Here is a 42,599-nt window from a genome sequence, read left to right as displayed (position 1 = left end):
CACGTGATCCCACAGGGATGTCGTCGGTTCTGTGTTTTGTTTGCAGATGCGGCGGACCAGCAGAGCTTACAAAGGAGTGGAGCGCCGGCAGCGTCAGTTGTGTAAAAGAGCCGGGGGTGGGGGCAAAGGTTTGTGACAGAAGGAACTCCCATGACCACGCCTCCCCGCCGCTTCACGGGCGGCACGCTGGTGATCGCCAGCCACAACAAGGGCAAGGTCCGCGAGATCGCGGCGCTGCTCGGTCCCTACGCCGCCTCCTTCGTGTCCGCGGGCGAGCTTGGCCTGCCGGAGCCGGAGGAGACGGGGACCAGCTTCGTCGCGAACGCCGAGCTGAAGGCCCTGGCCGCCGCCAAGGCGGGGCATGTCGCGCTGGCCGACGACAGCGGGATGGTGGTGCCGGCGCTGAACGGCGACCCCGGCATCTACTCCGCCCGCTGGGCCGGGCCGGAGAAGGACTTCCAGATGGCCATGGGCAAGGTCGAGGACGGGCTGAAGGGCCAGACCGACCGCCGCGCCTGGTTCGTCTGCGCCCTGTCGCTGGCCTGGCCGGACGGCCATGTCGAGACGGTCGAGGGCCGCTGCCCCGGCACGCTGGTCTGGCCGCCGCGCGGCGCGCATGGTTTCGGTTACGATCCGATGTTCATGCCGGACGGTTACGACATCACCTTCGGCGAGATGGACCCGGCCAGGAAGCATGAGATGAGCCACCGGGCCGACGCCTTCCGCCAGCTTGTGGAGCGATGCTTCAAGTGACTCCTGATCCTGGCTTCGGGATCTACATCCACTGGCCCTTCTGCAAGGCGAAGTGCCCGTACTGCGACTTCAACAGCCACGTCCGCGACCGGGTCGAGCATGACCGCTGGCGCGCCGCGCTGGTGCGGGAGCTGGATCATTACGCGGACGCAACGCCCGGCCGCCGGGTCACCTCGGTCTTCTTCGGGGGCGGCACGCCGTCGCTGATGGAGCCGGCGACGGTCGGCGCCGTGCTGGAGCGCATCGCCGCCCGTTGGACGGTCGGCAGCGATTTGGAAGTGTCGCTGGAGGCCAACCCGACCTCGGTCGAGGCCGACAAGTTCCGCGCCTTCCGCGCCGCCGGGGTCAACCGCCTGTCGATGGGCATCCAGGCGCTGGACGACGCCGCGCTGAAATTCCTCGGCCGCCAGCACAGCGCGGCCGAGGCGACCGGCGCCATCGCGCTGGCCGCCCGGACCTTCCCCCGCTTCAGCTTCGACCTGATCTACGCCCGCCCCGGCCAGTCCGTCGCGGCGTGGGAGGCGGAGCTGACCCAAGCGCTCGACCATGCGGTCGGCCATCTGTCGGTCTACCAGTTGACCATCGAGGAGGGCACGGCCTTCTTCCCCCTGCACGCGCGGGGCGATCTGGTGCTGCCCGACGAGGATCTGGCCGGCGACCTCTACGAGGCGACGCAGAGCCTGCTCGACCGCGCCGGGCTGCCCGCCTACGAGATTTCCAACCACGCCCGCCCCGGCGAGGAAAGCCGCCACAACCTGACCTACTGGCGCTACGGCGATTACGTCGGCGTCGGTCCCGGCGCCCACGGCCGGCTGACCTTGGACGGCGAGAAATTCGCCACCCGCGCCCACCGCGCCCCGGAGATCTGGCTGGAGCGGGTGGAGCGCGACGGCCACGGCGCCGCCACGCCCGAGCCGGTTGCCCGCGAGTCGCGCGGGTCGGAGCTGCTGATGATGGGGCTGCGCCTGCGTGAGGGGGTGGCCCGCGCCCGGCTGGTCGAGGAGACCGGCCGCGACCTCGACGGGCTGGTCGAGCCCGCGGCGCTGGAGCGTCTGGTGGCCGGCGGCTTCCTGGAGGTCGGCAAGGACACGTTGCGCGCCACGCATGAGGGGCGGCAGCGGTTGAACGCCGTGCTGGGGACTCTTCTGGCCTGACCCTACGAATACCCGCAAACGTGGTGTGACAAAGGCGCCCAGTCCCCGGCGAGCGCCGCATTCTTATACGTCCGTTTATGATTTTCCTGTGACTGTCAATCATTCTTGGAGTCCCGGCAAAGACAAGGGCAAGCAACCGCCGCTTGCCGGGACGCGGGACAGGGCAGACAGTTTCAGGCAGACATCCCATGACCCTCACGAAGCTTTCCATTCGGGCCAAGCTGTGGGCGCTCGTCGTCGCGGCTTCGGTCGCATCCTTCGCCATCGCCGGTGCCGGCCTTTATCTCAATTACAGCCGAATGCACGCCGATCGTCTGGAGACGCTGCACAGCATCGTCGAGACCGGGGTCACCCTGGCCACCACGCTGGAGGGGGACGCCGCCGCGGGCAGGATCACCCGCGAGGAGGCGCAGGCGCGCTTCAAGGCGGCGGTGGCCGGCATCCGCTACGCCGGCGGCAAGGAATATCTCTTCGCCCACACCATGGACGGCTACGGCTTCGCCCACGTCAACGCCAAGCTGATCGGCGCCGACGTCAAGCCGCTGAAGTCGGCCAACGGCGTCCACATGATCGTGGAGTTCATCCGCATGGTCCGCGCCACCGGCGACGGCCTGCTGGAATACGACTGGCCGCGCACGGTCGGCGGCAGCGATCTGGCGGTGAAGCTGGGCTATGTCCGCGGCTTCGAACCGTGGAACATCTTCATCGGCACCGGCATCTTCATCGACGACATCCGGGCCACCTTCCTGGACCAGCTGCGGACGCTGGCCTTCGTCATCCTGGCGCTGGCGGTGCCGGCCGTCGGCCTGATCGCCTGGGTCGGCAACGACATCAGCCGGGTGCTGCGCGGGCTGGGCGCCAAGATGCGCTCGCTGGCCGATGGCGACCTGTCCACCCGCTTTCCCGAGGCGGAGCGCGGCGACGAAATCGGCGCCATGGCCAAGGCCGTGCTGGTCTTCCAGACCAACGCCCGCGACAAGCAGCGGCTGGAGGCCGAGCAGGCCGCCTCGGCCCAGCGCGCCGGGGAGGAGAAGCGCCGCGCCATGCTGGCGCTGGCCGCCAGCTTCGAGCAGAGCATCGGCGCCGTCGTCCGCACCGTCTCCGACGCGGCGGCGACCATGGAGGAGCGCGCGGCCGAGATGAACCGCGCCGCCGCCCAGACCGACGAGCTGGCGACCTCGGTCGCCGCAGCGACCGAGCAGACCTCCGCCAACGTGCAGACCGTGGCCGCCGCGTCGGAGGAACTGGCCGGCTCGATCCAGGAGATCAGCCGTCAGGTCGCCGAGTCGTCGCGCATCGCGGGTGAGGCGGTGACCCTCAGCGGGCGGGCCAACGGCAAGGTCGGCGGGCTGGCCGAGGCGGTGCAGAAGATCGGCGCGGTGGTCCAGCTCATCAACGACATCGCCAGCCAGACCAACCTGCTGGCGCTCAACGCCACCATCGAGGCGGCCCGCGCCGGCGAGGCCGGCAAGGGCTTCGCCGTGGTGGCGAGCGAGGTCAAGGCGCTGGCCAACCAGACCGCCAAGGCCACCGAGGAGATCGCCGCCCAGGTCGCCAACATCCAGTCCGTGACCGGCGACGCGGTCGGCGAGATCCAGGGCGTGACCCAGGTGATCCTGCGGGTGAACGAGATCGCCACCTCCATCGCCTCCGCGGTCGAGGAGCAGGGGGCGGCGACCCGCGAGATCAGCCGCAACGTCCAGGAGGCGGCTGGCGGCACGCAGGAGGTGTCGGCCAACATCAGCGGCGTCACCGGTGCCGCGACCCGGAGCGGCGCCACCGCCCGCGACGTGCTGGAGATGTCGCGCCAGCTCGGCCACCAGCTCGACACGCTGCACCGCGAGGTCGGGGGCTTCCTTCAGCAGCTCCGCGCGGCGTAAGGTGGGGTGAACCGTCCGGGAAAGGGGTTGGGATGCGCATCAGTCTGGTGGTGGCCGCGGCGCGCAACGGCGTGATCGGCCGCGACGGCACCCTGCCCTGGTCCCTGCCCGGCGACCTGAAGCGCTTCCGGGAGCTGACGATGGACAAGCCGATCCTGATGGGCCGGCGCACCTGGGAGTCGCTGCCCCGCAAGCCCCTGCCCGGCCGCGACAACCTCGTGGTCAGCCGCAGCGTCCCGCCGGGCGAGCGGGACGGCGCGCGCTGGTTCGGCGGCCTCGACGCGGCGCTGGACTGGTGCCGCGGCCGCGGCGTCCCGGAGGTCGCCGTGATCGGCGGCGCCGAGCTGTTCCGCGAGACCCTGCCGCTCGCCGACCTCGTCCACCTGACCCGCGTGGAGCGGGATGTGGAGGGCGACACCGTCATGCCGCCGCTGGGGCCGGAGTGGGTGGAGACGGAGCGCGGCCCGCTGCTGACGGAGAACGGTCTGGGTTACCGGTACCTGGACCTCGTACGGCGCCCCGTCAGCGCTGGGGTCTAGTCGCTCTCCCGAGGCGGGAGAGGGTTTTCAGGCCCCCTTGTTCTCGCGCTGGCGGCGCTCGATGGCGTCCCACAGGGTGGCCTCCAGCGCCGAGCCGTCGAGCCGGTTGATCTCCTGGATGCCGGTGGGCGAGGTCACGTTGATCTCGGTCATGTAGTCGCCGATCACGTCGATCCCGACGAAGACCAGACCCTTCGCGCGCAGCACCGGGCCGATGGCCTTGCAGATCTCCTGCTCGCGCGGGGTCAGCTCGGTCTTCTTGGCGCTGCCGCCGGCGTGGAAGTTGGCGCGGGCCTCGCCCTCCTGGGGCATGCGGCTGACGGCGCCGGCGGGCTCGCCGTCGATCAGGATGATGCGCTTGTCGCCCTGGCGGATCTCCGGCAGGTACTTCTGCACGATCACCGGCTCGCGGTAGAGCTGGGTGAACAGCTCCAGCAGCGAGCCCAGGTTTTCGTCGTCCGGCTTCAGGTGGAAGACGCCGGCCCCGCCGTTGCCGAACAGCGGCTTGACGATGATGTCCTTGTGCTGCGCCCGGAAGTCGAGGACGGCCTGCTTGTCGCTGGTGATCAGCGTCGGCGGCATCAGGTCGGGGAAATGGGTGACGAACAGCTTCTCCGGCGCGTTGCGCACCTCCGCCGGGTCGTTCAGCACCAGCACCTTGGGCTGGATGTGCTCCAGCATGTGGGTGGCGGTGATGTAGGCCATGTCGAAGGGCGGGTCCTGGCGCATCAGCACCACGTCCATCGTCGACAGGTCGACGGTCCGCGGCTCGCCCAGCGTGTAGTGGGCGCCCTTCTTGCGGACCACGGTCATTTCGCGCACGCGGGCGGTCAGGACGTTGCCGGTCAGGCTGAGGTCGCGCGGGTGGTAGTGGTAGAGCGTGTGCCCGCGCTTCTGCGCCTCAAGCGCCATCATGAAGCTCGAGTCGGTATCGATGTTGATGGACTCGATGGGGTCCATCTGGAAGGCGACGGCGAGGCTCATCCTGCGGGTCTCCGAAACGGGCTTTTGAAATGGGGTCAGTTCAGTTGGTTCTTGAGCTGCTGGATCAGCGCGGCGACCTGATGGCGGTGCCGTTCGCTGGCGGTCAGCTCCAGGAAGCTTTCCAGCGCGGCGATGGCGGCGGCGAGGTTGCCGTTGTGGGCCTCCAGAAGGCCGGTCTCCCGCCACAGCGACGCCTCGGCCGGGGCGAACAGCCGCATCGCCTCCAGCACCTCCAGCGCGCGCGGCACGTCGCGGGCGGAGAGGTGGCGCAGCTTGATGTTGTTCTGGAGCCGCAGCAAAATCTCGCGGTTGGACACGGTCTGGTAGTGGCCGGGCTCCAGCTCCGCGGCGCTGCCGGCGGTGGCCTTCAGCAGGTCGCGCAGGTCCACGGCGGTTCGCACCTGCCCCTCGTTGAAGGGGTCGAGGATGGCGCGGGCGCCGTCGGCCTCCAGCCGCACCAGGAAATGGCCGGGGAAGTTCAGCCCGAGCATCGTCCAGCCCTGCGAGCGGGCGGCGTGCAGGTACAGGATGCCCAGCGCCACCGGCAGGCCGCGGCGGCGGTCGATGACGCGCAGCAGGTTGGCGTTCTGCAGGTCGTCGTAGGTTTCGTGGTCGCCGGCGTAGCCATGCCGCTCCACGATCACCTCGTGCAGCCAGGAGATGCGGGCCTCCAGCCCGTCGAGGGTGGGCGAGACGCGCTCCGCCAGATCGTGGGCGATGTCGGCGAGGTGACGGCGGTAGTCGGCCAGCGCGGCGCCCGGCACCTCCAGCGCGCCCAGCGCCAGGGCGGCTTCGGCCAGATCGATCTGCTCGTCCGGCTGCTGCCCCACGCGGCGCAGGATGTCACGGGCCTCGGCGCGGCTGGTCACGGGCGGAGTCCTTCCTCTTCTTCAGCCTTCGCGTCAGGCCCGCCACGCGTCCGGGACGTGGCGCGGCCAGGACCAAGGGGTAACGAGCATGACGTCGAAGCGCAAGACATAGCCGGCATACTGCGGGTTGGCCCCCAGATAGGCGTGGGCGGCGCGGGCGAGGCGGCCCCGCTGGCGGGCGTTGACGGCCTCGTTCGCGGTGTCCCAGTCGCCGCGGGCCTTGACCTCGACGATCGCCAGAGTGTCGCCCCGCCGGGCCACGATGTCGATCTCTCCCATGGGTGTGCGCAGGCGGCTTTCCAGGATGCGGTAACCCTTCAGCCGCAGCGCCAGCCGGCAGAGCTGCTCGGCGTAGCGGCCGTAATTCTCCGCCCGGCGGCGCAGCGCGCCCGGCGCGCTCATGGTTTCCCCTCCCGCGACAGCTCCAGCGCGCGGGCGTAGACGGTCCGCTTGTTCTGGCCGGTGCGGGCGGCCACGTCGGCGGCGGCGTCGCGGACCGACAGGCGGGTCAGCGCCTCGCGCAGCAGGGCGTCGACATCGGCCTCGGTCGGGGTGGCCTCCTCGCCGGGCGGACCGATGACCAGCACGACCTCGCCCTTCGGCGGGCCGGCCTCCGCGTAGTGGGCGGCCAGCTCCGGCAGGGTGCCGCGCCGCACCTCCTCGTAGAGCTTGGTCAGCTCGCGTGCCACCGCGGCCTCCCGCGCGCCCAGGATGTCGGCGAGGTCGGCCAGCGACTCGGGCAGGCGCTGCGGCGACTCGAAGAAGACCAGCGTGGCGGGGACGTTCTTCAGCTCCCCGGCGGCGGCGCGCCGCGCGCTGCTCTTGTTGGGCAGGAAACCGGCGAACAGGAAGCGGTCGGTCGGCAGGCCGGACAGCACCAGCGCCGCCAGCGGGGCGGAGGCGCCGGGCAGCGTGGTGACCGCCACCCCCTCCGCCACGCACTCGCGCACCAGCTTGTAGCCGGGGTCGGAGACCAGCGGCGTGCCGGCGTCGGTGACCAGCGCGATGGATTCGCCCGCTTTCATGCGGCCGATGAGGACCGGACGCATCTTTGCCGCGTTGTGTTCATGATAGGAGACGAAGGGCGTGTGGATGCCATGGATGCCCATCAGCTTCGCCGTCACCCGCGTGTCCTCGCAGGCGATGGCATCGGCGCGGCGCAGCGTGTCGAGCGCGCGCAGCGTGATGTCGGCGGCGTTGCCGATGGGGGTGGCGACCACATAAAGGCCGGCGCCGAGTTTACTTGCGGCCCTCGGCTCGCTACCTTCAGCGTCACCAGAGACGCCGGGCCCGGAAACGGGCTCGGGCGCCGGACCGGATGTGGAGATCGTTGGTGGCACGCTTGACGACACCTTTCTCGCGCGCTTGGGGGCAGCAGGCTGCCGCCGCCCTGTTGGTTGTCGGCACGCTTTCGGCCTGCTCGACTGTAAAGGCCCCGGCGCCGCCGACTCAAGCGCCGCAAGCGCCCGTCGCCGCCGTTCCGGCCGCCCCGCAGACCTTGAAGGTGGCGATCCTGCTGCCGCTGTCCGGGTCCAGCGCCGCCATCGGGCAGGCCATGCTGGAGTCGGCGCAGATGGCGCTGTTCGATCTGGCCGGCGACCGCTTCGAGCTGCTGCCCCGCGACACCAAGGGCACGCCGACCGGCGCCGCCGACGCGGCGCGGCAGGCCATCGCCGAGGGGGCGAGCCTGATCCTCGGCCCGCTGTTCGCCGCCGACGTGGCGGCGGTGAAGCCGGTCGCCCAGTCCGCAGGCGTGGACGTGCTGGCCTTCACCAACGACTGGACCCAGGCCGGCAACGGCACCTATGTGCTGGGCTTCGTGCCCGCCGATCAGGTGACCCGCGTGATCGGCTTCGCCCGCTCGCGCGGTGCGACGCGCTACGTCGCGCTGGCCCCGCGCACCGCCTATGGCGACGCCGTGGTCAACGCCGTGCAGGCGGCCTCGCGCCAGTTCGGCGGGCAGGTGGCGCAGGTCGAGCGCTACGACCCGGCGGTGACCGACCTCGCCCAGCCGGCGCGGCAGGTGACCCAGGCCGGTGTGCAGCCGCAGGCGGTCATGCTGGCCGAAGGCGGGCCGCGCGCCCAGGGCCTAGCGTCGGCGCTGGCCGCCAACGGGCTGAACACCCAGCAGGTCAAGCTGCTCGGCACCGGCCTGTGGGACGAGCCCGGTCTGGGCCAGGAACCCGCGCTGGCCGGCGCCTGGTTCGCCGCTCCGGCGCCGCAGAGCCGCGCCGACTTCGAGGCGCGTTTCGAAAGGACCTACGGGCGCAAGCCGCCGCGCATCGCCACCCTGTCCTACGACGCCACGGCCATCGCCGCGGTGCTGGCCAAGATGCCCGACGCGGCGGGCCGCTTCGACCGCGCGGCGCTGAACAACCCCAACGGCTTCGAAGGCATGGACGGCGTCTTCCGCCTGCGGGCGGACGGCGTCGTGGAACGCGGTCTGGCCGTCCTGGAGGTCACCCCCAGCGGTCCCCGCGTGATCGATCCCGCCCCGTCCAGCTTCGAAGTGCTGGGGCAGTGACCGCAAAGCGCTGAAAAGAGCGTTGAACCGCGGCGGCGCAAAGTCACGAAAGAGATCGTGTCTTGTGCCGTCGCGGTGAACCGCGAACTTAACCGTGCTGCTTCGCCAGACGGCGGGCGTTGGCGCGGACGGTGCGGTAGGCGGGGGTCATGCCGGCATGGGTCAGGGCCGTGGCCGACTCGACCATGTAGAGCGCGGCGTGGATTCCGGCCTCGACCGTCTCGGTGACGGTGCGGCGCTGCAGCTCCATCAAATCGGCGGGGTTGCGGCACTGCCCGAGGCCGGTCACCATCACCATGGCGGCCTGAAGCTGGCCCTGCATCAGGGTCATCCAGGCCTGCTGCATTTCCCCGATGCCCTTGGCGACGGCGTGGGTGGCCTCCACCATCGCCTCCACCTTCTCGGAGCCCATGCGGACGAACTCCGGATTGGCGAGGTCGATGGGGTTGTTCATCGCCGCCGCCATCATCGCGGTTCGGTAGCCGATCGTCTGGGCCGCCGCCACCCCCATCTCACCCGTCTTGACGCCGGTCCGGGTCAGATCGCCCGCCACCGTCAGAAAGCGCTGCGTCGGTTCGCCGTTGCCGGCCTTGCGTCTCGCCATTCGCTCCACCTCACCAAAGGACCCGACCGGAAGCAAAAGCCCCGGCCGGGCCGAAAAAACCGTAACCCGGACGCCAACGCTGCACTGCAGCATTTGGTTCCGGGTCCAGTCTTTACAGGGAAGCGAGCGCGCGGTCGAGATCTTCAACGATGTCCTGGGCGTCCTCCAGCCCGACGGACAGGCGGAGCAGGTTCGGACGGATGTTCGCCGCCGCCTTCTCCTCCACCGTCAGCTTGGAATGGGTGGTGGTGTCGGGGTGGGTGATCAGGCTCTTGGAGTCGCCCAGGTTGTTGGAGATCATCACCATCCGCAGATCGTTCAGGGCGCGGAAGGCCTCCTCCTTGCCGCCCTTCAGGAAGATCGACAGCATGGTGCCGCCGCCGGTCATCTGGCTGCGGACGAGATCGTGCTGCGGGTGGCTGGGCAGGCCCGGATACAGCACCCGCTCCACCTTCGCGTGGCCTTCCAGGAACTCCGCCACCGTCAGGGCCGCCGCGCTCTGCGCCGACACGCGCAGCTCCAGCGTCTCCAGCCCCTTCAGCAGCAGCCAGGCGTTGAAGGGCGAGATGGTCGGGCCGGTGTGGCGCAGATAGGGGTGGATCACCTCCGACCCGTACTGCTTGTCGTTGGTCAGGATGATGCCGCCCAGACAGCGGCCCTGGCCGTCGATGTGCTTGGTCGCCGAATAGACGACGACGTCGGCCCCCATCTCGAACGGGCGCTGCAGCACCGGCGTGGCGAAGGCGTTGTCGACCACCACCTTGGCCCCGGCCTTGTGGGCGAGAGCGCTGACCGCGCGCAGGTCGACGACCTCCAGCCCCGGGTTGCTGGGCGTCTCCAGGAAGACGACCTTGGTCGGCTTGGCCAGCGCCTCCTCCCACTGGGACAGGTCGGTGCCGTCGACGAAGACCGCTTCGACCCCGAAGCGGGCCGACAGCTCCTTGATCACCCAGTAGCAGGAGATGAACAGCGAGCGCGGCGCCACGATGCGGTCGCCGGTGCGCAGGTTCGACCACAGGGCGCCGTGCACCGCGGCCATGCCGCTGGTCGTGGCGTAGGCCCAGGCCGCCCCCTCATACTCGCACAGCCGGTCCTCGAACATCGCCGTGGTCGGGTTGCGGAAGCGCGAATAGACGTGGCGGGAGCCGTCGTTGACGAAGGCGCTCTCCGCCTCCTCCGCCGAGCCGTAGACGAAGCCGGAGGTCTGGTAGAGTGCCTCGCAGGTCTCGTCGAAGGACGAGCGGCGGACGCCGCCATGGACCAGACGGGAACGCGGGCGAAGCCCCGCGACGTTCGGATTGCGATGATCGGTGCGCGCCATGGCCGCTGTGTCTCCTCTGTCCGCCGGCGGGGCAGACCGGCACAACAAAAAACGCCCCGACCGATCGGGTCGAGGCGCGGACGCGGCTCGGACCTTTTTAGCGGGTTGTTTTACGTGGCCCGCAAGCCGGTCGACCAAATCACCACGTGCCCTCGCTTGTAGGACCGCCGCGACGCGGCGTCAAGGGACAAGGAGGCCGTGACAAAAAGAGGGCGGCCTGCGTCAACATCGCGCAGGACCGCAGGCCGCCGCCCGCTTGCCCGGCGAAGGCCCGGACCGGATCATGGCCTCCGGACGTCAGGAAGGGGTGCGGACCGTGCAGTATCGCAAGGAGCAGGAGCGGCACTTCACCCGTCTGGTGTTCACCGGGCGCTTCACCAGCCAGGACGCCGGCCCGGTGCGGCAGGCCATCGCCGACGTGAAGGACGGACCGGAGCGCCGCCACCTCCTCGACCTGACCGGACTGGAATTCATCGACAGCGCCGGCGTCGGCCTGCTGCTGGTGATGAACGGCGAGGCCCTGTCGGCGGGCAAGGCGCTGTCCCTGCTCTGCGCGTCCGGGCAGGTGCGCAGGGTGGTGGACCTCACCCGCATCGCCATGATCATCCCGGTGCACGAGACGGTGGCCGACTACATCGCCGCCAGCGTGCCCGAAGCCCTTCTGGCCGCCACCCATCCCTGCGCGCCGGGCGAGGACCCGATGGCCGTCGCCGCCCGCGCGCTGCACGCCAAGCCGCTCCTGCCACCCGCGAGTGCCCCGCCGGACGTTTCCGATCGGGACGGCGCTTCCGGGTAGGGCGGCTCGCAGCGCGGGCGCGGGCTTCCCATCTGAAGCATCGGACAGAGTCCGTTCCGCGTTGGGGGAGGCACCGAATGGTTCATCTGCACAAGTCGCTGGAATCCGAAGCGTCGAAGGCCGCCGAGCGGGAGGGCCGCTCGCTCGACCAGTTCGTGAACGAGGCGGTGGAGGAGAAGCTGCGCCACGCGCAACGCCCCGCTGCACAACGTCATGTCACCCCCATCCGTGACCGCGGCGCCCCGTTGGACGAGGACGCGGTGGAACGGGCGTGATCCTGACTGGTGGGATTGAACGCCATCGCATTTGATGCCCGATCCCTCTCCCGCCCCGGGAGAGGGTGCCCGCGCAGCGGGCGGGTGAGGGTGCCAGCAAGGATCATGGCACTGATTCTCGGCGGTGAACCTTACCCTTCCCACGCTTCGCGCGGGCCCCTTCCCTCTCCCGGGGCAGGAAAGGGAGGCTCACTCCCGTTTAAGAGAGCAGACCCCGCAGACGGTACAACTCATCGAGCGCCTGACGCGGCGTCAGGCTGTCGGGGTCGATGGACTTCAGCGCCTCCTCCACCCGCGACGGTTCCGGCGGGGCCGCGGGGGACGCCGCCGGGGCGGGCGGCGGGCGCTTCAGGGCGGCACTGAACAGAGGCAGATCCTCGGCCAGACGGTGGATGGCGGCGTTCTGGTCGCCCGACTCCAGAATGGTCAGCACCTCCTCGGCGCGGCCCACCACGGCGCCGGGCAGGCCGGCCAGCTTCGCCACATGGATGCCGTAGCTGCGGTCCGCCGCCCCCGCCGTCACCTCGTGCAGGAAGACGACGTCGCCCTGCCATTCCTTGATGCGCATGGTGTGGCAGGATAGGCCCGGCAGCTTGCCGGCCAGCATGGTCAGCTCGTGGTAGTGGGTGGCGAACAGCGCGCGGCAGCGGTTGACGTCGTGCAGATGCTCCACGCAGGCCCAGGCGATGGACAGGCCGTCGAAGGTCGCGGTGCCGCGCCCGATCTCGTCCAGGATGACCAGCGCGCGGTCGCCGGACTGGTTCAGGATGGCCGCCGTCTCCACCATCTCCACCATGAAGGTCGAACGGCCGCGCGCCAGATCGTCGGCGGCACCGACGCGGCTGTAGAGCCGGTCCACCACCCCGATGTGCGCGCTCTCCGCCGGCACGAAACTGCCCATCTGGGCCAGCACGGCGATCAGCGCGTTCTGACGCAGGAAGGTCGATTTACCCGCCATGTTCGGGCCGGTCAGCAGCCACAGCCGGTTGTCCGGGGCGAGGTCGCAGTCGTTGGCCACGAACGGCCCGGCGTTGCCGGCGTCGAGCACCGCCTCCACCACCGGATGCCGCCCGCCCTTGATCGAGAAGGCGAGGCTGCCGTCCACCACCGGCCGGCGGTAGCGCCGCTCCACCGCCAGCTCGGCCAGCGAGGCGGCGACGTCGAGCGCGGCCAGCGCGTGGGCGGCCTGGGCGATGGCCTCGGCGCGGCTGGTCACCTCCTCCACGAGGTCGTTGAACAGTTCCAGCTCCACGGCCAGGGCCTTGTCGGCAGCCTCGGAGATGCGGCGCTCCAGGTCCGACAGCTCGACCGTGCCGAAGCGCACGGCGTTCGCCATGGTCTGGCGGTGCATGAAGACCTCGCGCCCCTTCTCGGACATCAGCTTGTCCGCGTGGGTCGCCGTCACCTCGATGTGATAGCCCAGCACGTTGTTGTGCTTGATCTTCAGCGCCGGCACCCCGGCGATGCCGGCGTATTTGACCTGAAGCCCGGCGATCAGCCGCCGGCTCTCGTCGCGCAGCGTCACCAGCTCGTCGAGCGCGTAGGAATAGTCGCGCGCGATGAAGCCGCCGTCGCGGGCAAGCAGCGGCAATTCCGGCGCCAGCGCCTGGGTCAATTGCTGGACCAACTCGCTGTGCTCGCCCAGCCCCTTGGCCACGGCGCCCAGCCCGTCAGGCAGCGGGCCGCCGGGATGGCCGTTGAGCAGCAGGCGGATGGCCGAGGCCTGGGCGAGACCGTCGCGCACCGCCGCCAGATCGCGCGGGCCGCCGCGCCCCAGCGTCAGGCGGGACAGCGCGCGCTCCAGGTCCGGGCAGCGGCGCAGCGCCTCGCGCAGATCAGCGCGCAGCCGCTCCTCGTTCAGCGCGAATTCGACCATGTCCAGCCGCTTGGCGATGGCCGCGGGGTTGGTCAGCGGCGCGGAGAGCTGGGCGGCGAGCAGGCGCGCCCCCGCCCCGGTCACCGTGCGGTCGATGGTGGCGAGCAGGCTGCCGCGCCGGTCGCCGGTCAGGGTGCGGGTCAGCTCCAGGTTGCGGCGGGTTGCCGCGTCGATCTCCATGACGGCGCCGGGGCCGAGCCGGCGCGGCGGCGACAGGCGCGGCACGCGGCCCTTCTGCGTCAGCTCCACATAGGCGACCAGGGCGCCGGCCGCCGCCACCTCGGCGCGCGAGAACGGACCGTAGGCGTCCAGCGTGCCGACTCCGTAGAGGGTGAGCAGCCGCTGCCGACCGTTCTCGCTGTCGAAACGCGGGGTCGGCTGCACGGTCAGGCGGGACTTCCATTCGCCCCACAGCTCGTAGAGGTCGGGGCTCTGGCACAGCTTCTCGGAAACCAGCACCTCCTGCGGGTCGAGGCGGCCGAGCGCGGCGCCCAAACCGGCGCGCTCCACCGGCTGCACGACCAGCTCGCCGGTGGACAGCTCCAGCCAGGCCAGCCCGAGGCCGCCCGCCGCCTCCGCCACCGCGGCCAGCCAGTTGGAGGCGCGGGAGTCGAGCAGGCTGTCCTCGGTCAGCGTGCCGGGGGTGACGATGCGGATGACGCCGCGCTTCACCACCGACTTGCTGCCGCGCTTCTTGGCCTCCGCCGGGTCCTCCATCTGCTCGCAGATGGCGACGCGGAAGCCCTGGCGGATCAGGCGCTGCAGGTAGGATTCATGGCTGTGGACCGGGACGCCGCACATCGGGATGTCCTCCCCCAGATGCTGGCCGCGCTTGGTCAGCGCGATGTCCAGCGTCCGGGCGGCGTTCACCGCGTCCTCGAAGAACATCTCGTAGAAATCGCCCATCCGGTAGAACAGCAGGCAGTCGGGATGGGCCTGCTTGATCTCCAGATACTGCGCCATCATCGGGGTGGCGTCGGGGGGAATGGTCATGGGCGAAATGGCGGCGGGCGCGTCGGACACGGGTCTTCAACCGGTTGCGTTGTGTCGGGCAAGGTCGGGCCGGCACCCTAGCACGCCCGCGCTGGTGCCGCGATGACCGCTTCGTTAGACTGTTCGATGCCCGTAGAACGAGCAAGCCGAAGCTGAAGGAGACCGCCGTGACGCAAGCGCCCGAGAACACAGATGGCCGGACCACGGACGGCCAGGACACCGTCCGGGAGGTGCGCGAGGTCGTCGCCCTGTTCAAGACCCGCGAGGCGTTCGACAAGGCCGTGGCCGCCCTTCTGGACGCCGGCTTCGACCGCGACGACCTGTCGGTGCTGGCCAGCCACACCTCGCTGGAGGCCGCCGACCAGCGCCCGCAGGCCCCGTCGGACGAGGCGCTGACCGGTCTGGTGGGCGAGCTGAAATACGCCTTCCCCCTGACCACAGCCGGGCTTCTCGCCATCGTCGGCGGCCCCATCGCCGCCCCGCTGGCGGCCATCGTCGCCGCCGGCCTGGGCGGCGTCGCCATCAAGGATTACCTGGACGAGCTGACCAGCCACCCCGACACGGACGAGTTCGGCCGTGCGCTGGAGGCCGGCGGCGTCATCCTGTGGGTGAACACCGCCGAGGTGGAGGACGAGGTTGAGGCCGCCGAGATCCTCGAAGGCAACGGCGGCGCCAACATCCACCTGTCGGTGCGCGCGGAGTAAACCGAGAAGAAAAGGCCGTCCGTCAGGCGGCGCAGGCGCGCCTCTCGCCTCCGCCGCCGACGACGGTCAGGCCGCGCCGGCGGAACTGCGCCCGCACCACCGCGGCCCAGCCCTTGCGGATCTGGGCGATCTTGACGGCGTCGGAGGCCCCGGCGTCGGTGGCGGTGCCGCAGATTTCGAACAGAAGCGCGTCGCCGATGGAGCCGGGGCACAGCGCCAGGGCATGCACCAGCCAGGCCATCAGCTCGGCCGGGGTGTGACGCGGCAGGCCGCGCTCCGCCAGGGTCAGGGCGTTCCCGAGGTTCGCCAGCTCCCGCCGTGCCGTTCCGGGGTTCGGGATCATCAATGGCCTCCCTCGCGCGTGTCTCACGGACGACTCCTTACCTCTTTGGAATGGAGCGCGTCAGTGACGGCCATCACAGCATTGCCGTCATTGCGGCGCTCCCAACGGGATCATGCAGGAAACAGACGGCAGCCTCTTTTGGTGTGCCGCGTGCGAATTATCCTCTTTCCCGTTATAGTCGGGACGCCGCACGGTTCGTCGCACCCCCCGCATTCCTGGGAAGGCTCACGTTTTGTCGATGCTCTCCACCCGCGCCGCCTCAGCCGACGCGTCCGAAACCAAGGACGCCGGCGCCACCAACATCCCCAACAAGCGCGCGATCCTGTCCCGGCGCAAGCTGGCGGAGGACCTGGAAAAGCTGGTGGCGGAGCATGGGACCGGCGACAAGCTGCGCCCCGCCCTGATCGCCCGGCTGCGCGGCGCGCTGAACGACGGGCGGGCGGAGGTGCGCGCCCGCTTCGAGGCCAAGGGATCGGGCGAGGACTGCGTGCGGCAGAACTGCTACCTCGCCGACGGGGTGGTGCGTTCGCTGGCCGACCTCACGGTCACCCATATCTTCCCCTCGCCCAACCCGACCTCCGGCGAGGTGTTCGACATCGTCGCCACCGGCGGCTACGGCCGGGGCGAACTGGCGCCCTTCTCCGACATCGACCTGCTGTTCCTGCTGCCCTACAAGCGCACCCCGCGGGTGGAGCAGGTGGTGGAGTACATGCTCTACATCCTGTGGGACCTCGGGCTGAAGGTCGGCCACGCCGTGCGCAGCGTCGACGACTGCATCCGCCAGTCCAAGGCCGACGTCACCATCCGCACCGCCATCCTGGAGTCCCGCTACCTCTGGGGTCCGCGCAAGCTGTTCACCGAGCTGCGCCGCCGCTTCGACCGCGAGGTGGTGGCCGGCACCGGGCCGGAATTCGTCGAGGCCAAGCTGGCCGAGCGCGACAACCGCCACCTGAAGCTGGGCGACAGCCGCTATGTGCTGGAACCCAACCTGAAGGACGGCAAGGGCGGCCTGCGCGATCTCCAGACCCTGTTCTGGATCGCCAAGTACCTGTACCGGGTCGAGGATGTGGACGATCTGGTCGGCAAGAAGGTGCTGCTGCCGGAGGAGGCGCAGCGCTTCGCCAAGGCGCAGAACTTCCTGTGGACCGCGCGCTGCCACCTGCACTACCTGACCGGGCGCATGGAGGACCGGATGACCTTCGACGTCCAGACGTCGATCGGCAACCGCATGGGCTACACCGACCACGCCGGGACCAAGGGCGTGGAGCGCTTCATGAAGCATTACTTCCTGGTCGCCAAGGATGTGGGCGACCTGACCCGCATCTTCTGCGCGGCGCTGGAGGCGGAATCGAAGCGCCCGCCCAAGTTCAACATCCTGCGGCTGGCGGCCCTGGCCCGCCGCAAGGACGTGGACGGCTTCGTGGTGGACGGCGAGCGTCTGAACGTGCGCAACGACCGCCAGTTCAAGGACGAGCCGCTGGACATGATCCGGCTGTTCCACACCGCCCAGCAGAACGACATCGACATCCACCCCAACGCGCTGCGCGCCATCACGCGCTCGCTGTCGGTGGTGGGGCCGAAGCTGCGCGCCGACCTGGAGGCCAACCGGCTGTTCCTGGAGATCCTGACCGGCCGCAAGGACCCCGAGATCACGCTGCGCCGCATGAACGAGGCCGGGGTGCTGGCCCGCTTCATCCCCGACTTCGGCCGGGTGGTCGCTCAGATGCAGTACGACATGTACCATGTCTACACGGTGGACGAGCACACGCTGTTCGCTCTCGGCATCCTGCACAAGATCGAGATGGGCGAGCTGACCGACGAGCTGCCGCTGTCGTCGGAGGTGATCCACAAGGTGGTGTCGCGGCGCGCGCTCTACGTCGCCGTGCTGCTGCACGACATCGCCAAGGGCCGCGGCGGCGACCATTCCATCCTCGGCGCGCGGGTGGCGGAGAAGCTGTGCCCGCGGCTCGGCCTGACGGCGGAGGAGACGGAGACGGTGGCCTGGCTGGTGCGCTGGCATCTCGCCATGTCCTACACCGCCTTCAAGCGCGACCTGGAGGACGACAAGACGGTGCGCGACTTCGTCTCGCTCGTCCAGTCGCCGGAGCGGTTGCGCCTGCTGCTGGTGCTGACGGTGGCGGACATCCGGGCGGTCGGGCCGCAGCGCTGGAACAACTGGAAGGCCACGCTGCTGCGCGAACTCTACAACCGCTCGGAGGAGGTGATGTCCGGCGGCCTGTCGGTCGAAGGGCGCGGGCGCCGCATCCAGGCCGCCCAGGCGGCGCTGCGGGCCGAGCTGTCCGACTTCGACGACGCCGATTTCGACCGGCATCTCGCGCTCGGCTACCCGGCCTACTGGCTGGCCTTCGACGCGGAAACGCTGGGCCGGCAGGCACGGCTGGTCCGCGAGGCGCTGCGCGACGAACGACCGCTGACCGTCAACACGCGCATCGACCGCGGCCGGGCGATCACCGAGGTGACGATCTTCGCCACCGACCACCACGGCCTGTTCTCCCGCCTCGCCGGGGCGCTGGCGGCGGCGGGGGCGGACATCGTGGACGCCCGCATCTTCACCATGACCAACGGCATGGCGCTGGACGTCTTCACCGTTCAGGACGCGACGGGCGGCGGCGCCTTCGAGAGCGGCGACAAGCTCGCCAAGCTGTCGGTGATGATCGAGAAGGTGCTGTCCGGCCAGTTGAAGCCGCTGCACGACCTGGCCAAGCGCAAGGCCCCGCACGCCAGCCGCACCCGCGTCTTCCACGTGCCGCCGCGCGTGCTGATCGACAACAACGCCTCGACCACCCACACGGTGATCGAGGTCAACGGGCGCGACCGCCCCGGCCTGCTCTACGACCTGACCCGGGCGCTGACCAACCTGACGCTGCAGATCTCCTCGGCGAAGATCTCGACCTACGGCGAGAAGGCCATCGACGTCTTCTATGTGAAGGACGTCTTCGGCCTGAAGGTCACCCACGAGAGCAAGCTGGCCCAGATCCGCGAACGGTTGCTGCACGCGCTCGCCGATCCGTCCGCATAAAGGCCGAGCCTCAGGACAGGCGATCCTCCGCCCAGCCGTCGAGCGCCTTGGCGGCCAGCCCGGCCAGCACGCCGGTCGCCATGCCGGCGGCGTAGTCGGACGCCCAGTGGCGTTCGGTGGCGAGGCTCGACCAGCCCACCGCCGCGGCGAAGCCCAGGCTGGCCATGGTCGCCGGGGACAAGCCGCGGTTCAGCCCGACCGCCATGGTCAGCGCCGACACGTTGATGGCGTGGCCGGAGGGGAAGGAGGCGTGCTTGCCGTCGGCCTTGCCCCAGCGGCTGGGGTCGCGGCCCTCGTTCGGGCGGGCGCGGCAGACGACGCGCTTGATCCCCTTGCCGGCCACCGTCCCCAGCGCGATGGCGAGCAGCCCCTGCCGGGCGAGACGCGACCAGCCCGGCTTTTCCATGCCCAGCCCGGCGGCCCACAGCGCCCCCAGCGCCGGCATCAGCACCATGCGGGAGCTGGGCACCTGGAGCCCGTCGCGCAGGGCCGGCGCCTCCGTGCCCAGGGCGACGGCCTTGCGGTGGGCGGTGCCGTCCAGCCCGTTCACGCCGTCCAGCACGCGGTCCGTGAATGCCTCGTCGCTCATCTCACGAATCTCCCCAAGCACGTCCCCGTCACCGCGGGGGCCAAGCGTAAACAGCCGCGCTGCCGTTTCGTGCCCCGAGGGTGCCGCAAGGCAGGGGTGCCCGGCGTGAGGGGTGAGAGCTTGGCAATCGCCGACCGTTCCAACGTCCCTCTCCCGTCCCGGGAGAGGGTGGCGCCAAAGGCGCCGGGTGAGGGTCGCACGAGAATCCAAAGGCTGATCCTCGGCGACACCCTCACCCTTCCCACGCTGCGCGTGGGCCCCTTCCCTCTCCCGAGGCAGGAGAGGGAGGAGTCGGCGATTGCCAAACCGGCCCACCGCGGCGCCTTGGCAATCGCCGACCATCCGGCCAGACGCTCGGCCAGACATCGGCAAGACCACCCATGAAATCCCGAGTCGCGACTCGCCCGCTCCACTCCGCCTTGGCAATCGCCGACCAATGCCCGAGTCGCCTTAAGTCTGGGCCGAGTCACCGATGATTCCCACAAGGTCCCTTGGCGAACGCCGACGAGTCTTCTGGCAATCGCCGACGCACCCCCGAGTCGTCCCCAGGCAATCGCCGACCTAGCAAATAGACTCCAGCAATTAGGTCTCAATTAGCCTCGTCGGCGATCGCCAAATGGACTCTCCCGGCGGTGCATGATCGACTGCAGGCAGAATGGACGGGGGGACCTATGGGCGACGTGCACCAACTCATCATGACGCATGGCCGGCGCGAGGCGCGGAATCTCGTGGACCCGAAGCGGGCCAGCGTCGTCGATGTCGCGGCGGCGGTGCTGGAGGACGAGTCCAACGCGCTGGGCATCACCTATTCCGGATTCTGCCTCACCAGCCTGCCCCACCGGAAGCTGGCGCCGGACGCCGAATGGCGCCGCGACCAGGGCCGCGTCACCCTGCTGGTCGAACCGGGCAAGGAGCGCAAGCGCGACGGCAGCCTGATGCCGGTCGGCGTCCCCTACGGCGCCAAGGCGCGGCTGATCCTGCTCTATCTCCAGACCCGCGCCATCCAGGACAACAGCCGCGAGATCGAGCTTGGCCGCTCGATGAACGACTGGCTCGACCGCATGGGCGTCTCGGCCGGCGGCTCCACCTACAAGGCGGTGCAGGAGCAGGCGACCCGCATCAACCTGTGCCGCCTGACCTTCTTCTGGGACAAGGACGGCGCGGAGGGCTTCGCCAAGGAGAACATCGTCAACGGCGGCATCCGCCTGCGCGACGACGACGGCCAGGGCACGCTGTGGCGCGAGACGGTGCAACTGTCGGAAACCTTCTTCGCCGCGCTGAAGCGCTCCCCCGTCCCGATCTGGGAGCCGGCGATCCGCCACATCGGCGGCTGCTCCATGGCGATCGACGTCTATGTCTGGCTGGCCTACCGGCTGCACGTGCTGCGCGACCCGATTCCGGTGACCTGGAAGGCGCTCTTCACCCAGTTCGGCGGCGGCTACAAGGAGTTGAAGCACTTCAAGCCGGAATTCCGCGTGGCGCTGGATCTGGCGCTGGCCGTCTACGAGGCGGCACGGGTGGAATTCTCCGACACCGGGGTCCTGCTCTACCCCTCGCCCCCGCCGATTCCGGAACGCAAGATCCTGCCCGCCGCGCGCGGGTAAGTCGGCGGCAGATAAGTCGGCGGCTGTTAAGTCGGCGATTGCCAACCGGCCCGGCTCCGGAATCGGAGTCGGCGATTGCCAGGGGCCGAAGCGGCATCCTCCCAAAGCGGACGGGCGGAGCTTCGTCTACCCCGCCTTGAAGGCCTGCAGACTGCCGCCTTCCCGCGTGTAGATCTGCATCGGACGGCACGTCTCGTCCGTATTGATGATGAGCACGCCCGGTTTGTCCCGCGAATACAGCCAGACCTCGTATTGCGACACCCGCCCGCCCGGTCCGGTGCGCAATTCGCTGTAGACCGCGGCCCGGAACTGCTCCACCGGAATCCCTTCACCCGCCAGCACGGACGCGGCTTGACGATTGCAGGCTCCCCGCACCAGGCCGTTCAGCGCCTCCACCGCCCCGGGGGCGGGCTCCGCGCTGCGCGGCGGAGCGAGACCGGCGCAGGCGCCGAGGCCGAGCAGGCCGGTGCACAGGATGATCCCGGCGGTCCTGCGATTGCGCGAACGGCGTCCGGCGTGACGGTGCATCGCGGCCTCCCTGCCCATTGGCGGTGTTGGTTGGCGGTGTTTGGTTACCTTTGCCCAAACACGGGAGCGGGCAAAAGGTTCGCACCCCACCCTTGGCAATCGCCGACCATCCCGAATCCGCCGGGAAAAAAGGCGGACAGAAAAAAGGCGGGGCACGGCGGCCCCGCCTTCCTTCCTGCGAATCGGCCGGATGGACTCAGTCCACCTGGACCTTCTCGCCGTTCTTCCAGGCCCAGAACACGTAGCCCGGCTGCTTCAGGTCGCCCTTGTCGTCGAAGGACAGCGAGCCGACCACCGTGTCGAAGGACGGGCCGGCGCGCAGCGCCTTCGCCACGGCGTCGGGCTTGGCGCTGTTGGCCTTCTGCACGGCCTCGGCGTAGGTCTGCACCGCGGCGTAGGCGAACAGCGTGAAGCCGTCGGTGCGGATGTTCTTCGCCTGAAGGGCCTCCACCACCGGCTTGGCGGCGGGGTTGCGCTGCGGGTCGGGGGAGAAGGTGAACAGCGTGCCTTCCGCCGTGTCGCCCGCGATGTTCCAGTAGGACTGCGGCTGGATGCCGTCGGCGCCGATGATCTGCGGACGGAACTGCTGGTCCGCCGCCTGACGGGCGATCAGGCCCAGCTCCTGGTCGTAGCCGCCGTAATAGAGCACGTCCACCCCGTCCGACTTCAGCCGGGTGATCAGCGCGGAATAGTCCTTCTCGCCGGCGGTGATGCTGGTGAAGGCGGCCTCGGTGATGCCGGCGGCGTTCAGCCGGCGCTTCACGTCGTCGGCGAGGCCCTGGCCGTAGGCCTGCTTGTCGTGGACGATGGCGACCTTCTTGCCCTTGTAGCGGTCGGCGATCAGCTTGGCCGCCACCTCGCCCTGCTGGTCGTCGCGGCCGCAGACGCGGAAGACGTTCTTCAGGCCCCGGTCGGTGAGCTGCGGGCTGGTCGCGGTGGGGGAGATCATCACGATCCCCTCCTCGCCATAGACGTTGGAAGCGGCGATGGAGGCGCCGGAGCAGACATGGCCGATCACCGCGGCGACGTTCTGGCTGACCAGCTTGTTGGCGGCGGCCACCGCCTGCTTGGCGTCGCAGGCGTCGTCGGCGATGGTCAGGACCAGCTTCTGGCCGAGCAGCCCGCCCTTGGCGTTGATGTCGGCCACGGCGGCCTCGACGCCGGCGCGGGTCTGCTCGCCATAGGCGGCGGCGGCGCCGGTCATCGGGCCGGCCAGCGCAATGGTGATGTCGGCCTGGGCAGCCCCGGCCCACAGGCCGGCCCCCAGGGCGACGGCGGCGGCGGTCACAGCCAGCTTCGCACGGATCATGGGTGGATTCCTCTCTCCGGGAACAGGTTCTTTTTATCGAACGCTTTCGGGTCGGAGACCGCGGACGCCGCCTCCGAAACAGGCAAACAAGCAAAGGGACGGGTCCGGCGCAATGGGCAAACAGGCACAGGCTGCCGCACGCCCGGCGCATGACACGGCCTTCGCGACGGCGGTGCACTGGTTCAGTCGACCAGTTCGCGCGGCGCCGCGCCGTGCGGCGGCATGTCCCGGGCGACAGACGTCGGGGCCAGGGCCAGGGCGATGGCCCAGCGCAGATCGTCGGCCAGGACGGGCTTGTGGAGGATGCTGAACTTGCCGGCCTCGGCCTCCGCCAGACGCTCCGGGGCGGTGTCGCCGGTCACCAGGACCCCGGGGATCGGGCGCTTCGACCGCCGCCGCACCTCGCGGATGGTCTCGGTGCCGGTGTGCCCTTCGCCCAGCCGGTAATCGGCGACGATCACGTCCGGATCGGGGTGGCGGCGCAGCACCTCCACCGCCTCGCCGAAGCTGGCGGCGGGAAACACCTCGTGCCCCCATTGCCGGATCATCGCGCACAGCCCCTCGCGGACGATGGGGTCGTCCTCGACCACCAGCACGCGGGCGCCGGCCCGCATGCGGGCGGTCACGGGAAAGTCCTCCGGCAGCGTCTTGGCCGGAGCGGGGGGATCGGCAAGCGGCACCTCCACCCGGAAGACCGATCCCCGCCCCGGTTCGGAGCGCAGGCCGACCGGGTGGTCCAGCATGCCGGCCAGCCGGCGCACCACGGCGAGCCCCAGCCCCAGCCCCTGGTCGCGGTCGCGGCTGGCGTTCCCGACCTGCACGAACTCCTGGAAGATGTCCTCCTGCCGGTCGGTGGGGATGCCGATGCCGGTGTCCCACACCTCGATCCGCAGCACCGCGCCGCGCCGCCGGCAACCGACCAGGATGCGCCCGCGGTTGGTGTAGCGCAGCGCGTTCTCCACGAGGTTCTGAAGGATGCGGCCGAGCAGCATCGGGTCGCTGTCCACATGGGCGCCGCAGGGCACGATGTGCAGCAGCAGCCCCTTGCGCACCGCCACCGGCCGGCTGTTGGCGGCGATGCGGTCCAGCAGTTCCGTCACCGGGAAGACCGTGCGCTTCGGCTCCACCGCCCCGGCCTCCAGCCGCGACACGTCGAGCAGCCCGTCGAGCAGCATCTTCAGGGCGCCCAGCGCGCGGTCCATGGTGGTCAGGATCTTGCGCATGGCGGGATCGGTAGCGCGGGTGGACAGCGCCTCCATCAGCAGCATCAGCGACTGCACGGGCTGTCGCAGGTCGTGGCTGGCCGCCGCCAGGAACTTCGACTTGCCGATGTTGGCGCGCTCGGCCTCCCGCCGCGCCTCGGCCAGCGCGGCCTGGGCTGTCTTGTGCTCGGTGATGTCGCGGACGGTGGCGATCACGCTGACCAGCCGCCCGCCGGCGCCGCGCACCGGCGAGGCGCGCAACTCCAGCCAGACTTCCGGCGCGCCGCTTCCCGTACCGGTGCCCGAACCGGCGCTCCGGCGCAGGAACTCCGCGCTCATGTCCCCGGCGTTTTCGTCGCCGTCGCACAGCGGGCACAGCCCCGTCTCATCCCCTATCAGGCCGGCCAGCACCTCCCGCGCGGCACGCCCGTCGGCGTCGCCCGGGCCAATCCCCATCAGCCGGGAAAAGGCGGGGTTGGTGTAGACCACCGGAACGCCGGGCCGGGTGGCGTCGGCGATCAGGATGCCGTCGCCGCTCCATTCCATGGCCCGGTTGCGGATGCGCAGCGCCCGGTCGCCATGGCGGCGCCGCTGAAGCTCCACCAGGAAGGCGGTGGTGAACAGCAGGATCACCGCGGTGGCGGCGGCGGCCCAGATGATGGAATAGAAGCGGTTCTGCCGCCACGCGCCGAACACCGTCTCCACCGACTCCCCGACCACCGTCATCAGCGGGTAGTCGGCGGAGGCGCGGAAAGCGTAGATGCGCTCCACCCCGTCGACCGGGCTGACGACCCGATGGTGTTGAACCGTTCCGCTGCCGGCCTCCGGCCACAGACCGGAGCCACGGAAGCTGCGCCCGAACACCTGGTCCTGAAGGGCCTGGCGGGCCAGCAGGGGGCCGTCCGCGCGGGCGATGGCGACCGAGCTGTCGTGCGGCAGGTCCAGGCGGCCGTAGAAGCGGGAGAAGATCTCCGCCGGGACGTCGATCACGGCGACGCCGCGGAACGTCCCGTCCGCTCCGTCCAGACGGCGTGACACCGGGATGAACACGTCCGACGTGCCCGGGCTGACGAAGGGCAGGCCGATGACGAACCCCTTCTGGTTTCCCTTCCGGTGGGCGCCGGACTTGTGCCGGGCGAACTCCTCCCACTCCAGCACGGGGTTGCGGGTGGTGGTCCGCCCCAAGCCCATGGACAGCCAGCTGTTCGCGTCGTAAATCCGGATGGAGGCGGCCAAGCCTTCCTCGAACGACCGCCGGGTGGGAATCAGGAGCGGAATGTCCTTTTCGACATGGGAGGCGACGTCGATCAGAAGATCGTCCAGCCGGCGGAAGGTGGCGATGGCCTGTTCCTCGACCAGCTGCGCCATCGCCGCCGTGTGCTGGCGGGTCGTCTGGTCGAGAAAGCGTTCCTCGCGGTCGATGCGGGTCAGCAGCGTCCACCACAACGCCGCGATGGCGACGGCGACCGCAACGGCGGGAAGAACGAGACGAGCCTCCATTCCCCGCGGAAACGCGATCCATCGACGCACTGCCGACCTCAAACACTGCCTGTCGGGCATTATGCGCCAGCCGACTTCCCCCTTCAATGGACAATCCGGCGACCAATGATACAAAAAGTAGAGAATAATCAAACTTTTGCGGGTTCCTTTGCGGGGTCTTTGGCACCGCTGCCGCGGGGATCGGCGCCGAGCGGGACGGTCGGCGGATGAGCTTCGCCCGCGCCATCGCCACCGTCGGCAGCCTGACCCTGCTGAGCCGGCTGGCCGGCTTCGCCCGCGACATTCTGACCGCGGCGGTGCTCGGCGCCGGGCCGGTGGCCGACGCCTTCTTCGTGGCGCTGAAGCTGCCGAACTTCTTCCGCCGCCTGTTCGCCGAGGGCGCCTTCAGCGTCGCCTTCGTCCCGCTGTTCGCGGCGGAGCTTCAGCGCAACGGCCGCGCCGCCGCGGTGGCCTTCGCCGAGCAGGCGCTGGCGATCCTGCTGTCCGTGCTGCTGCCTTTCACCGCCCTGGCCATCCTGGCGATGCCCGCGCTGATGCACGTCCTGGCGCCGGGCTTCGTGGACGAGCCGGCGAAGTTCGCGCTGGCCGTCGACATGGCGCGGCTCACCTTCCCCTATCTGACGCTGATTTCGCTGGTGGCGCTGCTGGGCGGGGTGCTGAACGCGCTGGACCGCTTCGGCCCCTTCGCCGCCGCCCCCATCGCCTTCAACCTGACTCTGATCGCCGCCTTGCTGACCGCGCCGCGGCTGGGGCTGGAGCCGGGGCGGGCGATGGCCGCGGCGGTGACGCTGTCCGGCGTCGTCCAGCTGGTCTGGATGGGCTGGGCCTGCCGGGCGGCGGGGGTGACGCTGCGCCTGACCGCGCCGCGGCTGACCGAGGGGATGCGCCGCCTGTTCCGGCTGGTCGGGCCGGGGGCCATCGGCGCCGGGGTCATGCAGATCAACCTGTTCCTGAACGTCGTTCTGGCCTCGCTGCTGCCGTCGGGCGCGGTGTCCTTCCTCTATTACGCCGACCGGCTGAACCAGATGCCGCTGGGCGTCATCGGCATCGCCATCGGCACCGCGCTGCTGCCCGTGCTCGCCCGCCACGCCGCGGCGGGGGACGAGCGGATGGTCCGCCACTATCTCAGCCGCGCTTTGGAATTCAGCCTGCTGCTCGGCCTGCCGGCCGCGGTGGCGCTGGGCGTGGCCGGGGCGCCCATCGTGTCGGTGCTGTTCGAGCGCGGCGCCTTCGGCCCGGCCGAGGCGCAGGCGACGGCCTGGGCGCTGGCCGCCTACGCCATCGGCATCCCCGCCCATGTCATCGTCAAGGCGCTGAACGCCGCTTTCTTTGCCCGCCAGGACACGGCGACCCCGGTGCGCGTCGCCGTGGTGGTGACCGTCGCCAACCTGGCGCTGGGCGTCGCGCTGATGCCGGTGCTGGGCCATGTGGGGATCGCGCTGGCGACGGGGCTGACCGCTTGGGCAAACCTCGCCCTGCTGGGCCACGCGCTGCGCCGCCGGGGGTTCCTGCAACTGGACGAGCGGTTCCTCGGCCGCGCGCCGCGCATCGCCGCGGCGGCGCTGGGCATGGGGGCGGCGCTTCTGGTCGGCGCGTCGGCTTTGGCGCCGGGGCTGGAGGCGGCCTCCACGCTCGTCCGCTTCGGGGCGCTGGCCCTGCTGGTCGGCGGCGGCGTGGCGGTGTTCGGGGCGCTGGCGCAGCTGACCGGCGCCACCGATCTGGCCGACCTGAAGGGCTTCCTGCGCAAGGACACTCCGGAATTGGAGCCGCCCGTGTCTTGACCCCGCCCGGTTCCGGCGCGATAACAGCCGCCTTCCAGAAGTTTCGAGCGAGAGTCCTCCCGTGAACCGCATCTTCTCCGGCATGCAGCCGACCCGGCAGCTTCACCTCGGCAACTATCTGGGGGCGCTGCGCAACTGGGTCGAGCTGCAGAACAGCTACGAGTGCATCTTCTGCGTCGTCGACCTGCACGCGCTGACCATCGACCAGGACGCGGAGGTCCTGCGCAACAACATCCGCGAGGTCACCGCGGCCTACATCGCCGCCGGCATCGACCCGGAGAAGAACATCCTCTTCAACCAGTCCTTCGTCCCGGCCCATTCGGAACTGGCCTGGATCCTCTCCTGCCACACGCCGCTCGGCTGGCTGAACCGCATGACGCAGTTCAAGGAGAAGGCCGGCAAGCAGAAGGACATGGCGAACCTCGGCCTCTACTCCTACCCGGTGCTGATGGCCGCCGACATCCTGCTCTACAAGGCCACCCACGTCCCGGTGGGCGAGGACCAGAAGCAGCATCTGGAGCTGGCCCGCGACATCGCCGGCGCCTTCAACCGCCGCTACGACACCGAGTTCTTCCCGCTGCCCGAGCCGCAGATCCTGGGCGAGGCGACGCGCGTAATGTCCTTGCGCGACGGCACCAAGAAGATGAGCAAGTCGGACGAGTCCGAATATTCGCGCATCAACATGACCGACGACGCCGACACCATCGCGACGAAGGTCCGCAAGGCCAAGACCGATCCGGAACCGCTGCCGGACAATCTGGCTGACCTGGAGAAGCGTCCGGAAGCCGACAACCTCGTGACCATCTACGCCGCCCTGTCCGGCCAGACGCGCGAGCAGACGGTGCAGCAGTTCGCGGGCGCCCAGTTCTCCGGCTTCAAGGCGGCGCTGGTCGATCTGTCGGTCGCCAAGCTCGCCCCGATGACCACCCGCATGAAGGAGCTGCTGGACGACAAGGCGGAGATCGACCGCCTGCTGCGCCGCGGCGGCGAACGCGCGGCGGCCATCGCCGAGACGAACCTGAACGGCGTGAAGGACATCATCGGCCTTCTGCGTCCCTGACCACCCCGACCGAAAGGCGTCCGCCGTGACGGCTCCCATCCTGCTCACCGGGTTCCAGCCCTTCGGGGATCACGCCGTCAACCCGACGGCGCTCCTCATGGAGCGGCTGGCCGGTGAGCCGGGGGTCGTCACCGCGGTCCTGCCGGTCGAATACGACTCCTGCGGCGCGGCCTTCGCCGCCCTGCTGGAGGAGCACCAGCCCGCCGCCGCCCTGTGTTTCGGGCTGGCCGCCAGGTCCGAATACATCAAGATCGAGCGGCTGGCCTGGAACCGCGACGAGAGCGAGCAGGCCGACAACGCCGGGGTGGTGCGCACCGACGACGCCATCGAGCCGGACGGGCCGACCGCCTACAGCTCCACCCTGCCCGTCCCGACGCTGGTCCGCGAGCTGGCCATCGCCGGCCTGCCGGTGACCTTCAGCGACCATGCCGGCGGCTTCGTCTGCAACCACCTGTTCTACCGCGCCCGCCACCTGATCGAGATGGCGGACCTCGACCTTCCCATGGGCTTCGTCCACCTGCCGCCGCTGCCGGAGCAGGTCGCCGACCAGCCCGGCCGCTCCGGCCTGACGTTGGATCAGCAGGAACGGGCGGTGCGCGCGCTGGTCGGGCTGCTGCGCCAGGGGCTGGGGATCGCCGCCTGACCCGGCGGCCCGCTGCGATCAGGGGCGCCGCGATCAGGGGCGCTGCGCCAGCCGCTCCATCTCCTTCGCCCAGCCCGCGTAGTTCTTGTGGAAATCCGCCAGCGCCGGATCGTTCCGGGTGCGCTCGGCCATCGCCTGCATCAGCGGCGCCTGGGCCGCCGCCAGCTCCCGCGCGTCGGTGCGCCGGGTCGCCGTCAGGAAGGAGGACAGGCTGGTGACCAGCTTTCCCCCCGCCGGGGCCGCCGCCATCTTCGCCAGATCGTTGACGATCCAGGGCATGTATTTCAGCACATAATCGGCGTAGGTGCGCATGACCGGCGCCTGTTCCAGCAGGTCGGCGCGCTCGCGGTCGAAGTCCGCGCGGTCGAGGATGGCGTGGTTGCGGTAGACGACCGGCGCCTCCGCCGAGACGTCGCACTCCCAGCCCTTGCGCGGGACGAGCAGGTCAGCCTGGTCCTTTTCCTCGCGGTAGGGATAGAAGGGCATGGTCCGGCAGCGCGACGGCTTGTCGGCGTGGATGCCGCAGAGGTTGTCGGGCTGGAGCGCCGGGCAGGGAAAATGGTTCGGCAGATAGGCGGTGGGCTGGATCAGCACCGCCACCGTCTTTCGGTTGGGCAGGCGCACGCTGGTGCCCAGCCGGGTGGCGAGGTCGTAGGATTTCGCGTTCGACCGCACCACCGTCCAGACCAGGGCCAGCGGGAAGCGGACGGCGTGGGCCACCGCGTCCTTGAGCGTCAGCGGCAGCAGCCCGTGGCAGCATTTTCCGCAGGCGGTGCAGGCGAAGCGCGGTTCCATGATCCGGGTCCGCCCTCAGCGGCCGCAGCAGGCCTTGAACTTCTTCCCCGACCCGCAGGGGCAGGGCTCGTTGCGGCCGACCTTGACGACCCGGCGCGGCTCGCCCTTCGGGTTCACCTCGCCGGCGCTGTAGAGCCACTGGCCGTCGAGGCGGCGGAAGGACGCGCGCTCGTGGTGGCGCATGTCCTGGCCGTCGCGGCGGAAGTGGATGAGGAACTCGACGGTGCCCTCGTCGCCCTCCTCCGTCGCGCGCAGCACGTCGAGCCGCTGCCAGTCGCACTCGTCGGCCACCCGCTCCGCCTCGGCGCGGTTGAAGTCCTCGCGGATCTCCGGCGCGTGGGTGCGCTCCACATGGTCGAGGTCGTGGCGCACGAAGGCGGTGTAGCGCGACCGCATCAGCGCCTCGGCCGTCGCGGCGGGCGCGCCGGCCAGGATCGGGCCGCAGCAGGTCTCGAAGGAAAGGCCGGAACAGCAGGGGCAGGCGGAGGAGGTCATGGCGCGCGGGTCCGTCGGTGGGTCCGGGGCTGGTGTGGCAGGATGGGCCACCCCGGTCAAGCGCTGCGGACCGAACACAACGGACGGACAGGTGAGGTCAGGCCGAACGGGCGCGGCGCGGTTCGGACGGGGTGTGGACGGTCGGCTTCACGATGGCGCGCAGCTCTTCGAGGAAGGCGCGGCCGGTGTCGGTGAGCGTGACGATCTTGCGGCGGCGTTCGCGCGGGTCTTCCTGGGCCTGGACGAGGTCGAGCCCGGCCTTCCCGAAGCTGTGCCAGCGGCTGAGGGCCGCGACGTTGCGCGACGCGGAGGATTGGGCGATGCCCAGGCGTTCCGCAAGCTCGCCGATGGAAATCCCTTCGTTCTGCGCGATCGTCATGAAGGACAGCGCGTACTGGATCGGCAGGTCGGGATCGAGCTTGCGAAACGCCTCGAGCACATGGACGACGGTGGTCACCTCGTCAGGGCGAACCTCGTCAGCGCGAATATGGGCCGGCATCAGCGACCCTCCCCGAGCGAGGACCCCATCGGGCCGGTGTGTAGATGATGTTCAGGCGTCCAAGCCATATCACGAATTCCCCGTTATCCCGCCGGGCGTCGAAAAAACGATCCGGAGAGGCCCAGTGGGCGTGCTCAACGAAGACCGAACGACCGCAAAACCCCAAAAAGACACACATGGCTTCCTCTCGATATCCGGAATTCGCGTTCCAATGCGCTGGGTTGAAGAAGGGAGCCGTTAGCTCGCCGAGTGGTATGGGCGGACCAATCGCCCTGTCGGCGATTCGGGGTGGTGGGTACGATGGCTTTCATCGTGGTCTCCGTGGGTTGAAGGAAGGCAGGGGTTGAAGGAAGGCGCGGCCCCGAAGGGAACCGCAGGATCGGGTATCGCCTGTCAGCGATACGCTTGCAACGTCAAAAATGACCGGGCATCCGAAAGGTTCCGCTCCCGGATGTGTTGGGCCGGCACATAGCCCGCTTCGGTTCCGTCCAGCCCGATGTCGCGCCGCAGATGGGCGCTCAGCGTCTCCACCCCGGCATCGTCGCCGGCGGTGTCCAGCCACTGCCGCAGCAGGGCGTTCCACAAGGTTTGCATGACTCCTCTCCTTGGTGCAGATGAGCAATTAATCCGCTATCGGATGATTTCCGTCAAGCGTGATTCCCACCTGCCGGGCCAGGCGGTTGGGCTGCTCCGCCTTCGCTCTTGGCGATCCGCTTTTTCCACGGTATGGAGTCCCGTCATGAAGGCGACCCCAAGTACCACCGGCATCGTGCTCTGACGCGTTCGACGCGCAGAGCCTGAACGCGCGCACCCCGGAAGGGGAGCCCGCGGTGTGTCCCTGCGCCCGCGCGCAGGCGGAAAGCCGCCGCATCGGCGGCTCACAAGCCGTGAGCAACGTCATGGAAAACGTCTTCGAAAGCCCGTTCAAGGGCATCACGCTGGACAAGCAGGTCACCAACCCGAACATCGTCGTCGGCCGGTACAGCTATTATTCCGGCTATTATCATGGCCACAGCTTCGACGACTGCGCCCGGTTTCTTCTTCCGGACGAGGGCGTCGACCGGTTGGTGATCGGCAGCTTCTGCTCGATCGGGTCCGGCGCGGCCTTCATCATGGCGGGCAACCAAGGCCACCGGAACGACTGGATCAGCACCTTTCCCTTCTTCTGGATGCCCGAGGTGCCGTCCTTCGCCGGCGCCCGGAACGGCTACCGGCCGGCCGGCGACACGGTGGTCGGCAACGACGTCTGGATCGGGTCGGAGGCCATCGTCATGCCCGGCGTCACCATCGGCGACGGCGCTGTGATCGGCACAAGGGCGCTGGTGACGCGCGACGTCGAACCCTATGCGATCGTGGGCGGCAACCCCGCCCGGGTGATCCGCAAGCGCTTCGACGACGATCTCATCGCGTTGCTGCTCGAGATGAGGTGGTGGGATTGGTCCGACGACCAGTTGCAGGGCGCCATGCCGATCCTGACCAGCTGCGACGTCGCGCGTCTGCATCGCTATTGGCGCGATGTGATCGAACGCGACTGACAGCAATCGGGCCGGCCTCGCCTGTTCGTTTGCAGGCGAGGTCGACCCCCGTGAGTCACACCGAACGCGCCTGGAAAGCTCAGGGGGAGGGGCGGCCGCCGACGCGGGCGTCCCAGCCCAGCATCGCGACCTCGGCCACCGCCTCCAGCTCGGCGCGCTCCGCGCCGTCGCGGGCGAGGATCGACATGCCGGCCTGCACCGTCTGCACGAACCGGGCGAGCGCGTGGAGATCGACCGAGGCCGGGATCTCGCCCTCGGCCACGGCCCGCGCCATACGCTCCGTCAGGATGTCGACCGCCGAGGCGCGCGCCGACCGCACCACCTCACCCAGTTCGGCGTGCCCCTCGCTGCCGACCGCGGAGAGCGTCACCATGCAGCCGCGCGGGATGTCGCCGCGGCAACCGGTGAGGGTCGCGGCCGAGTCCATCAGCAGGCCCATGACCGCCTCGCGGGCGGTGCCGGCGGTGAAAAAGCGCCCCCAGACCAACCCCTCGTAGCTTTTGCGGTAGTGGTTCACCGCCTCGACGTAGAGCGCCTCCTTCGAGCCGAAGGCGGCGTAGAGGCTGGGCGAGGCGATCCCCATGGCCTCCGTCAGGTCGGCGATGGAGGTCGCCTCGTAGCCCTTGCTCCAGAACAGGCGGGTCGCCTGGGCCAGGGCGGCCTCGCGGTCGAACGCGCGCGGCCGTCCGCGCCCGCGGGCGGGCGGCGGGGCCGCGGTCCTGTCGTCGGTGGGTGGCGGGGTCGGTCCTGATTTCTGCATCGATCACTATTTAATCCCGCCGCGACGTGGGGGCAATGGCCTCCGGCGACGGCGTTCTATTTCTGTGTCGATCAATACAAAATATGTTGACCGCGGCGCCGGACGCCTCTAGCTATTTTTGTATCGAACGACACAGAAAGGCCGGATCATGGTTGAGCAGAGTGGTGAGTTGGTTGGCAAGCGCGCCCTGGTGACGGGCGGTTCGCGGGGCATCGGCGCCGCCATCGCGCTGGCGCTCGCCGCCAAGGGCGCGGATGTGGCGATCTCCTACGAGCGGTCGGCCGAGCGCGCCGCCGAAGTGGTCCGGGCGATCGAGGCGAAGGGCCGGCGCGCGGTCGCCATCCAGGCCGACAGCGCCGATCCGGGGGCCATGGCGGACTTGGTCGGCCGGACGGTGGAGGCGCTCGGCGGCCTCGACATCCTGGTCAACAACGCCGGCATCGCCCGCCAGGGCTTGGTCGAGGAGATGAGCCTCGCCGACATCGACGCGCTTCTGGACGTCAACGTGCGCGCGGCGGTGCTGGTGGCTCAGGCGGCCATCCCGCATCTGAAGGAGGGGGGGCGCATCGTCTTCATCGGGTCGTGCCTCGCCGACCGCATCACCGCCCCGGGCGTCACCGTCTATTCGATGACCAAGTCGGCGCAGATCGCCCTGACGCACGGCCTCGCCCGCGAACTCGGCCCGCGTGACATCACCGTCAATCTGGTTCAGCCGGGAGCGACCGACACCGACATGAATCCGGCGAACGGAGACCACGCCGAAATCCTGCGCTCGCAAACGCCGCTCGGCCGTTACGGCAAGCCGGAGGATGTGGCGGCGGCCGTCGCCTTCCTGGCCAGCCCGGCGGCGCGGCAGATCTCCGGGGCCACCCTGACGGTGGACGGCGGCCTGAACGCCTGATTCTGGATCCGGCTCGGGGAAGCCTTTGTTCGAAAAGGCTCTCCCGGACGGCTCCGACCAAGGATTAACGATCCGTTAACGACGAATATGGGGCGACCCGAGGAGCGTCAACACCACCATCAACGGCAGCAACGGAGACGCCACAGATGCGGCACGCACCGATGAGAACGGCCGATTCCCCCGCAACCCGGCCGCCGCCGCAGGGTGTCGCCCGATGAGCCGTTCCGCGACGCTCGACGGGCTGCGGGGTTATTTCCTCGTCTTCATGATGGTGAACCATGTGGTGCTGGCCGGCGGCGTGCTGCTCGCCAAGGTCAACCACGCCGAACTCGGCTATGTGCAGGACGCCCAGGGCTTCGTCCTGCTGTCGGGCATCGTCGCCGGGATGTACTACACCCGCGTCTGGACCCAGCGTTCGCCCGAGGCGGCGCGGCGGCGCCTGTTCGCCCGCGCCCGCGAACTGTACGTCTCGACCATGCTGGTGATCGCGCTGGTCACCACCATGGTTGTGCTGGTCCCCGGCGCGCGGGAGCCTCTGGGCGGCTTCCTCGGCCATCTGGCCGGACTGGAGCCCGGCACCCTGCTGGCGAGTGCGCTCCTCCTGCATTCGCCGACCTTCACGGATCTGCTGATCCAGTACATCCTCTACCTCGCGGCGACGCCGCTGCTGCTCCGCCTGATCCTCGACGGCCACGCCCGCAAGGTCGCGCTGGGCAGCGCCGCGCTGTGGGCCGCCGTGCAGACGGGCCTGCATGTGCCGGTGCTGAGCGCGCTCGACGCCGGGCTGGCGCGGCTCAGCGACGGGCTGGCGGTGCGCGGGCCGTTCAACCCGCTCGCCTGGCAGGTGCTCTACGTCGCCGGGCTGCTGATCGGCAGCGCCGTGCAGCGGGGCCGCTTCGACACCGACCGCTGGTTCCCGGTCGAGCGGCCGCCCTGGCTGGTTCCGGCGCTGGTCACCGTGGTGGTCTGCGCGGCCTGGCACCTGTCCTTCGTCCATGAGCTGGTCAGCCCGATCGTCGGCGAGCGTTTCCTGCGCTACGTCGACCGCACCGAGTTCAGCCTCGTCTACCTCGCGAACTTCGCGGCGCTGGCCTATGCCGTATCGTGGCTGCTCGTCGCGGGGCCGCGGTCGTCCCACCCGGTCGCCGCCGGCACCGCCCGGCTGCTTACCGCGCTGTTCAACCTGCCCTTCCTCCGGCTGCTGGGGCGGCACTCGCTGCAGGTCTATCTGTTCCACGTGCTGGTCGCCTACGCGATCCTGCTGATCGACCTGTTCGGCGGCCCCTTCAACCAGCTCACCAAGGCGGTTCTGCTGCTCGCCAGCGTCGCCAGCCTCGCCATCCCCGCCCTGTGGCGGGAGCGGAGCCGCGCCAGGCCGGCGGAGCGGGGCGCCGTCCGGATGGGCCCGTCGCGGGGCTGAGCGTGTAAGGGCCTGGACGGACGGAATTCCTCTTGTCCTGGACAAGGCCGCCCCGCTGGGTCAAAGAGAAAGCATCAAAAGGGGTGGGACCGCTGGAAGGGCCGTCGACCGGCCGATCCCCGCCCACCCTTGCGTTGCTGAGGACGATCGACCCGCGTGACGAGACGCGCCCATCATCGGTGGTTGGGAACCCTGGCCGCCGCACTGCTGGCGGTGTCGGTGGCGCCCTCGCTGGCCCCGGCGCCGGCCAAGGCCGACCCCCGCTTCGTGCCCGGCCCCTGCTGGTTCTCCGTGCCCGAGGGCGAGGCCGCGCTGTGCGGGACCGTCGGCGTGCCCGACCGGCGCGACCGGCCGGCGACGCGGGCCTTCCGCCTGCCGGTCGTCGTCCTGCTGTCCACCGCCAAGCAGCCGTCTCCCGACCCGGTCCTGTTCCTGGAGGGCGGCCCCGGCGCCTCTCCCTTCGGCAGCGGCGAGGCGGTGGAGGAGCGGATGGAGGTGTGGTGGTCGCTGACCGCCGGCTTCCGCCGGTCACGCCACGTCGTGCTGTTCGACCCGCGCGGCGCCGGGCGGGCCGAGCCGGACACCGACTGCCCGGAGCTGGACGTGCTGGGCGCTGCGCCCCGCCTGCGCCCGGTGTCGCGGGATCGCCGCGCCGCGCTGGAGCGCACGGCCATCGCCGCCTGCCGCGACCGCTTCACCGCCGCCGGGCTGGACGGCGCCATGTTCACCACCCCCATCGCCGCCGACGACGCCATGGACGTCGCCACGGCGCTGGGCGCGCCGCGGGTCAACCTGTTCGCCGTGTCCTACGGCACGCGGGTGGCGCTGGAGATCCTGCGGCGCCACAGCGGGCGGGTGCGCGCCGCGGTGCTCGATTCCATCTACCCGCCTGACGTGAACGCGACGGAGGAGGCGCCCTGGCTGGCGCACCGGGCGTTCAAGCGGCTGTTCGACGATTGCGCGGCCAACCGCGTGTGCCGCGCCGCCTATCCGGACCTGGAGCGTCATCTGCTGGAGCTGGTCGAGCGGCTGGGCAAGGCCCCGGTGGACGTGCCGGTGGGCGATCCGGAGATTCCGCGCTGGGCGCGGCTGGACAGCGCCGCCGCCCTGTCGGCCCTGCTGGAGGCGATGGCCGAGGGCGAAAGCGTGCCCCGCCTGCCCGCCCTGATCGAACGGGCGTGGCGCGGCCGCTACGACCGCCTGACCGACTGGGTTCCTGCCCCTTGGCTGGGCGACCCCGACTCGGCGGAGGGCATGGCCTTTTCCATCGAATGCCGGGAGACGGTGAACCCCGCCGACCCGCTGCGGCTGGCCGACGCCGCCCGCCGCTTCGCCCCCTACGGCGCGGTCACCGCCGACGATCCCGGCCGGCGCGTCTGCGCCCAATGGCCCGCCGCCGCGCAGGAGGCGTCGGAGCGGCTGCCGGTGGCCAGCCCGGTGCCGGTTCTCCTGCTGTCCGGCGCCTACGACCCGCTGACCCCGCCGGACTGGGCGGAGCGCGCCGCGGCGACCCTGCCGAAAAGCCGGCATCTGGTCTTCCGCAGCGCCGGCCATCTGGTCACCGCATCGGATGACTGCGCCGTCGCCGCCGCCACCCAGTTCGTGGATTCGGAAACCCTGCCCGCCAACGCCTGCCCGGCGGCGGCCAAGCCGCCGGGGTTCCAGCCGCCGTAAGCTCTACTTCAGCGCGTCCAGCATGAAGGCCGGCAGGGCGAAGCTGGCGACGTGGATGTCGGGCGTGTAGTAGCGGGTGACGAGCCCCGCCGCGGCGAAGCGCGGGCGGATCGCCTCCGCCGTCTGGCGGCGCAGCGCCGCGTCGTCGGTGGCCCAGCCGAAGGCCATGAAGCCGCCGTAGTAGCTGGGCACCGGCGCCACGAAGAAGCTCGCGTCCGCGAACAGTCGGCCCAGCCGCCGGTGGCTGTCCTTCAACTCGTCCGGCTGGAGGAACGGCACGCCGTTCTGGGTGACCAGCACGCCGCCGGGGGTCAGCCGCGCCTTGCAGTCGGCGTAGAACGCCTCGGTGAAGAGGACGGCGCCCGGCCCGTGGGGGTCGGTGGAATCGACGATGATGACGTCGAACCGCTCCGTGGTCTCCTTGACGAAGGCGCAGCCGTCGGCGATCACCAGATCCGTGCGCGGATCGTCGAAGGCGCCGGCGCTGATCGACGGCAGATGGGCGATGGACAGGTCGACCACGGAGCGGTCGATCTCCACCATCGTCACCCGCTCCACCGCCTTGTGCTCCAGGCAGCGGCGCAGCATGCCGCCGTCGCCACCGCCGACGATCAGGACGCGGCGGACCCGCCCATGCGCCAGGATCGGCACATGGGTCAGCATCTCGTGATAGACGAACTCATCGCCCTCGGTGGTCTGGACGACGCCGTCGAGCGCCATCACGCGGCCCAGCACCGGGTTCTCGAAGATCACCAGGTCCTGGAGGCCGGTGCGGTCGCGGTGCAGGACGCGGCCCATGCGCAGGCGCTGGGCCACGTCCCTATGCAACGTCTCGTCGTACCAGCCGGAGCCGGAGTCGCTCATGACCCGGTTTCGCCGCGCAGCAGCTCGTCGCACTTCACGCCGGTGGGCTTGAAGGCGCGTTCCAGCACCGGGATGGCCTTCATGGGCTGCGCGTCGCCGCACATGAAGATGTCCAGCGCGGCGTAGCCGCGTTCCGGCCAGGTGTGGATGCTGATGTGCGACTCGGCGAGCACCGCCACGCCGGAGATGCCGCCGTTCGGCGTGAAATGATGCAGGTGGATGTGCAGGAGCGTCGCCCCCGCCACCTCCACGGACTCGATCAGCGTGGAACGGACATGGTCCAGCTCGTCCAGACGTTCGGCGCCCCACAGATCGACGATCAGGTGGGTGCCGGCGCAGACCTTGCCATCGCGGACGATGAAATGGTCCTTGCGGTCGTCTTGAGATTCCCTCCAGGGACCAGAAGTCACGTTGGTCCGGTTGGAGATTTGACCTTCCGTTTGGGCTTTCCTTGGATCGCTTCCCAAGTCCATCCCCAATTGGAAGAGAGAAGCGGTCTTCGCCATCGTTCTCCCCCATCAGCAGATGTTCCGCGCAGGTGGCGCGGAGGAGGGGGGCATATGGGACAAATTCGCATGCGAATCAACACAATTCTGTCCCCGCATCCCCTTTGTGCTTGGCGGCGGCCCTCTGGCGCGGCGCGCGGCGGCGGCGCATAATCGCCTGTCCGCCGCCGTCCGGAGCGGGCCGGCATCCTGTCTGGAGGTCCTCCCCACCATGAACCGCAAGCCGCTGATCGGCGTTCCCGCCTGCGCCCGCATGATGGGCGAGCATCCCTTCCACGTCGTCGGCGACAAGTATGTGCGTGCGGTGTCGGACGGGGCCGGCGGCATGCCGCTGCTGATCCCGGCGCTGGGAACGGCGCTGGACATGGACGAGGTGGCTGGCCGGCTCGACGGGCTGCTGGTCACCGGAAGCCCGTCGAACGTCGAGCCGCACCGCTACGGCGGGTCGCCCAGTGAGCCGGGCACCCTGCACGACCCGGAGCGCGACGACACCACCCTGCCGCTGATCCGCGCCGCGCTGGAGATGGGCGTGCCGCTGCTGGGCATCTGCCGCGGCTTCCAGGAACTGAACGTGGCGCTGGGCGGCACGCTGCACCAGCGGGTGCACGAGGTGCCGGGCTACGCCAACCACCGCGAGGACAAGGAGGCGCCGTTGGCCGTGCAGTACGGGCCGTCGCACAGCGTGCGGCTGACCCCCGGCGGCGTGCTGGAAAAGCTGGCCGGCGGCGAGGCCGCGGTGACCGTCAACTCCTTGCACGGGCAGGGCGTCGATCGGCTGGCCGACGGGCTGATCGTGGAGGCGATGGCCGAGGATGGGCTGGTCGAGGCGGTGCGGGTGGCGGGGGCGCCGGCCTTCGCGCTGGCTGTGCAGTGGCACCCGGAATGGCGGTTCTGGGAGAACCCGCTGTCGGCGGCGATCCTGCGCGCCTTCGGAAGCGCCGCCGCCGACCGGGCGCGGCGGCGCCTTTCCTGAAAGATGGTTTCAGGACAATAGATTAGGTCAACAATCGGCAGGTGCCGCGTGCCCAGGATTTGGGCACGCCACTCTCAGCCCGTCAGCTTCAGCCGGCCCGCGAGATGCGGCGGAGGAAGTCGATGAGCTGCGCCTGCTCCTCGGCCGAGAGATCCTTCACCATGGCCTTGTCATGGGCCTGGATGCGCGGAATCAGCTCGTCCAGCAGCTTCTCCCCTTCCGGGGACAGGCGGAGCGCGTAGGAGCGGCGGTCGTTGGGCGAGGGCGCCCGGATGACCAGACCGCGCGACTCGAGCCGGTCGATGACCGCGACCATGGTCGAACGGTCGATGCCCACCGCCGAGCCCAGGTCGGACTGCGACAAGCCCTCGTTCTCCTTGATCATGATCAGGACGCCGAACTGTCCCGGCGTCATGTCGTGGGGCGACACGGCGTTCTGGAAGCTCTGGAACACGGCCACCTGCGCCTTGCGCAGATTGTAGCCGACGAGCTCCGGCAGAGGGCCGAGGGCCATCTTTCCGGACTTGCTCGGACGCTGGCGGGTGCGCCGGTCCGAGGGGGTGGGGCGGTCGATGTCGGTCAACGTGAAAGCCGTCGTTTATTGACTAGTCTATTGGTCGTGTAAAATGCAGGCAGGTGCCGAATTTGTCAGCAAGAACCACACAATCCGCCTCATATGCATAGCACCCATTCCTGTTGCGCATTGGTTCCGCCCGGAAGCGGCTCCACCTCTAGCCCTAAGAAGTGATCGCGCTCCTGACACCGGCCCCCCCGGAAACAGGCATGCCGGCGCGGTTGCCCGTCGACGGTTCATTCCCCTGCCGCAGGCGGGCTCCAACAACGGAGCTTCCGACGCCCGGTCCCCCCCAGACCGGGCGTCTTCGCGCCAAAGCCCCGGCCCGACGGCTGGGGCTTTTTTCTGATGATCTTTCCGGTAGGGTGGTTGCCCGAACCGCACCCCCTCCGAAAGAAAGGCGCGCCATGGCCTACGCCATTCCCCTGTGGCCCCAGCCCACCGTTCCGGTCGCTGGCGGCGATCCGTTCCCGGTCCGCCGCATCTACTGCGTCGGCCGCAACTACGCCGCCCACGCGCGCGAGATGGGCGCCGATCCGGACCGCGAGCCGCCGTTCTTCTTCATGAAGCCCGCCGACGCCATCGTCGCCGACGGCACCGCCATCCCCTACCCGCCCCGGACCGCCAACCTGCACCATGAGATCGAGCTGGTCGTGGCCATCGGCACCGGCGGGCGCGACATCCCGGTGGAGCGCGCGCTGGACCATGTCTACGGCTATGGCGTGGGGCTGGACATGACCCGCCGCGACCTGCAGAACGCGGCGAAGAAGGAAGGCAAGCCCTGGGACATGGGCAAGGGCTTCGACCAGTCCGCCCCCTGCGGCACGCTGCGCCGCGCCGCCGACATCGGCCACCCCGACAAGGGATCGGTGACGCTGTCGGTCAACGGCGACCTGCGCCAGAAGGGCGATCTGGCGGACCTGATCTGGTCCGTGTCCGAAACGATTTCCTACCTGTCGGGCTTGGTCGAACTGCAGCCGGGCGACCTGATCTACACCGGCACGCCGGAGGGCGTCGGCCCGGTGGTCGCCGGCGACCGGCTGGAAGGCGCGGTCGAGGGCGTCGGCTCCATCGCCGTCACCATCGCCTGACATCGGCCATACGGATCACTCGACGATGCGCATCGCCACCTGGAACATCAACTCCGTCCGCATGCGGATGGACCTGCTGCTGCGCCTCATCGACGAGGCGCAGCCGGACGTCATCTGCCTGCAGGAGACCAAGGTCGTCGACACCGACTTCCCCATGGCCCCGCTGGCCGGGAAGGGCTACGTCCACGCCCACATCCACGGGATGAAGAGCTACAACGGCGTCGCCATCCTGTCGAAGCTGCCCTTCGCGTCGCGCGACGTGCAGCACTGGTGCGGCAAGCAGGACTGCCGCCACGTCTTCGCCGAACTGCCCGGCGGGATCGAGCTGCACAGCGTCTACATCCCGGCGGGCGGGGACATTCCGGACCCGGAACAGAACGACAAGTTCGCCCACAAGCTTCAGTTCGTTGACGAAATGACCGAGTGGTGGACGACCCGGCGCAGCCCGGACCGCCGCATGGTCATGGTCGGCGACCTGAACATCGCACCGCTGGAGAACGACGTCTGGAGCCACAAGGAGCTTCTGAAGATCGTTTCCCACACACCGGTGGAGGTGGCGAAGTTGACGGCGATGCAGGCGTCCATCGGCTGGGTGGACGCGCTGCGCCATTTCGTTCCGCCCACGGAAAAGCTCTACACCTGGTGGAGCTACCGCGCGAAGGACTGGGCGGCCTCCGACCGCGGCCGGCGGCTGGACCACATCTGGGTCACCCCGCCGCTGAAGGACGCGCTGACCGGCCACCGCGTCCTGCGCGAGGCCCGCGGCTGGGAGCCGAAGCCGTCCGACCATGTGCCGGTGATGGTCGATCTGGACGTGTGATCCGCTGGGTCAGCCCGCCGCCAGAGGCACGTTCATCGTTATGACCGACGGCGTCCCGTCCTCCGCCACCCGGAAGCGGTGGGCGCAGCCGTCGGTCAGGCGGTGGGCCGGCTTGCCCACCATGTCCCAGCCGGTGGCCAGCGCGTAGAGCGCCCGCATCACCCCGTTGTGGGCCACCGCCCCGGTCGGCACGCCCTGCGCGCCCACCTCGGCCAGCCAGGGGATCAGCCGCGCCTGCACGTCGCGCGGGCTCTCCCCGCCGGGCGCCCGGAAGTCGAGGCCCATCCGCTCTCGGTCCGCGGTCAGGGCGCCGCTCGACCGCAGTTCCTCCAGCAGGCGGCCTTCCCATTCCCCCCAGCCCATTTCGACCAGACGCGGTTCCGGCGACGGATCGAGGCCGAGCAGCCGGGCCGTCTCCCAGGCCCGCCGCTTCGGGCTGGCGACCCAACGGTAGCCCAGCACGTCCGGCGGCAGCCTCCAGGTCGCGACTCGGGCGCGGCCCTCGTCGGACAGCGGCTCGTCGATGCCGCCCTGGAGACGGTGCGCGGCGTTCCAGGCGGTCGGCCCGTGGCGCAGGATGATGAGGTCGGTCATGGATTCCCTTTCCGCGCGGCGCGCCGGACCACCGCGTCCAGCGCCTCCACCGCGATGGACAGATCGTGTTCCTCGACGGCGATGCGGCGCGCGGCCTCGCCGAAGCGGCGGCGTTTCCCAGGGTCGTCGAGCAGCGCCCTGACGGCGGCGGCAAAAGCCTCCGCGTCGCCCACGGGAGGCAACAGGCCGGTCACCCCGTCGCGCACGACGTCCGGCACCCCCCCCGT

General features: G+C 69.9%; 42 protein-coding genes and 1 riboswitch. Of the genes, 20 read left to right on the top strand and 22 right to left on the bottom strand.

The window, feature by feature from the left end:
• Positions 1–150: 150 nt before the first annotated feature.
• The 4 genes from rdgB (at position 151) to GBZ26_RS03230 (ending at position 4,326) form a co-directional block, all read left to right on the top strand.
• Positions 151–753, top strand: coding sequence for an RdgB/HAM1 family non-canonical purine NTP pyrophosphatase (gene rdgB / locus GBZ26_RS03245; protein ID WP_174437570.1), 603 nt, complete (start codon positions 151–153; stop codon positions 751–753).
• On the top strand, positions 741–1,907 hold the full coding sequence (gene hemW / locus GBZ26_RS03240) for a radical SAM family heme chaperone HemW (protein WP_174437569.1): 1,167 nt from the start codon (positions 741–743) through the stop codon (positions 1,905–1,907). The genes rdgB and hemW overlap by 13 nt, the downstream gene beginning before the upstream one ends.
• 188 nt (positions 1,908–2,095) lie before the next feature.
• Positions 2,096–3,787: a methyl-accepting chemotaxis protein gene (locus GBZ26_RS03235; RefSeq protein ID WP_174437568.1), complete on the top strand. Its 1,692-nt coding sequence runs from the start codon at positions 2,096–2,098 to the stop codon at positions 3,785–3,787.
• A 32-nt stretch (positions 3,788–3,819) separates the two neighbouring features.
• Entirely contained in the window at positions 3,820–4,326 is a 507-nt protein-coding gene (locus GBZ26_RS03230) for a dihydrofolate reductase (protein WP_174437567.1), read from the top strand.
• Positions 4,327–4,353: 27 nt separating this feature from the next.
• On the opposite strand, the gene gshB is transcribed toward GBZ26_RS03230, so the two are convergent.
• From gshB to rsmI, 4 genes are read right to left on the bottom strand one after another with little or no spacing between them, the layout of a single operon-like run.
• Positions 4,354–5,310, bottom strand: coding sequence for a glutathione synthase (gene gshB / locus GBZ26_RS03225; RefSeq protein ID WP_174437566.1), 957 nt, complete (start codon positions 5,308–5,310; stop codon positions 4,354–4,356).
• A gap of 35 nt (positions 5,311–5,345) precedes the next feature.
• Positions 5,346–6,179, bottom strand: coding sequence for a transglutaminase family protein (locus GBZ26_RS03220; protein ID WP_174437565.1), 834 nt, complete (start codon positions 6,177–6,179; stop codon positions 5,346–5,348).
• Between the two features lie 33 nt (positions 6,180–6,212).
• On the bottom strand, positions 6,213–6,581 hold the full coding sequence (locus tag GBZ26_RS03215; RefSeq protein ID WP_114861151.1) for a YraN family protein: 369 nt from the start codon (positions 6,579–6,581) through the stop codon (positions 6,213–6,215).
• Positions 6,578–7,519 carry a 16S rRNA (cytidine(1402)-2'-O)-methyltransferase gene (gene rsmI, locus GBZ26_RS03210; protein WP_425514913.1) on the bottom strand — a complete coding sequence of 314 codons (942 nt, stop codon included), beginning with the start codon at positions 7,517–7,519 and terminating at the stop codon, positions 6,578–6,580. The genes GBZ26_RS03215 and rsmI overlap by 4 nt, the downstream gene beginning before the upstream one ends.
• Here rsmI and GBZ26_RS03205 point away from each other — a divergent pair.
• Positions 7,513–8,703, top strand: a complete 1,191-nt coding sequence (locus GBZ26_RS03205) for a penicillin-binding protein activator (RefSeq protein ID WP_174437563.1) — start codon at positions 7,513–7,515, stop codon at positions 8,701–8,703. The two genes, rsmI and GBZ26_RS03205, sit on opposite strands and share 7 nt — an antisense overlap.
• Before the next feature lie 88 nt (positions 8,704–8,791).
• Here GBZ26_RS03205 and GBZ26_RS03200 read toward each other — a convergent pair whose 3' ends face one another.
• Positions 8,792–9,307, bottom strand: a complete 516-nt coding sequence (locus GBZ26_RS03200; protein WP_149165461.1) for a phasin family protein — start codon at positions 9,305–9,307, stop codon at positions 8,792–8,794.
• A gap of 112 nt (positions 9,308–9,419) precedes the next feature.
• A complete protein-coding gene (gene metZ / locus GBZ26_RS03195) occupies positions 9,420–10,628 on the bottom strand; it encodes an O-succinylhomoserine sulfhydrylase (protein WP_174437562.1) in 1,209 nt (402 codons plus the stop codon).
• A 76-nt stretch (positions 10,629–10,704) separates the two neighbouring features.
• Positions 10,705–10,784, bottom strand: a riboswitch (SAM riboswitch).
• A 127-nt stretch (positions 10,785–10,911) separates the two neighbouring features.
• Here metZ and GBZ26_RS03190 point away from each other — a divergent pair.
• Together GBZ26_RS03190 and GBZ26_RS03185 are read left to right on the top strand one after the other, a co-directional pair.
• Positions 10,912–11,424, top strand: a complete 513-nt coding sequence (locus GBZ26_RS03190) for an STAS domain-containing protein (RefSeq protein ID WP_174437561.1) — start codon at positions 10,912–10,914, stop codon at positions 11,422–11,424.
• Positions 11,425–11,501: 77 nt separating this feature from the next.
• On the top strand, positions 11,502–11,699 hold the full coding sequence (locus tag GBZ26_RS03185; RefSeq protein ID WP_174437560.1) for a hypothetical protein: 198 nt from the start codon (positions 11,502–11,504) through the stop codon (positions 11,697–11,699).
• Positions 11,700–11,898: 199 nt separating this feature from the next.
• Here the strand turns inward: GBZ26_RS03185 and mutS are convergent, their stop codons facing one another.
• Positions 11,899–14,568, bottom strand: a complete 2,670-nt coding sequence (mutS, locus tag GBZ26_RS03180) for a DNA mismatch repair protein MutS (protein ID WP_246653677.1) — start codon at positions 14,566–14,568, stop codon at positions 11,899–11,901.
• A 167-nt stretch (positions 14,569–14,735) separates the two neighbouring features.
• Here mutS and GBZ26_RS03175 point away from each other — a divergent pair, with 167 nt between their 5' ends.
• Positions 14,736–15,272 carry a hypothetical protein gene (locus GBZ26_RS03175; RefSeq protein WP_174437559.1) on the top strand — a complete coding sequence of 179 codons (537 nt, stop codon included), beginning with the start codon at positions 14,736–14,738 and terminating at the stop codon, positions 15,270–15,272.
• 22 nt (positions 15,273–15,294) lie between these two features.
• Here the strand turns inward: GBZ26_RS03175 and GBZ26_RS03170 are convergent, their stop codons facing one another.
• Positions 15,295–15,615: a hypothetical protein gene (locus GBZ26_RS03170; RefSeq protein ID WP_174437558.1), complete on the bottom strand. Its 321-nt coding sequence runs from the start codon at positions 15,613–15,615 to the stop codon at positions 15,295–15,297.
• A gap of 238 nt (positions 15,616–15,853) precedes the next feature.
• Between GBZ26_RS03170 and GBZ26_RS03165 the strand changes: the two genes are divergently transcribed.
• Positions 15,854–18,655, top strand: coding sequence for a [protein-PII] uridylyltransferase (locus GBZ26_RS03165; protein WP_174437572.1), 2,802 nt, complete (start codon positions 15,854–15,856; stop codon positions 18,653–18,655).
• A 10-nt stretch (positions 18,656–18,665) separates the two neighbouring features.
• On the opposite strand, the gene GBZ26_RS03160 is transcribed toward GBZ26_RS03165, so the two are convergent.
• Positions 18,666–19,244: a phosphatase PAP2 family protein gene (locus GBZ26_RS03160; RefSeq protein ID WP_174437557.1), complete on the bottom strand. Its 579-nt coding sequence runs from the start codon at positions 19,242–19,244 to the stop codon at positions 18,666–18,668.
• 671 nt (positions 19,245–19,915) lie between these two features.
• On the opposite strand from GBZ26_RS03160, the gene GBZ26_RS03155 reads away from it, so the two are divergent.
• On the top strand, positions 19,916–20,848 hold the full coding sequence (locus GBZ26_RS03155) for a replication protein RepA (RefSeq protein ID WP_014238998.1): 933 nt from the start codon (positions 19,916–19,918) through the stop codon (positions 20,846–20,848).
• A 126-nt stretch (positions 20,849–20,974) separates the two neighbouring features.
• On the opposite strand, the gene GBZ26_RS03150 is transcribed toward GBZ26_RS03155, so the two are convergent.
• The 3 genes from GBZ26_RS03150 to GBZ26_RS03140 all read right to left on the bottom strand — a co-directional run bounded on the left by GBZ26_RS03150 (position 20,975) and on the right by GBZ26_RS03140 (position 25,387).
• Positions 20,975–21,376: a hypothetical protein gene (locus GBZ26_RS03150; RefSeq protein ID WP_174437556.1), complete on the bottom strand. Its 402-nt coding sequence runs from the start codon at positions 21,374–21,376 to the stop codon at positions 20,975–20,977.
• 196 nt (positions 21,377–21,572) lie between these two features.
• A complete protein-coding gene (locus tag GBZ26_RS03145; RefSeq protein WP_114861162.1) occupies positions 21,573–22,685 on the bottom strand; it encodes an ABC transporter substrate-binding protein in 1,113 nt (370 codons plus the stop codon).
• Between the two features lie 182 nt (positions 22,686–22,867).
• On the bottom strand, positions 22,868–25,387 hold the full coding sequence (locus GBZ26_RS03140) for an ATP-binding protein (RefSeq protein ID WP_174437555.1): 2,520 nt from the start codon (positions 25,385–25,387) through the stop codon (positions 22,868–22,870).
• Between the two features lie 206 nt (positions 25,388–25,593).
• Here GBZ26_RS03140 and murJ point away from each other — a divergent pair, with 206 nt between their 5' ends.
• The 3 genes from murJ to GBZ26_RS03125 all read left to right on the top strand — a co-directional run bounded on the left by murJ (position 25,594) and on the right by GBZ26_RS03125 (position 28,871).
• Complete coding sequence (gene murJ, locus GBZ26_RS03135) at positions 25,594–27,168, top strand: murein biosynthesis integral membrane protein MurJ (protein ID WP_174437554.1); 1,575 nt, start codon at positions 25,594–25,596, stop codon at positions 27,166–27,168.
• 61 nt (positions 27,169–27,229) lie between these two features.
• A complete protein-coding gene (trpS, locus tag GBZ26_RS03130; RefSeq protein ID WP_014238993.1) occupies positions 27,230–28,228 on the top strand; it encodes a tryptophan--tRNA ligase in 999 nt (332 codons plus the stop codon).
• A gap of 25 nt (positions 28,229–28,253) precedes the next feature.
• A complete protein-coding gene (locus GBZ26_RS03125) occupies positions 28,254–28,871 on the top strand; it encodes a pyroglutamyl-peptidase I family protein (RefSeq protein WP_174437553.1) in 618 nt (205 codons plus the stop codon).
• Positions 28,872–28,904: 33 nt separating this feature from the next.
• Here the strand turns inward: GBZ26_RS03125 and GBZ26_RS03120 are convergent, their stop codons facing one another.
• The 4 genes from GBZ26_RS03120 to GBZ26_RS03105 all read right to left on the bottom strand — a co-directional run bounded on the left by GBZ26_RS03120 (position 28,905) and on the right by GBZ26_RS03105 (position 31,254).
• A complete protein-coding gene (locus tag GBZ26_RS03120) occupies positions 28,905–29,666 on the bottom strand; it encodes a YkgJ family cysteine cluster protein (protein WP_174437552.1) in 762 nt (253 codons plus the stop codon).
• Positions 29,667–29,681: 15 nt separating this feature from the next.
• Complete coding sequence (locus GBZ26_RS03115) at positions 29,682–30,161, bottom strand: YchJ family protein (protein ID WP_094301341.1); 480 nt, start codon at positions 30,159–30,161, stop codon at positions 29,682–29,684.
• Positions 30,162–30,258: 97 nt separating this feature from the next.
• Positions 30,259–30,660 (bottom strand): MarR family winged helix-turn-helix transcriptional regulator, encoded by a 402-nt coding sequence (locus tag GBZ26_RS03110; protein ID WP_174437551.1) that lies wholly within the window; start codon positions 30,658–30,660, stop codon positions 30,259–30,261.
• A gap of 393 nt (positions 30,661–31,053) precedes the next feature.
• Entirely contained in the window at positions 31,054–31,254 is a 201-nt protein-coding gene (locus GBZ26_RS03105; protein WP_035670522.1) for a hypothetical protein, read from the bottom strand.
• Positions 31,255–31,559: 305 nt separating this feature from the next.
• On the opposite strand from GBZ26_RS03105, the gene catB reads away from it, so the two are divergent.
• Complete coding sequence (gene catB, locus GBZ26_RS03100) at positions 31,560–32,195, top strand: type B chloramphenicol O-acetyltransferase (RefSeq protein WP_174437550.1); 636 nt, start codon at positions 31,560–31,562, stop codon at positions 32,193–32,195.
• Positions 32,196–32,274: 79 nt separating this feature from the next.
• On the opposite strand, the gene GBZ26_RS03095 is transcribed toward catB, so the two are convergent.
• Positions 32,275–32,955 carry a TetR/AcrR family transcriptional regulator gene (locus tag GBZ26_RS03095; protein ID WP_174437549.1) on the bottom strand — a complete coding sequence of 227 codons (681 nt, stop codon included), beginning with the start codon at positions 32,953–32,955 and terminating at the stop codon, positions 32,275–32,277.
• 148 nt (positions 32,956–33,103) lie between these two features.
• Here GBZ26_RS03095 and GBZ26_RS03090 point away from each other — a divergent pair, with 148 nt between their 5' ends.
• From GBZ26_RS03090 to GBZ26_RS03080, 3 genes are all read left to right on the top strand, one after another.
• On the top strand, positions 33,104–33,856 hold the full coding sequence (locus GBZ26_RS03090) for an SDR family oxidoreductase (protein ID WP_174437548.1): 753 nt from the start codon (positions 33,104–33,106) through the stop codon (positions 33,854–33,856).
• 214 nt (positions 33,857–34,070) lie between these two features.
• Positions 34,071–35,276, top strand: a complete 1,206-nt coding sequence (locus tag GBZ26_RS03085) for an OpgC family protein (protein WP_174437547.1) — start codon at positions 34,071–34,073, stop codon at positions 35,274–35,276.
• A gap of 156 nt (positions 35,277–35,432) precedes the next feature.
• Entirely contained in the window at positions 35,433–36,950 is a 1,518-nt protein-coding gene (locus GBZ26_RS03080; protein WP_343207172.1) for an alpha/beta hydrolase, read from the top strand.
• Between the two features lie 3 nt (positions 36,951–36,953).
• Here the strand turns inward: GBZ26_RS03080 and speE are convergent, their stop codons facing one another.
• Positions 36,954–37,814 carry a polyamine aminopropyltransferase gene (gene speE / locus GBZ26_RS03075; protein WP_174437546.1) on the bottom strand — a complete coding sequence of 287 codons (861 nt, stop codon included), beginning with the start codon at positions 37,812–37,814 and terminating at the stop codon, positions 36,954–36,956.
• A complete protein-coding gene (speD, locus tag GBZ26_RS03070) occupies positions 37,811–38,224 on the bottom strand; it encodes an adenosylmethionine decarboxylase (RefSeq protein WP_236778146.1) in 414 nt (137 codons plus the stop codon). Before speD ends, speE begins: the two co-directional genes overlap by 4 nt.
• A gap of 307 nt (positions 38,225–38,531) precedes the next feature.
• On the opposite strand from speD, the gene GBZ26_RS03065 reads away from it, so the two are divergent.
• The gene (locus tag GBZ26_RS03065) at positions 38,532–39,293 is read left to right on the top strand and encodes a gamma-glutamyl-gamma-aminobutyrate hydrolase family protein (protein ID WP_174437545.1); all 762 of its coding nucleotides are present in this window, start codon (positions 38,532–38,534) and stop codon (positions 39,291–39,293) included.
• 88 nt (positions 39,294–39,381) lie between these two features.
• Here the strand turns inward: GBZ26_RS03065 and GBZ26_RS03060 are convergent, their stop codons facing one another.
• Positions 39,382–39,876, bottom strand: coding sequence for a MarR family winged helix-turn-helix transcriptional regulator (locus tag GBZ26_RS03060; protein ID WP_051140036.1), 495 nt, complete (start codon positions 39,874–39,876; stop codon positions 39,382–39,384).
• A gap of 398 nt (positions 39,877–40,274) precedes the next feature.
• On the opposite strand from GBZ26_RS03060, the gene GBZ26_RS03055 reads away from it, so the two are divergent.
• Both GBZ26_RS03055 and xth read left to right on the top strand, forming a co-directional pair.
• A complete protein-coding gene (locus GBZ26_RS03055; protein WP_174437544.1) occupies positions 40,275–40,958 on the top strand; it encodes a fumarylacetoacetate hydrolase family protein in 684 nt (227 codons plus the stop codon).
• Positions 40,959–40,983: 25 nt separating this feature from the next.
• Positions 40,984–41,778: an exodeoxyribonuclease III gene (gene xth, locus GBZ26_RS03050; protein WP_174437543.1), complete on the top strand. Its 795-nt coding sequence runs from the start codon at positions 40,984–40,986 to the stop codon at positions 41,776–41,778.
• A 9-nt stretch (positions 41,779–41,787) separates the two neighbouring features.
• Here the strand turns inward: xth and GBZ26_RS03045 are convergent, their stop codons facing one another.
• The gene (locus tag GBZ26_RS03045) at positions 41,788–42,372 is read right to left on the bottom strand and encodes a histidine phosphatase family protein (RefSeq protein WP_174437542.1); all 585 of its coding nucleotides are present in this window, start codon (positions 42,370–42,372) and stop codon (positions 41,788–41,790) included.
• On the bottom strand, positions 42,369–42,599 hold a 231-nt coding region (locus GBZ26_RS03040), incomplete at its 5' end, for a glycosyltransferase (RefSeq protein ID WP_174437541.1). The genes GBZ26_RS03040 and GBZ26_RS03045, both read right to left, overlap by 4 nt.

The organism is Azospirillum formosense (assembly GCF_013340925.1).
Lineage (GTDB): Bacteria > Pseudomonadota > Alphaproteobacteria > Azospirillales > Azospirillaceae > Azospirillum > Azospirillum formosense.
Note: the sequence above shows the minus strand (reverse complement) of the source record. Positions and strands in the feature narration are given on the sequence as shown.

What these genes read in the sequence shown, in the direction of transcription:
- GBZ26_RS03120 (WP_174437552.1), bottom strand. Translation starts at nt 29,666, where the DNA reads ATGGAACCGCGCTTCGCCTGCACCGCCTGCGGAAAATGCTGCCACGGG.
- GBZ26_RS03185 (WP_174437560.1), top strand. Translation starts at nt 11,502, where the DNA reads ATGGTTCATCTGCACAAGTCGCTGGAATCCGAAGCGTCGAAGGCCGCC.
- GBZ26_RS03105 (WP_035670522.1), bottom strand. Translation starts at nt 31,254, where the DNA reads ATGCAAACCTTGTGGAACGCCCTGCTGCGGCAGTGGCTGGACACCGCC.
- GBZ26_RS03065 (WP_174437545.1), top strand. Translation starts at nt 38,532, where the DNA reads ATGAACCGCAAGCCGCTGATCGGCGTTCCCGCCTGCGCCCGCATGATG.
- rdgB (WP_174437570.1), top strand. Translation starts at nt 151, where the DNA reads ATGACCACGCCTCCCCGCCGCTTCACGGGCGGCACGCTGGTGATCGCC.
- GBZ26_RS03215 (WP_114861151.1), bottom strand. Translation starts at nt 6,581, where the DNA reads ATGAGCGCGCCGGGCGCGCTGCGCCGCCGGGCGGAGAATTACGGCCGC.
- GBZ26_RS03045 (WP_174437542.1), bottom strand. Translation starts at nt 42,372, where the DNA reads ATGACCGACCTCATCATCCTGCGCCACGGGCCGACCGCCTGGAACGCC.
- GBZ26_RS03055 (WP_174437544.1), top strand. Translation starts at nt 40,275, where the DNA reads ATGGCCTACGCCATTCCCCTGTGGCCCCAGCCCACCGTTCCGGTCGCT.
- gshB (WP_174437566.1), bottom strand. Translation starts at nt 5,310, where the DNA reads ATGAGCCTCGCCGTCGCCTTCCAGATGGACCCCATCGAGTCCATCAAC.
- GBZ26_RS03160 (WP_174437557.1), bottom strand. Translation starts at nt 19,244, where the DNA reads ATGAGCGACGAGGCATTCACGGACCGCGTGCTGGACGGCGTGAACGGG.
- GBZ26_RS03165 (WP_174437572.1), top strand. Translation starts at nt 15,854, where the DNA reads ATGCTCTCCACCCGCGCCGCCTCAGCCGACGCGTCCGAAACCAAGGAC.
- GBZ26_RS03155 (WP_014238998.1), top strand. Translation starts at nt 19,916, where the DNA reads ATGGGCGACGTGCACCAACTCATCATGACGCATGGCCGGCGCGAGGCG.
- mutS (WP_246653677.1), bottom strand. Translation starts at nt 14,568, where the DNA reads ATGACCATTCCCCCCGACGCCACCCCGATGATGGCGCAGTATCTGGAG.
- GBZ26_RS03095 (WP_174437549.1), bottom strand. Translation starts at nt 32,955, where the DNA reads ATGCAGAAATCAGGACCGACCCCGCCACCCACCGACGACAGGACCGCG.
- GBZ26_RS03110 (WP_174437551.1), bottom strand. Translation starts at nt 30,660, where the DNA reads ATGCCGGCCCATATTCGCGCTGACGAGGTTCGCCCTGACGAGGTGACC.
- GBZ26_RS03090 (WP_174437548.1), top strand. Translation starts at nt 33,104, where the DNA reads ATGGTTGAGCAGAGTGGTGAGTTGGTTGGCAAGCGCGCCCTGGTGACG.
- hemW (WP_174437569.1), top strand. Translation starts at nt 741, where the DNA reads ATGCTTCAAGTGACTCCTGATCCTGGCTTCGGGATCTACATCCACTGG.
- GBZ26_RS03230 (WP_174437567.1), top strand. Translation starts at nt 3,820, where the DNA reads ATGCGCATCAGTCTGGTGGTGGCCGCGGCGCGCAACGGCGTGATCGGC.
- GBZ26_RS03150 (WP_174437556.1), bottom strand. Translation starts at nt 21,376, where the DNA reads ATGCACCGTCACGCCGGACGCCGTTCGCGCAATCGCAGGACCGCCGGG.
- murJ (WP_174437554.1), top strand. Translation starts at nt 25,594, where the DNA reads ATGAGCTTCGCCCGCGCCATCGCCACCGTCGGCAGCCTGACCCTGCTG.
- GBZ26_RS03190 (WP_174437561.1), top strand. Translation starts at nt 10,912, where the DNA reads ATGGCCTCCGGACGTCAGGAAGGGGTGCGGACCGTGCAGTATCGCAAG.
- GBZ26_RS03145 (WP_114861162.1), bottom strand. Translation starts at nt 22,685, where the DNA reads ATGATCCGTGCGAAGCTGGCTGTGACCGCCGCCGCCGTCGCCCTGGGG.
- GBZ26_RS03140 (WP_174437555.1), bottom strand. Translation starts at nt 25,387, where the DNA reads ATGGAGGCTCGTCTCGTTCTTCCCGCCGTTGCGGTCGCCGTCGCCATC.
- GBZ26_RS03085 (WP_174437547.1), top strand. Translation starts at nt 34,071, where the DNA reads ATGAGCCGTTCCGCGACGCTCGACGGGCTGCGGGGTTATTTCCTCGTC.
- GBZ26_RS03170 (WP_174437558.1), bottom strand. Translation starts at nt 15,615, where the DNA reads ATGATCCCGAACCCCGGAACGGCACGGCGGGAGCTGGCGAACCTCGGG.
- xth (WP_174437543.1), top strand. Translation starts at nt 40,984, where the DNA reads ATGCGCATCGCCACCTGGAACATCAACTCCGTCCGCATGCGGATGGAC.
- GBZ26_RS03200 (WP_149165461.1), bottom strand. Translation starts at nt 9,307, where the DNA reads ATGGCGAGACGCAAGGCCGGCAACGGCGAACCGACGCAGCGCTTTCTG.
- GBZ26_RS03115 (WP_094301341.1), bottom strand. Translation starts at nt 30,161, where the DNA reads ATGACCTCCTCCGCCTGCCCCTGCTGTTCCGGCCTTTCCTTCGAGACC.
- metZ (WP_174437562.1), bottom strand. Translation starts at nt 10,628, where the DNA reads ATGGCGCGCACCGATCATCGCAATCCGAACGTCGCGGGGCTTCGCCCG.
- catB (WP_174437550.1), top strand. Translation starts at nt 31,560, where the DNA reads ATGGAAAACGTCTTCGAAAGCCCGTTCAAGGGCATCACGCTGGACAAG.
- speE (WP_174437546.1), bottom strand. Translation starts at nt 37,814, where the DNA reads ATGAGCGACTCCGGCTCCGGCTGGTACGACGAGACGTTGCATAGGGAC.
- GBZ26_RS03235 (WP_174437568.1), top strand. Translation starts at nt 2,096, where the DNA reads ATGACCCTCACGAAGCTTTCCATTCGGGCCAAGCTGTGGGCGCTCGTC.